53 protein-coding genes, 1 riboswitch and 1 other annotated feature (2 of these 55 only partly in view) are annotated in these 57,671 nt (G+C 40.8%); of the genes, 38 read left to right on the top strand and 15 right to left on the bottom strand.

Translation table 11 applies throughout. The features are described 5' to 3' along the window. The 3 genes from ACFPRA_RS12280 to ACFPRA_RS12270 all read right to left on the bottom strand — a co-directional run. Positions 1 to 887, bottom strand: partial view of an aminoacyl-histidine dipeptidase gene (locus tag ACFPRA_RS12280; protein WP_381434707.1) — the 5' portion only. Its footprint begins 589 nt before the window's first position; the window shows 887 of its 1,476 coding nt (coding positions 1–887); it begins with the start codon at positions 885 to 887; its stop codon lies off the left edge, out of view. 134 nt (positions 888 to 1,021) lie between these two features. After that, positions 1,022 to 3,163: a type IA DNA topoisomerase gene (locus ACFPRA_RS12275; RefSeq protein ID WP_381434704.1), complete on the bottom strand. Its 2,142-nt coding sequence runs from the start codon at positions 3,161 to 3,163 to the stop codon at positions 1,022 to 1,024. 285 nt (positions 3,164 to 3,448) lie between these two features. Continuing rightward, entirely contained in the window at positions 3,449 to 4,768 is a 1,320-nt protein-coding gene (locus ACFPRA_RS12270) for a sigma-54 interaction domain-containing protein (RefSeq protein ID WP_381434898.1), read from the bottom strand. Between the two features lie 353 nt (positions 4,769 to 5,121). Between ACFPRA_RS12270 and ACFPRA_RS12265 the strand changes: the two genes are divergently transcribed. The 16 genes from ACFPRA_RS12265 to ACFPRA_RS12190 all read left to right on the top strand — a co-directional run bounded on the left by ACFPRA_RS12265 (position 5,122) and on the right by ACFPRA_RS12190 (position 23,533). Beyond that, positions 5,122 to 6,159 (top strand): NAD(P)/FAD-dependent oxidoreductase, encoded by a 1,038-nt coding sequence (locus tag ACFPRA_RS12265; protein ID WP_381434701.1) that lies wholly within the window; start codon positions 5,122 to 5,124, stop codon positions 6,157 to 6,159. After that, entirely contained in the window at positions 6,101 to 6,340 is a 240-nt protein-coding gene (locus ACFPRA_RS12260; RefSeq protein ID WP_381434698.1) for a ferredoxin, read from the top strand. Before ACFPRA_RS12265 ends, ACFPRA_RS12260 begins: the two co-directional genes overlap by 59 nt. A gap of 189 nt (positions 6,341 to 6,529) precedes the next feature. Continuing rightward, the gene (locus tag ACFPRA_RS12255) at positions 6,530 to 7,573 is read left to right on the top strand and encodes an aromatic ring-hydroxylating oxygenase subunit alpha (RefSeq protein WP_381434696.1); all 1,044 of its coding nucleotides are present in this window, start codon (positions 6,530 to 6,532) and stop codon (positions 7,571 to 7,573) included. A gap of 208 nt (positions 7,574 to 7,781) precedes the next feature. Continuing rightward, on the top strand, positions 7,782 to 9,254 hold the full coding sequence (locus ACFPRA_RS12250) for an aldehyde dehydrogenase family protein (protein ID WP_381434693.1): 1,473 nt from the start codon (positions 7,782 to 7,784) through the stop codon (positions 9,252 to 9,254). A gap of 184 nt (positions 9,255 to 9,438) precedes the next feature. Further along, positions 9,439 to 9,642: a DUF3311 domain-containing protein gene (locus ACFPRA_RS12245; protein WP_381434691.1), complete on the top strand. Its 204-nt coding sequence runs from the start codon at positions 9,439 to 9,441 to the stop codon at positions 9,640 to 9,642. Then, positions 9,639 to 11,132 (top strand): sodium:solute symporter family protein, encoded by a 1,494-nt coding sequence (locus ACFPRA_RS12240; protein WP_381434689.1) that lies wholly within the window; start codon positions 9,639 to 9,641, stop codon positions 11,130 to 11,132. The genes ACFPRA_RS12245 and ACFPRA_RS12240 overlap by 4 nt, the downstream gene beginning before the upstream one ends. Before the next feature lie 57 nt (positions 11,133 to 11,189). Continuing rightward, positions 11,190 to 12,893, top strand: a complete 1,704-nt coding sequence (locus ACFPRA_RS12235) for a thiamine pyrophosphate-binding protein (RefSeq protein ID WP_381434687.1) — start codon at positions 11,190 to 11,192, stop codon at positions 12,891 to 12,893. A 108-nt stretch (positions 12,894 to 13,001) separates the two neighbouring features. Further along, the gene (locus tag ACFPRA_RS12230) at positions 13,002 to 14,474 is read left to right on the top strand and encodes an aldehyde dehydrogenase family protein (RefSeq protein ID WP_381434685.1); all 1,473 of its coding nucleotides are present in this window, start codon (positions 13,002 to 13,004) and stop codon (positions 14,472 to 14,474) included. Positions 14,475 to 14,570: 96 nt separating this feature from the next. Then, the gene (locus ACFPRA_RS12225; protein WP_381434683.1) at positions 14,571 to 15,785 is read left to right on the top strand and encodes a Glu/Leu/Phe/Val family dehydrogenase; all 1,215 of its coding nucleotides are present in this window, start codon (positions 14,571 to 14,573) and stop codon (positions 15,783 to 15,785) included. A 403-nt stretch (positions 15,786 to 16,188) separates the two neighbouring features. Then, on the top strand, positions 16,189 to 17,595 hold the full coding sequence (locus ACFPRA_RS12220) for an amino acid permease (RefSeq protein ID WP_381434681.1): 1,407 nt from the start codon (positions 16,189 to 16,191) through the stop codon (positions 17,593 to 17,595). Positions 17,596 to 17,687: 92 nt separating this feature from the next. Then, a complete protein-coding gene (locus tag ACFPRA_RS12215; protein ID WP_381434679.1) occupies positions 17,688 to 18,830 on the top strand; it encodes a mandelate racemase/muconate lactonizing enzyme family protein in 1,143 nt (380 codons plus the stop codon). Positions 18,831 to 18,862: 32 nt separating this feature from the next. Then, positions 18,863 to 19,999, top strand: a complete 1,137-nt coding sequence (locus ACFPRA_RS12210; protein ID WP_381434677.1) for an amidohydrolase — start codon at positions 18,863 to 18,865, stop codon at positions 19,997 to 19,999. A 27-nt stretch (positions 20,000 to 20,026) separates the two neighbouring features. Continuing rightward, the gene (locus ACFPRA_RS12205; RefSeq protein ID WP_381434675.1) at positions 20,027 to 20,902 is read left to right on the top strand and encodes a GNAT family N-acetyltransferase; all 876 of its coding nucleotides are present in this window, start codon (positions 20,027 to 20,029) and stop codon (positions 20,900 to 20,902) included. A 187-nt stretch (positions 20,903 to 21,089) separates the two neighbouring features. Then, positions 21,090 to 21,328: a binding site (T-box leader), on the top strand. A 60-nt stretch (positions 21,329 to 21,388) separates the two neighbouring features. Then, positions 21,389 to 22,975 carry a 2-isopropylmalate synthase gene (locus tag ACFPRA_RS12200; RefSeq protein WP_381434673.1) on the top strand — a complete coding sequence of 529 codons (1,587 nt, stop codon included), beginning with the start codon at positions 21,389 to 21,391 and terminating at the stop codon, positions 22,973 to 22,975. Between the two features lie 115 nt (positions 22,976 to 23,090). Continuing rightward, positions 23,091 to 23,258, top strand: coding sequence for an Rpn family recombination-promoting nuclease/putative transposase (locus ACFPRA_RS12195; protein WP_381434670.1), 168 nt, complete (start codon positions 23,091 to 23,093; stop codon positions 23,256 to 23,258). 38 nt (positions 23,259 to 23,296) lie between these two features. Further along, a complete protein-coding gene (locus tag ACFPRA_RS12190) occupies positions 23,297 to 23,533 on the top strand; it encodes a hypothetical protein (RefSeq protein ID WP_381434668.1) in 237 nt (78 codons plus the stop codon). A 275-nt stretch (positions 23,534 to 23,808) separates the two neighbouring features. Here the strand turns inward: ACFPRA_RS12190 and ACFPRA_RS12185 are convergent, their stop codons facing one another. From ACFPRA_RS12185 to ACFPRA_RS12175, 3 genes are read right to left on the bottom strand one after another with little or no spacing between them, the layout of a single operon-like run. Further along, complete coding sequence (locus ACFPRA_RS12185) at positions 23,809 to 24,591, bottom strand: ABC transporter permease (protein WP_381434666.1); 783 nt, start codon at positions 24,589 to 24,591, stop codon at positions 23,809 to 23,811. Then, complete coding sequence (locus ACFPRA_RS12180) at positions 24,591 to 25,487, bottom strand: ABC transporter ATP-binding protein (RefSeq protein ID WP_381434663.1); 897 nt, start codon at positions 25,485 to 25,487, stop codon at positions 24,591 to 24,593. The genes ACFPRA_RS12185 and ACFPRA_RS12180 overlap by 1 nt, the downstream gene beginning before the upstream one ends. Beyond that, complete coding sequence (locus tag ACFPRA_RS12175; protein ID WP_381434661.1) at positions 25,487 to 25,687, bottom strand: PLDc N-terminal domain-containing protein; 201 nt, start codon at positions 25,685 to 25,687, stop codon at positions 25,487 to 25,489. Before ACFPRA_RS12175 ends, ACFPRA_RS12180 begins: the two co-directional genes overlap by 1 nt. Positions 25,688 to 26,046: 359 nt before the next feature. Between ACFPRA_RS12175 and ACFPRA_RS12170 the strand changes: the two genes are divergently transcribed. Next, positions 26,047 to 26,772, top strand: coding sequence for a hypothetical protein (locus ACFPRA_RS12170; protein ID WP_381434658.1), 726 nt, complete (start codon positions 26,047 to 26,049; stop codon positions 26,770 to 26,772). A gap of 144 nt (positions 26,773 to 26,916) precedes the next feature. Here ACFPRA_RS12170 and ACFPRA_RS12165 read toward each other — a convergent pair whose 3' ends face one another. Further along, entirely contained in the window at positions 26,917 to 27,513 is a 597-nt protein-coding gene (locus ACFPRA_RS12165; RefSeq protein ID WP_381434655.1) for a TetR/AcrR family transcriptional regulator, read from the bottom strand. A 169-nt stretch (positions 27,514 to 27,682) separates the two neighbouring features. Between ACFPRA_RS12165 and ACFPRA_RS12160 the strand changes: the two genes are divergently transcribed. From ACFPRA_RS12160 to ACFPRA_RS12145, 4 genes are all read left to right on the top strand, one after another. Beyond that, positions 27,683 to 28,597 carry a DsbA family protein gene (locus ACFPRA_RS12160; RefSeq protein WP_381434895.1) on the top strand — a complete coding sequence of 305 codons (915 nt, stop codon included), beginning with the start codon at positions 27,683 to 27,685 and terminating at the stop codon, positions 28,595 to 28,597. A 260-nt stretch (positions 28,598 to 28,857) separates the two neighbouring features. Then, positions 28,858 to 29,787: an urea transporter gene (locus ACFPRA_RS12155; RefSeq protein WP_381434653.1), complete on the top strand. Its 930-nt coding sequence runs from the start codon at positions 28,858 to 28,860 to the stop codon at positions 29,785 to 29,787. A gap of 76 nt (positions 29,788 to 29,863) precedes the next feature. Continuing rightward, positions 29,864 to 29,968: riboswitch (SAM riboswitch) on the top strand. Positions 29,969 to 30,069: 101 nt separating this feature from the next. Continuing rightward, on the top strand, positions 30,070 to 30,885 hold the full coding sequence (locus tag ACFPRA_RS12150; RefSeq protein ID WP_381434650.1) for an NtaA/DmoA family FMN-dependent monooxygenase: 816 nt from the start codon (positions 30,070 to 30,072) through the stop codon (positions 30,883 to 30,885). Next, positions 30,863 to 31,432, top strand: coding sequence for an LLM class oxidoreductase (locus tag ACFPRA_RS12145; protein ID WP_381434647.1), 570 nt, complete (start codon positions 30,863 to 30,865; stop codon positions 31,430 to 31,432). Before ACFPRA_RS12150 ends, ACFPRA_RS12145 begins: the two co-directional genes overlap by 23 nt. 489 nt (positions 31,433 to 31,921) lie before the next feature. Here the strand turns inward: ACFPRA_RS12145 and ACFPRA_RS12140 are convergent, their stop codons facing one another. Next, positions 31,922 to 32,755, bottom strand: a complete 834-nt coding sequence (locus tag ACFPRA_RS12140) for a TrmB family transcriptional regulator (protein WP_381434644.1) — start codon at positions 32,753 to 32,755, stop codon at positions 31,922 to 31,924. 140 nt (positions 32,756 to 32,895) lie between these two features. On the opposite strand from ACFPRA_RS12140, the gene ACFPRA_RS12135 reads away from it, so the two are divergent. Continuing rightward, the gene (locus tag ACFPRA_RS12135) at positions 32,896 to 33,525 is read left to right on the top strand and encodes a homoserine/threonine efflux transporter (protein ID WP_381434641.1); all 630 of its coding nucleotides are present in this window, start codon (positions 32,896 to 32,898) and stop codon (positions 33,523 to 33,525) included. Positions 33,526 to 33,674: 149 nt separating this feature from the next. Beyond that, positions 33,675 to 34,724 (top strand): 2,3-butanediol dehydrogenase, encoded by a 1,050-nt coding sequence (locus tag ACFPRA_RS12130; RefSeq protein ID WP_381434639.1) that lies wholly within the window; start codon positions 33,675 to 33,677, stop codon positions 34,722 to 34,724. 134 nt (positions 34,725 to 34,858) lie between these two features. Here the strand turns inward: ACFPRA_RS12130 and ACFPRA_RS12125 are convergent, their stop codons facing one another. After that, positions 34,859 to 35,317 (bottom strand): MarR family winged helix-turn-helix transcriptional regulator, encoded by a 459-nt coding sequence (locus ACFPRA_RS12125; RefSeq protein ID WP_381434636.1) that lies wholly within the window; start codon positions 35,315 to 35,317, stop codon positions 34,859 to 34,861. A 165-nt stretch (positions 35,318 to 35,482) separates the two neighbouring features. Here ACFPRA_RS12125 and ACFPRA_RS12120 point away from each other — a divergent pair, with 165 nt between their 5' ends. After that, positions 35,483 to 35,932 carry a MaoC family dehydratase gene (locus tag ACFPRA_RS12120; RefSeq protein ID WP_381434634.1) on the top strand — a complete coding sequence of 150 codons (450 nt, stop codon included), beginning with the start codon at positions 35,483 to 35,485 and terminating at the stop codon, positions 35,930 to 35,932. An 86-nt stretch (positions 35,933 to 36,018) separates the two neighbouring features. Here the strand turns inward: ACFPRA_RS12120 and ACFPRA_RS12115 are convergent, their stop codons facing one another. After that, entirely contained in the window at positions 36,019 to 36,894 is an 876-nt protein-coding gene (locus ACFPRA_RS12115) for a LysR family transcriptional regulator (RefSeq protein ID WP_381434631.1), read from the bottom strand. A 141-nt stretch (positions 36,895 to 37,035) separates the two neighbouring features. Between ACFPRA_RS12115 and ACFPRA_RS12110 the strand changes: the two genes are divergently transcribed. Continuing rightward, positions 37,036 to 38,007, top strand: coding sequence for a DMT family transporter (locus ACFPRA_RS12110; protein ID WP_381434629.1), 972 nt, complete (start codon positions 37,036 to 37,038; stop codon positions 38,005 to 38,007). A 44-nt stretch (positions 38,008 to 38,051) separates the two neighbouring features. Here ACFPRA_RS12110 and yiaA read toward each other — a convergent pair whose 3' ends face one another. Beyond that, positions 38,052 to 38,522 carry an inner membrane protein YiaA gene (gene yiaA, locus ACFPRA_RS12105; RefSeq protein ID WP_381434627.1) on the bottom strand — a complete coding sequence of 157 codons (471 nt, stop codon included), beginning with the start codon at positions 38,520 to 38,522 and terminating at the stop codon, positions 38,052 to 38,054. 381 nt (positions 38,523 to 38,903) lie between these two features. After that, positions 38,904 to 40,511 carry a catalase gene (locus ACFPRA_RS12100; protein WP_381434892.1) on the bottom strand — a complete coding sequence of 536 codons (1,608 nt, stop codon included), beginning with the start codon at positions 40,509 to 40,511 and terminating at the stop codon, positions 38,904 to 38,906. Between the two features lie 213 nt (positions 40,512 to 40,724). Between ACFPRA_RS12100 and ACFPRA_RS12095 the strand changes: the two genes are divergently transcribed. The 10 genes from ACFPRA_RS12095 to ACFPRA_RS12050 all read left to right on the top strand — a co-directional run bounded on the left by ACFPRA_RS12095 (position 40,725) and on the right by ACFPRA_RS12050 (position 53,303). Then, positions 40,725 to 42,482 carry a sigma-54-dependent Fis family transcriptional regulator gene (locus tag ACFPRA_RS12095; RefSeq protein ID WP_381434624.1) on the top strand — a complete coding sequence of 586 codons (1,758 nt, stop codon included), beginning with the start codon at positions 40,725 to 40,727 and terminating at the stop codon, positions 42,480 to 42,482. A gap of 189 nt (positions 42,483 to 42,671) precedes the next feature. Next, a complete protein-coding gene (locus ACFPRA_RS12090; protein WP_381434622.1) occupies positions 42,672 to 43,052 on the top strand; it encodes a Rid family detoxifying hydrolase in 381 nt (126 codons plus the stop codon). Between the two features lie 13 nt (positions 43,053 to 43,065). Beyond that, entirely contained in the window at positions 43,066 to 44,337 is a 1,272-nt protein-coding gene (locus tag ACFPRA_RS12085; protein ID WP_381434619.1) for a Zn-dependent hydrolase, read from the top strand. Positions 44,338 to 44,378: 41 nt separating this feature from the next. Continuing rightward, positions 44,379 to 45,605, top strand: a complete 1,227-nt coding sequence (gene dpaL / locus ACFPRA_RS12080; RefSeq protein ID WP_381434617.1) for a diaminopropionate ammonia-lyase — start codon at positions 44,379 to 44,381, stop codon at positions 45,603 to 45,605. A gap of 133 nt (positions 45,606 to 45,738) precedes the next feature. Next, entirely contained in the window at positions 45,739 to 46,896 is a 1,158-nt protein-coding gene (locus ACFPRA_RS12075; protein WP_381434614.1) for a M20 aminoacylase family protein, read from the top strand. 122 nt (positions 46,897 to 47,018) lie between these two features. Continuing rightward, positions 47,019 to 48,458, top strand: a complete 1,440-nt coding sequence (locus tag ACFPRA_RS12070; protein ID WP_381434611.1) for an alanine/glycine:cation symporter family protein — start codon at positions 47,019 to 47,021, stop codon at positions 48,456 to 48,458. A gap of 229 nt (positions 48,459 to 48,687) precedes the next feature. Next, positions 48,688 to 49,872 carry an amidohydrolase gene (locus ACFPRA_RS12065; RefSeq protein ID WP_381434608.1) on the top strand — a complete coding sequence of 395 codons (1,185 nt, stop codon included), beginning with the start codon at positions 48,688 to 48,690 and terminating at the stop codon, positions 49,870 to 49,872. A gap of 47 nt (positions 49,873 to 49,919) precedes the next feature. After that, positions 49,920 to 51,446 carry an AbgT family transporter gene (locus ACFPRA_RS12060; RefSeq protein ID WP_381434605.1) on the top strand — a complete coding sequence of 509 codons (1,527 nt, stop codon included), beginning with the start codon at positions 49,920 to 49,922 and terminating at the stop codon, positions 51,444 to 51,446. Positions 51,447 to 51,772: 326 nt separating this feature from the next. After that, positions 51,773 to 52,855: an LLM class flavin-dependent oxidoreductase gene (locus ACFPRA_RS12055; RefSeq protein WP_381434603.1), complete on the top strand. Its 1,083-nt coding sequence runs from the start codon at positions 51,773 to 51,775 to the stop codon at positions 52,853 to 52,855. Between the two features lie 37 nt (positions 52,856 to 52,892). After that, entirely contained in the window at positions 52,893 to 53,303 is a 411-nt protein-coding gene (locus tag ACFPRA_RS12050) for a DoxX family protein (RefSeq protein WP_381434600.1), read from the top strand. Positions 53,304 to 53,380: 77 nt separating this feature from the next. On the opposite strand, the gene ACFPRA_RS12045 is transcribed toward ACFPRA_RS12050, so the two are convergent. The 3 genes from ACFPRA_RS12045 to ACFPRA_RS12035 form a co-directional block, all read right to left on the bottom strand. Continuing rightward, positions 53,381 to 54,148 carry a DUF817 domain-containing protein gene (locus ACFPRA_RS12045; RefSeq protein WP_381434890.1) on the bottom strand — a complete coding sequence of 256 codons (768 nt, stop codon included), beginning with the start codon at positions 54,146 to 54,148 and terminating at the stop codon, positions 53,381 to 53,383. Positions 54,149 to 54,222: 74 nt separating this feature from the next. Then, positions 54,223 to 54,432, bottom strand: coding sequence for a helix-turn-helix domain-containing protein (locus ACFPRA_RS12040; RefSeq protein ID WP_381434598.1), 210 nt, complete (start codon positions 54,430 to 54,432; stop codon positions 54,223 to 54,225). Between the two features lie 10 nt (positions 54,433 to 54,442). Beyond that, positions 54,443 to 54,925, bottom strand: a complete 483-nt coding sequence (locus tag ACFPRA_RS12035) for a DUF2975 domain-containing protein (RefSeq protein WP_381434595.1) — start codon at positions 54,923 to 54,925, stop codon at positions 54,443 to 54,445. 283 nt (positions 54,926 to 55,208) lie between these two features. Here ACFPRA_RS12035 and ACFPRA_RS12030 point away from each other — a divergent pair, with 283 nt between their 5' ends. The 3 genes from ACFPRA_RS12030 to ACFPRA_RS12020 form a co-directional block, all read left to right on the top strand. After that, positions 55,209 to 55,817 carry a flavin reductase family protein gene (locus tag ACFPRA_RS12030; protein ID WP_381434592.1) on the top strand — a complete coding sequence of 203 codons (609 nt, stop codon included), beginning with the start codon at positions 55,209 to 55,211 and terminating at the stop codon, positions 55,815 to 55,817. Between the two features lie 167 nt (positions 55,818 to 55,984). Further along, the gene (locus tag ACFPRA_RS12025) at positions 55,985 to 56,959 is read left to right on the top strand and encodes an ABC transporter substrate-binding protein (RefSeq protein WP_381434589.1); all 975 of its coding nucleotides are present in this window, start codon (positions 55,985 to 55,987) and stop codon (positions 56,957 to 56,959) included. A gap of 1 nt (position 56,960) precedes the next feature. Continuing rightward, positions 56,961 to 57,671 carry the 5' end (the start) of an iron ABC transporter permease gene (locus ACFPRA_RS12020; protein WP_381434586.1) on the top strand. 1,284 nt of this gene lie beyond the right edge of the window, so 711 of the gene's 1,995 nt are visible here — the first part of the coding sequence; its start codon is at positions 56,961 to 56,963; its stop codon lies off the right edge, out of view.

Here is a 57,671-nt window from a genome sequence, read left to right as displayed (position 1 = left end):
TCAGACGTTTGCAGTTCATTTTTTAAGAGACGATTCCACTTGGCAATCGTCTGTTCCAGATTTCGGTGTGCATCCGAGTGGAGAAAAATAGTTGCACTCGTTTCCCGTGGAATGGCGTTTACTGCCGAACCTCCGTTGATTTGACAAATATAATAAGGAATTTTCGAGGATAGATCATCCAATAGTCTGCCCATGATTTTATTGGAGTTCCCCCTGCCTTTATCAATCGATATGCCAGAATGCCCTCCCTTTAATCCACCGATGCTAATTTTAAAAGCCTGTACTCCCGTAGGAGCCACTTCCCAAACAATCGGAAGCGTTTGCGTAATTTTTATCCCACCTGCACCGCTTACGAGCAGCTTGTGGTCTTCTTCTGAGTCAATGTTAATGAGAATTTTACCGTTAAAGTGAGAGGGGTCTATAGCCAAAGCCCCGCCCATCGTTGTTTCTTCTTCAGTTGTGATCACTACTTCTAAGGAAGGGTGGGGGATTTCCTCTGCATCCAACAAAGCAAGCGCATAAGCGACGGCAACGCCATTATCAGCCCCTAAAGTTGTATCTGTTGCGTAGAGCATGTCCCCGATAATCCGCAATTGAAGTGGATCGCTTTCAAAGTTATGGATAGTTCCTTCATTCTTTTCACAAACCATATCCATATGTCCTTGGATAATGACGGTCGGGATCTCTTCGTACCCGGGCGTAGCCGGTTTTTTGATGATGACGTTCAATGCTTCGTCTTGAATAACTTCTAAACGACGGGCTTGAGCAAATCGGACTAAATAGTCGCTAATCGCTTTTTCGTTCCCGGAACCTCTAGGAATCGCAGCTATTTTGGAGAAGTGGTAAAATACCGGGTGCTCTATCAATTCTTCTAATGTATTAGACAAAATCATCATCCTCACTTTGCAATATGAATCAACCTTCTTGTCATCTATTGTATTCCAAAATGAAGGAATATTCACTACGAGGAAAATGAAGAAGGACAGTCACCACTACTAAGGGAGACTGTCCTTTGAAAAGGTCATAAAAACTTTAACTCTAATTTTCCATTCACAAGTGCCAGACTGGCATCGAATTTATTCCCATTATTTGCGGTAAATCCTTTGATTACATTTGTTTTCCCTTTTGTACAAAGAAGTTTTACTTGTGCCTGGGTAAGCTTTTTCTTTAGGAATATCCCTGGGAAGGTCATCTTGCAACCATTTTTGTAAGCACTGCAACCGTAAAATCCTTTTCGTGCCACGATTGTACCTTGCTTGCAAGCAGGGCACGGCGCAACTTCCTTCGGGGCATAGGTCTTGGCAGTTCGGGATGCTTTTGGTGGCAGTGTGATATCGATTTTTTGCGCTTCTAATTGTGGCGGCACTTCTTTTAACAATTTGTGGATGAATCTTGCAATGCTTTCTAAGAAGTGTTCCTGCGTTCCTTCTCCATTGCCGATTTTTCGCAAATACGTTTCCCATTTGGCCGTCATCGATGGACTGGCAAGTAAATTTCCTTCGATGGCCTGACAGAGAATACGCCCTTTGTCCGTAATGGAAACGATGTTTTTCGTAACAGTGATATAGCCGTGCCGTTTGATCGTTTCGATGATCCCACTACGGGTCGCTTCCGTTCCGAGCCCTTCTACTTCTTTTAAGATTTCCGTTTCATCTTTATCCTCGACGAGCTTACCGCACGTCTTCATCATCGCAATGAGCTGACCTTCCGTATACGGTTTGGGTGGCATCGTTTTTCCTTCTTTGATTGCGATATTGCTTTCAACCGGTTCTTGTGCCCGAAGTGGAGGCAGGGAAGGCTCGTCCTTATCGCTTTCTTTTGCTGAACGGGCAAACAACGCTTTCCATCCTTTATCCCGTTCCGTTTTGCCGACAGTGAAGAAAGGCAGTCCATTGACATCGGTTGTCACTTTCGTTTCCGTGTACAGATAGTCAGTATGGAACATTGCGAGTGTCGTGCGGACGACTTCCTCGTATAAATTACGTTCGATGCCCGATAATCTATTGAGTACTGCTTGAGACGGAATTTTCTTCGTCGGAATGATAGCGTAGTGTTCCTGGACCTTTGAACTGTCAACGTAGCGCTTTTTCGGCGCGAGTGAGGCGACAGGGAAAGAATGACCGATGAGCTGTTGGTAATCGTTCACTTGAGCAGCGAGATAGGAAAACTCATTCTGCGTAATATGCCGGGCATCCGTCCGTGGATACGTCACAAGCTTCTTTTCATAGAGCCCTTGCATCGTTTTTAGCACATCTGCCGGACTTGTTTTCCAGAGCCGGTTCGCTGTTGCTTGTAGCGTTGATAGCGAATGGAGCTGTGGGGGCGGCGTCCGCTTATCAATCTTTTCGACAGATGTAATGATCCCGGGTGAGTTGGGAAGTATATTATGCTTTGCAAGCAGGTCCCGGATGATTTCCCGTTTCGGTTCTTTCGCTTTCGCTTTTCCTTTATATGTCCCGTGCTCGGCAGTAAAAGTCGCTTCAATTTCAAAAAACGGCTCGGAAACAAAGGTTTCAATTTCCTTTTGGCGTTGATAAATGAGGTAAACTGTCGGTGATTGCACACGCCCGATCGGAAACACTTCCTGAATACCCCGTGCTTTTAAAAGCAATGAATAGAGACGCGAGCCATTCATCCCGACAAGCCAGTCGCTGATTTGCCGGGCTTTTGCTTCTTCATACATAAGTAGATCTTTACGATTGTCATGCAGATTGGAAAAACCTTTTCGCACTTCATCGATTTCAAGTGAGTTGATCCACAATCGCTTAATTGTTTTACCTCTCGCGCCTGTTTGGTTGTATATACTGTAGAAAATATTTGATCCTTCACGATCTACGTCACACGCATTAATCACAACATCCGCCGCCAGAATGAATTTCTTCACAGTCTGAAATTGTGCATACTTGCCTTTCGCAATTTGGAATTCGTATCGTTCCGGTAAAATCGGCAAACTGCCAAGCGTCCAGCGGTTCCAACGCGCATCATACGCTTTCGGCTCTTTCAACTCGACAAGATGCCCGATGCCCCATGTAATAATGGCGCCATGGGGAAAGAGCTGACTTGGTGCCAGTTCAATATGTGTTTTTTGACGACTTTTTACGGTAAATGCCTCGGCATAGGCTTTTGCTTGGGATGGCTTTTCGGCAAGGATGACCGGTTTCATAGGGACACCTCTTTTCCTTAATGATAGAAACGTTAGTTCTATTATTATCGCATAGATGGGGGAGGTTTTCTATTTGGATTTGCTGGGGAAGGGGGGCTACTTGTATCACTTTTGTATAACTGTGGAAAACCAGATATTTATTGAAAAACTGGGTGCGTCAACACCCAGTCAATGCAGCTCACATACCGCATGAAGTGCGGTTGACCGGAGGCTGAAGAGTGTTTCTAAAAAAGTAACCACCTTGCTTTCTTGCCGGATAGCGAAGTGTTCGATTGGCTATCAATTTCAGTCATAACAATATTCCCTTATTAGTTTCGATGCTTGTGTTTGACTAATTTGTAAATCACTTGCCACCCTTCGAGAACTGCCATACTTTTTATATGACTTTTTCACCATTTGTTCTTTCACTAAATCGATCGCTTCTCTCAACGTAGTAGGTGAATCTTGATGTACTTGTTCGATTTGGCGGTACATTAACTCCGGTAAGTCCTCCACATCAATGACTTCATCGCTTGTAATGACTAATCTTTCCATGACATTTTCAAGTTGTCGAATATTTCCTGGCCAAGAGTATTGCGTAAACAACTCTAAGCATTTTTCTGAAATCATTTTATTCGTTTCGTACATGTCATTAAATTTATACAAAAATTTATACGTTAATGGAATAATATCCTCTTTTCTCTCTCGAAGTAACGGCAATTCAATATCGATCACATTTAAACGATAAAATAAATCTTCGCGGAACTGTTTTTTTTCTACCATTTCAATAAGCTTTTGATTCGTCGCTGCGATAATACGAACATTCACTTTTTTCTCTTTGGCACTACCAATCGGAATGAATACCTTATCTTGAATAACTCGAAGAAGTTTTGCTTGAAGGGGTAAAGACAACTCCCCTATCTCATCTAAAAATAATGTACCTTCTTCCGCTGATTCAATTAATCCAATTTTACCATCCTTATTTGCACCCGTGAAAGATCCAGCACTATACCCAAATAATTCGGCTTCTAACAAATCTGCTGGAATCGCTGCACAATTAATAGTTAAGAATGGATGAGGTTTACGATTACTAGCATTGTGAATATGCTGCGCGAGCACTCCCTTACCAGTTCCTGAACCCCCTTGGATTAAGATCGTCGATTCGGTTTTTGCGACTCTCTGTGCAAATCGAAGTATTTCCTTTACCTTTATATTATTTGTCATCATCGCCGATTCGAATACATTGGGTTCTCGGTTGGGATCTTTCTCATTTTGCTGCGCCAATTTTAGCATTTTATAGTTTTGCAATTCTTGAGCTGTCGTCACAACTAATTTAATTTCATTATCCTTATTTAAAATAGGTATAGCAGATGTAAGCAACTCAGCACCTAAGATAGTCGTTTGTTTAATGAAGATGGGCCTTTTCTTTTCGTATATTTCAGGAAGTACAGACGGTGTCCAATACCCCTCGTTAAATAATTCATCGCTAAATCTTCCGATTACATCAGACTTCTTCAATCCGTAATGCCGCTCACATACATTATTCACAAAAATAATTCGTTTATTTTCATCAAGAACAAAAATCTCATCTGACGAATAATCTAAAATTTGGAGCAATGCCTCCATTTCAAGATTAGTAGATAAATTAGCAAACACTTAAAAAACCTCCCCCTCATTAAAATTGAGTTTAATAAAACTTAAAGTGAGTCAATTTAAGTTCAATCAATCATCAAGATTCCACGCATTATGATAACGAAACTGGCTAAACATCAAGCTTACTTAAAAGTGGCATGAAAATTGCATTATAAGTTTTTGAATCGTTAATCAAGCACTTTTAAGCGAAGAGAGGATGCTGATGTGGACTTGGATGAACCAATGATGTGCCGAAGTTTACTTCACCTGAATTCTACATGATACAGGAAGTGATGTAAATATCTGATATTATTGATTACTCTAATTATAATAATGGGGGTTTTTAAATGAATGAGGAGCCGAAAATATATGATATTACAATAATTGGTGGAGGTCCCGTCGGTTTATTCACCGCATTTTATGCTGGAATGCGCCAAGCCTCCATCAATATTATTGAAAGTTTACCGCAACTCGGCGGACAGTTATCGGCACTTTATCCGGAAAAGTTTATATATGATATAGCGGGCTTTCCTAAAGTAAGTGCGCAAAATCTTGTGAATAACCTCATCGAACAGATGAATCAGTTTAAAGTGGATCATTGCCTTGGCCAAACAGTCCAAACGATTCGTAGACGCGACAATGGTGTTTTTGAACTCATGACAAATAAACAAATGCATTATTCAAAAACGATTATTATTACTGCCGGAAATGGTGCGTTCCAACCAAGAACGATGAAGTTGGAAAATGAAGAAAGCTTCGTCGGAAAGAACTTGCATTATTTCGTCGATACGATGGAAAAGTTTGCTGATAAAGAAGTTGTGTTATTCGGCGGCGGTGACTCTGCTGTTGATTGGGCGCTTATGTTAGAACCGATTGCCAAAAAAGTAACATTAGTTCATAGAAGAGACTCGTTCAGAGCGCATGAGTATAGTGTTGACCTGTTAAAAAAATCACGTGTGGAAATCCTAACGCCATATGTCCCAACAACCTTAATCGGAGACGAACAAATAGAGAAAGTCATCATTCAAAAAAACAATAGTGAAGAAACAATCGAATTAACGGTAGATGATGTTCTTCTAAACTACGGTTTCGTTTCTTCGCTAGGCCCGATTAAAAACTGGGGATTGGAGATCGAAAAAAATTCGATCATTGTAAACTCGAAGATGGAAACAAATATCGAAGGGATCTACGCAGTAGGGGATATTTGTACGTACGAAGGAAAAGTAAAGCTGATTGTAACAGGATTTGGAGAGGCACCGATTGCCGTCAGTGAGGCAAAAATGTACGTAGATCCACAAGCTAAAAATTATATGAGGAGGAAAAGATATGACAGTTTATACGATGGTGGACCGCGAGACATGTATAGCATGCGGCGCATGTTCTGAAAATGCTCCCAATTTATTTGACCATGATGAAGAAGGTCTTTCCTTTTCATTACTTGATCAAAATGCAGGCAATACCGAGATCCACGAAGACTTTATAGAAGAGTTAGAAATTGCAGAAGAGGAGTGTCCAACAAATTCGATTAAAACTGCGACCGAACCCTTTACTATTTCTGTTGTTTAGAAAAAATAAGACGTAATTCGAGTTCGGAAAAACTCATTGAGTTTAAAAAAACTCGGTTTTTCCTATTTCGCAGCGTGGAAAAAACTTCTCTACCTTGATGCCATCGTCTTTTTTGAGTTGGCAGAATAATTGCAATATAGAGCTATAGATATCAAAATGTATTTTTTATTATAGGAGGGTGAAAGAACAATGACAGTTAATACAAAAAGCAACAAAGCAAGTGCTACTTTGCCTTACAAGAACTATGTGGAACAACAATACTTTGATGAAGAAAAAGAAAGTATTTTTTCTAAAAGCTGGGTCTTCGTTGGACATATGAGCCAATTAGAAAATGTAGGCGATTTTTTCACTTTCGAAATTGCTGGAGAATCCATTATCGTTAGCAAAAATAACGATGGAAAAGTGAATGCCTTTTATAACATTTGTCCACACCGCGGTACACGTGTTGAAAAAAGTACTTCTGGAAATAAAAAAGTATTTCTCTGTTCTTATCATGGTTGGTCTTTCAAACTAGATGGCAAAGTAAATCGTGCCCCGAATTTTGATGAAGACAGTTTAGGTGACCACAATTGCATGACAACTATTAACTTAGAAGTTTACCAATCACTCATTTTTGTAAACTTAGATCCAAATGCTAAACCTTTCCGGTCTGAATATAGCGATTTAGTTGAAAGCCTTGATCAATACAAGTTTTTAAATTCTTTGAAGAGAATCCGAACAACTGAACGGGTTATTGAAGCCAATTGGAAAGCCGTCGTTGACAATTATTTAGAGTGTGATCATTGTAAAATAGCACACCCTGCATTTTCTAAAACATTTGATATGGAAAATTACAATATCGACACGTATAACACATACACTTGTCAGTATTCTGAAATGAAACAAGGAGAAGAAGCAGATCCAGCATTTTTCTATTGGGTATGGCCTAACTTAATGATTAGCATTTATCCTGGCGAAGAAGGAAACATAACGACGAGCCAAATCTTGCCTATCTCGCCAAATCAATCATTGGCAATTTACAGCTACTATTTTAGGTCTGAAGAAATTACAGAAAAACAAGAAGAACTTATTCAATTTGTCGATCAAGTACGTAAAGAAGACTTTGATCTCGTTGAATTATTGCAAACTGGGCTTCATTCAAAAGCTTTTGATAACGGGATTTATTCACCAACTGAGCATGGCTTAAAGCATTTTCACAAGCAATATAAGGAAGCAATGGGCATGCCAGAATAATAATTTCAACTTTTGGCGAACAATAGCGCAAGGTGCCTGAGGTCTGGATGTGGAATCACAAAATATGGACGCAATTACGCCGAGGCGTAATTGATAGTTTCCTAACCAATAAAAAGGAAAGCTTGCATCTCGAGATGCACTTTCCTTTTGAACAAGGATGTACGGTTGATCTTATATGAAATAATTAACAGTTAGGTAGGGGAAATGGATGGGAGAACAATTAAAACTCTACATAAATGGGGAATGGATTGATTCAAGTAATCCGCAACTATTTGATGTAATTAATCCTGCAAATCAAGAAGTGATTGCTAAAGCTCCAAAGGCGACTAAAGAAGAGGTTGAACATGCGATTAAAATTGCGAAAGAAACTTTTGAAAGTGGTGTTTGGTCTTCAAAAACTCCACAAGAAAGAGCTGCGGTATTACTACAAATTGCTGACAAAATGGAAGAACATGCCGCTGAACTTGCTCAGTTGGAAACGCAAAATAACGGAAAAGTGCTAAGAGAGGCAGAGGGGGATGTTGCGGATTCCATAGAGGCTTTTCGTTATTATGCAGGTCTTATTCAAAACCCAACAGGTGTAACTTATGAAGCGCTGGAAGGTTTACAAACGATGATTGTGAAAGAACCGATGGGATTAGCGGGGCTAATCGTTCCATGGAACTATCCATTGTTAATGGCGGTTTGGAAAGTAGCTCCAGCACTTGCGGCGGGAAACTCCATTATTTTAAAGCCAGCTGAAATTACACCGACAACAGCTGTCAAACTGTTTCAGTTCATCGATGAAACAGATTTACCGAAAGGTGTTGCGCAGTTAATCCTGGGTGGTGGAACCGTCGTTGGCCAGACGATTGCTGAAAGTGCTGATGTGGACGTTGTCTCCTTTACAGGAAGCACAGAAGTTGGGCGTAGTATCATGCAAGCGGCGACAGGTAACTTGAAGAAAGTATCGTTAGAACTCGGTGGGAAATCCCCTAATATTATTTTTGATGATGCTGACTTTGAAACAGCTGTTGACTATGCTTTATTTGGAATCTTTTATGGTAGTGGACAAGTGTGTTCATCTGGAAGCCGAGTGTTAGTGCAAGAGGGAATTTACGATAAGTTTGTTGAAGCATACGCAAAGCGTGCACAACAAATTAAAGTTGGGCCAGGACATGACGAAAGGTCAAAAGCGGGTGCAATCGTTAGCGAGAAGCATATGAACAGTATTCTTGAATATATCCGCATCGGTCAAGAAGAAGGGGCTACATTGGCTTGCGGTGGTAAGCGTATTGAGCGGGATGGGATGGAGAAAGGTTTCTTCATTGAACCAACCGTGTTTACCGATGTAACGAGCGATATGCGCATTGTAAAAGAAGAAATTTTCGGCCCGGTTGTTGTGGTTCAAAAGTTCAAAGATGAAGCAGAGGCTATTCGTCTTGCAAACGACTCTGACTATGGATTAGCGGGTGCGGTCTTCTCTACCGACAGTAATAAAGCATTGCGTGTCATTCAGAAAGTTCGCTCAGGCATTACGTGGGTGAATGCTTATCACCTTACGAACATTCAGGCACCATGGGGCGGTTACAAACATAGTGGAATAGGCCGCGGTATAGGCACATATGGACTGGATGAGTATCAAGAAACAAAACAAATTAATGTGAATTTAAACCCACACCCACTTCATTGGTTTGAGTGATCCAAAGACAATATTAGCCAATTGAAGTGATAGAAATAATCGCTCCAATGAGAACTTCTATTATAATTCCCGTTGATTCCTTGATGGATTCAAAGGTTATGGTAAGCGTTTACACAGGTGGAGATAGAAATAGGGTAACGAACCAAAATCTTTCGTCGAAAATTGGAATAAGGGGGAAAGAAGAATGAATAGGAGAATTTGGTTATACTTATTCAGTTTAATTCCTGCTATAGGGAGTTTAAGTGTAATAAATAAGATAGAACCATACGTTCTTGGCATGCCCTTCGTTTTGTTTTGGCTGTTATTGTGGGTGATCTTAACTTCACTTTTCTTATACATCGTTAACATGTTAGATCCAGCTAACCATGAAGGAGAGGAGGACATTTGAATAGTTCATTTTTTATTACATTTGCGATTTTAATATTCGCTTGTTATTTAGGTGTTAGCGCAAGGAAAGGTAAAGAAATGAATATGGAACAATGGGCTGTTGGGGGACGAAGCTTTGGCTCATTAACTATATTCTTTATCTTAGCGGGAGAAATGTTTACCACATTCACTTTCCTAGGTGCAAGTGGGATGGCTTATGGTGTTGGGATGCCTGCAGTTTATGCATTTAACTGTTTCTATTTTATTATTGCATATTGGATGTTACCACCGATTTGGAAGTATGCAAAGAAACATAATGTTATGTCGCAAGCCGATTTTTATGAGAAAAAATATAAGAGTGTAGGTCTTGGGGTTGTTGTTGCGATTATTGGCGTGATTGCATCCGTATCCTATTTAGTCATGCAATTTGTTGGTTTAGGAATAATTGTTTCGGCATCATCGTATGGATCGATTTCATCGGGACTTGCGGTTGTGCTTAGTGGTTTATTAGTCACTGTATATGTAACAATTTCAGGGATGCACGGATCTGCATGGACGGCGATATTCAAAGATATTTTAATTCTTGGAGTTATCGTATTTATGGGCGTTTATTTTCCATACCACTACTATGGTGGATTCAAACCGATGTTCCAAGCGATTGAGAGTGTACATCCAGAAATGCTCTTGTTTCCTGCTGAAGGATTGAGTATTACATGGTTTGTGACAACGTCGATTATGATAGCGTTAGCATTTTATCTTTTTCCACATATGCAAACGGGTGTTTTTTCATCCAAAAGTGCGAAGGCCCTTCGTTGGAATGCTGCAAGTATGCCTATCTATCAACTTATTATCGTATTTTCTGTTTTTATTGGGTTTGCTGCGGTTTTACAAGTGCCGGGTTTAAACGATGCAGACATGTCTTTATTTAAGCTTGCACAGAGTGCATTTCCACCTTGGTTTGTTGGATTAGTTGGAGGGGCAGGAGCACTGGCGGCACTTGTTCCAAGCTCGATTGTATTACTGTCATCTGCAACACTTTTATCGAAAAACATTTTTAAAGTGTGGAGACCTAAAACAACCGATCAGCAACTTGGAAGATTAAGTCGTCTATTAGTACCAATCCTAGTTATAATTGCGATATTTTTTGCTTTAAATGAATCGAAGTTGATTGGTTTAATTTACATTATGGTATATAGCATTATTGTCCAGCTGTTCCCGGCACTTTTCTTTAGTCTTCTGAAAAAGAATCCGATTACCAAAATTGGTGCTTTCGCAGGAATGATCGTTGGAGTCTCGCTCGTTATTTATTCGACAGTAACGGATACTACATTAGCGGCGTTATATCCAAATCTTCCAAGTATAATCAAAGATTTTGATACCGGGCTATTAATAATGATGATAAACTTTGCTGTCACGTATGTAGTTGGTGTTAGTACAGTAAAGATTCTCAATAAATCGACAGACGTTAGTCTAGAAAAATATCAACAAGTTAAAGTTGACAGTCGCAATTAACTTGCAACTTGCCATATCAATTATAAAAAAATAAATATTATGGGGAGGAACACAGTGATGAGACAATTAGAGAAAATAGCGGTAGAGGAAAGCAAAAACTATCAAGAATACACAGTAGCTGATGCAATTGTAGAAGAATTAGTTGACGCTGGTGTTGAAGTTATATTTGGGATTGTGAGTATCCACAATATGCCGATTTACGATGCGATGCTTAGAAATGGAAAAATTCGTATGGCAACATCACGTGGTGAAAGCGGAGCTGTTAATATGGCAGATGCTTATTCGCGCGCAACTGGAAAACTAGGAGTTGTATTAACAAGCACGGGTGCTGGAGCTGGAAACGGTGCAGGTTCATTAACAGAAACTTGGAACTCTGGTACACCTTTGCTTCACATTACAGGTGAAGCAGATTCAAACTATATTGGAACGGATCAACGTTATATTCATGAATGTAAAGATCAATTGAAAATGATGGAAGGTGTGAATAAATCTGCTTATTTATTGAAACGTCCAAAACTTATTATCCCATTCATGAGAAAAGCAATTAAAGATGCAGTAACTGTTCCGACTGGACCAGTCACTGTCCAAATTCCCACAAATTTCCAGGCGATGATTATTCCGAAAAATAATCTAATTAATGTAGAAACTGTTAAAGATTCAGAAGTACAAGTTACATTACCGGAAGGCATCATTGAAAAAATCGCTGCAGCAAAAAGCCCGGTGATATGGGTAGGAGATGGAATTATTCACGCGGGTGCATCAGAAGAATTAGTAACGCTCGTGAATAAAATTCAAGCAGGCGTCATTACAAGTGAATCAGGAAAAGGTGCTATTCCTGAAGATCACCCACTATGTATTGGAAACTTTGCATGGTTCCCACATGTTGAGGAGCATGTAAGCAAAGCAGACTTACTGATTAGTGTCGGAGTTCGTTTCCGTGGCACTGAAACAAATGGTTGGTCTACACCTATTCCGGAAAATCATATTAACATTGACTTAAATCCAGAAGCATTTAACCGTAGCTTTGATACACAAGATTTTTTAATTGGCGATGCAAAAGCTGTATTAGCAGAAATTAATAAAGGTTTAGCGGATGTGGAAATCACTCCAAATCTAACTTATATGGAAGAGATTAAAGCAGTTCGCGAAGGAGTCCGTGAAGAGCTCCGAAGCACAATCGGACCTTACGGTGAAATTGCAGAAATTATGAACGAGCAATTTCCACATGACACAATTTTAGTAACGGATGTTACAATTCCTGGTTATACTTGGGCGAACAAATTAGTTGATGTACATGAACCAAGAAATTACCTCTACATGACAGGTGGAGGAATTGGTCAAGGTTTACCAATGGCGATCGGTGCTAAAGTTGGTCAACCAGACAAACCGGTAGTACTTGTAGCTGGTGATGGTGGGTTCATGGTAAATGCGGGTGAAATGATTACAGCAGTACAAGAAGATGCGCCTATAATTGTTCTTCTATTTGATGATGGTGGTTACGGGATCTTGAAGTATTATCAAGAGGCTGCTTATGGCAGAAAAACGGCTGTTGATTTGAAAAACCCAGACTTTGTTATGATGGCAAAATCTATGGGGTTTGAAGCGGAAAAAGTAACCTCTGTTGAAGGGTTTGAAAAGGGATTAGCGAATGCTTTAGCTAGCCAAAAGTCTTATATGGTTGTTGTTGATGTTGAGGCGGTTGGAATTCTTAACTATGAAGATTCCGATGAATATATCCGCTCTTTCCGTCCGCACGAATAAGCATACAAAATGACAGTCATAAAGAGTGCGTTTTCTATACATGGCTGTCTCCTTTTGTAAAGAATTGTATGACCAAAAGCAATGAGATATTGAAGGAAGGGAACCCAAATGACACAGCGATATAAGCTCTATATAAATGGGGAATGGGTAAACTCGAGTAATCGAGATTTTCAAGATGTATTAAATCCTGCAAATCAAGAAATTATTGCTAAAGCTCCGAAAGCAACAAAAGAAGAAACGGAGAAGGCAATTAAAGTAGCGAAAGAAACTTTTGAAAGTGGCGTTTGGTCTTTAAAAATCCCACAAGAAAGAGCTGCGGTATTACTGCAGATTGCTGACAAAATGGAAGAACATGCCGCTGAACTTGCTCAGTTAGAAACACGAAATAACGGAAAAGTGCTAAGAGAAGCAGAGGGGGATGTTGCGGATTCCATAGAGGCTTTTCGTTATTATGCAGGTCTTATTCAAAACCCAACAGGTGTGATATATGAAGCGATGGAAGGTTTACAAACGATGATTGTGAAAGAACCGATGGGAGTAGCGGGGTTAATCGTTCCATGGAACTATCCATTGTTAATGGCGGCTTGGAAAGTAGCTCCAGCACTTGCAGCAGGAAACTCCATTATTTTAAAGCCAGCTGAAATTACACCGACAACAGCTGTCAAACTGTTTCAGCTCATCGATGAAACAGATTTACCGAAAGGTGTTGCGCAGTTAATCCTGGGTGATGGAGTTGTCGTTGGCCAGACGATTGCTGAAAGTGCTGATGTGGATATCGTCTCCTTTACAGGAAGCACAGGAGTTGGGCGCAGTATCATGCACGCTGCGACAGGAAACTTGAAAAAAGTATCATTAGAACTCGGTGGGAAATCCCCTAATATTATTTTTGATGATGCTGACTTTGAAACGGCTGTGGATTTCGCTCTATTTGGGATCTTTTATGGTAGTGGTCAAGTGTGTTCATCTGGAAGTCGAGTGTTGGTGCAAGAGGGAATTTACGATAAGTTCGTTGAAGCATACGCAAAGCGTGCACAGCAAATTAAAATTGGTCCCGGAGACGATGAAAGCTCCAAAGCGGGTGCAATCGTGAGCGAGAAACATATGAACAGCATTCTTGAATATATCCGCATCGGTCAAGAAGAAGGGGCTACATTGGCTTGCGGTGGTAAGCGTATTGAGCGAGATGGGATGGAGAAAGGTTTCTTCATTGAGCCAACCGTGTTTACCAATGTAACGAGCGAGATGCGGATTGTGAAAGAAGAAATTTTTGGCCCCGTTGTTGTGGTTCAAAAGTTCAAAGATGAAGCAGAGGCTATTCGTCTCGCAAACGACTCTGATTATGGATTAGCGGGTGCGGTCTTCTCTACCGACAGTAATAAAGCATTACGTGTCATTCAGAAAGTTCGCTCAGGCATTACGTGGGTGAATGCTTATCACCTTACGAACATTCGGGCACCATGGGGCGGTTACAAACATAGTGGAATAGGCCGAAGTATAGGCACGTATGGACTGGATGAGTATCAAGAAACAAAACAAATTAATGTAAATTTAAACCCACACCCACTCCATTGGTTTGAGTGATCCAAAGACAATATTAGCTAATTGGAGAGGGAGAAATAATCTTTCTAATTTTAAAATGCAAGATCTATTCTATATTTCGACTTAGGAGGAGTAAACATGTCTAAAAAACCATATTTAATTGTTGAATGGAATGACACAGAAACAGATGCAAAGGGATGGATGGTTGTCCACAACTTTGTAAAGGGCTACACAGGTGGTGGTACAAGAATGCACCCATCCGTTACAAAAGAGGAAGTTGAGCGCCTTGCAGAAGCGATGGCGTATAAATATGTAGCAAGTGAATCAGAAACTACTGGAGGCTGTAAAGGCGGTATTGCCTACGATTATAAAGCACCAGATGCTTATGATGTATTAAGAAGATATATGATTGCGATGCTGCCATATATTGATAACGGCGTTTCTTTAGGAAGTGACCTCGGCACGAAATATAATGATGTACTGAAAATCTTCCGTGAATTTGGGATTGATATTCCACTTACACAATCTATGAAAAGTAATCCAGCTGTTTTAAAAGGGATTAAAAATTACGATGATTTATTACTTCAAAAAATCGATGGATTGTACGTGAATGATGTAGTAACAGGTTATGGCGTTGCATTCTCTGCTGATGAAGCCTGGAAATATAAGAATGGTGAAGAAGGTGCAAGAGTCGTTATCCAAGGATTCGGCTGCGTTGGTGCAAGTTGTGCGTTAAAACTTTCACAACTAGGATATAAAGTTGTAGGAATTTCTGATGCGAATCTATTTGTCACTTGTGAAGATGGATTAGACGTTCAAAAGTTACTGGATCATAAGAATGAGTTCGGTGAAATGGATCAAAATTATTTTGAAGATGACTATGTAGTACGTCCAAACGCAGAATGGCTTGATGTAGATTGTGATATTTTAATTCCGTGTGCGCTAGAAGATGTTATTAATAAATCTAATGCTGATCAAGTAAAAGCAAGCCTTGTTGTTGAAGCAGCAAACATCCCAATTTCTGCTGAAGGTGACGAAATCATCAAGGAGAAAGCTATTGATATCGTTAATGACTTCGTAGCAAACCTTGGTGCAATTAGATCGTACGATGCTGTTATTTTTGGATTAGTAGAACCAAACCCGCAAGCGGTGATTGATGATATTGAAAAACTTTGCCGTAAAAATGTTCGCACTCTCTTTACGGAAGCTGAAAGGCAAAGTAGATATCAAAGAGATGTTGCGTATGAAATTTTTAAACCGGAGAAAAGTGATTCAATGGAATACGTTTCACCAAATCTAACTGCAGTACAATCAATCACCTCTCGGCGTGATTGCGTCCAGATTTTGAATTGAGCAAAGCTCAATTCACTCCTTTCAAAATCTGTGACATCCGCCGGAGGCTTGGGCCAACAGGATGTTGGTCACTCAGGCGTTGCCAATCAAACAGCGAAGGGTTTGATTTGCCGTATTTCTGCGTTTTTTTGCAGAAATTAAGGCACTTTCATTCAGGACGCGGCGATCTTAGCCTGAGTTCCTCTAATCAGCAAATCTTTTTGTACTGAAAGCGAAGCGTCAGCTACAGGGAGTTTGAACTCCCTCTGATTGAAATGAATCTTGGCATTCATCCCGCCACTTATAGAAGTGGGGGACTTCTACTGAATCAAGTTAAATTTGAGAGACGGAAGATGCAAAGCGCATCTCCCGTCCGTTTTCATCGATGTTGTACGCTTAAAATTAACTGAAAAGGGTGAATACTATGAAAGAGGAATTTGATAGTCAGCCGCAAAAATTACAACGGGCAATGAAAAGTCGACATTTACTTATGATCTCTATCGGAGGAGTTATGGGTACAGGTTTCTTCATAGGTAGTGGTTATGCTATAGGGGAAGCCGGTCCATTTGGAGCTATTTCAGCTTACTTATTTGGTGGACTGATTATGTATCTCGTTATGGTTTGTCTTGGTGAGTTGTCAGTAATTATGCCGGTGTCCGGCTCGTTTCAAGCTCATGCGGAAAAATATATTGGACCAGCAACTGGATTTATGATGGGGTGGACGTATTGGCTCAGCTGGGCGATATATATAGGTTTGGAGTTCGTAGCAGCCGGAATATTGATGGCTAGATGGTTTCCGGATGTTCCTTTATGGATTTGGTGTCTAATTTTCTCGACATTATTATTCGGAATTAACGCATTAGCAACAAAAGCTTTTGCTGAAACAGAGTATTGGTTTACAGCGATTAAAGTACTGGCAGTAATCGCATTTATTGTAATCGGTGGAGCAGCTATTTTTGGTATCGTACCAATTCAAGGTCAAGAAGCTCCGTTCTTCTCGAACTTTTCAAATGAGGGCTTATTGCCGACAGGATTTATCGGGGTCTTTGTTGCAATGATGACAGTTGTATACGCTTTCATGGGGTCGGAAGTTGTTGGAGTAGCTGCTGGAGAAACTGAAAATCCAGATAAAAACATCCCAAGGGCGATTCGCACAATTGTTATACGAATTTTACTTTTCTATGTACTTGCAACCATTGTCTTATCTGCAATTGTTCCCTGGAAAGAAGCAGGAATTCTTGAGAGTCCGTTCGTCACGGTGTTTGATATGGTAGGTATTCCATATGCAGCTGATATTATGAACTTTGTTATTTTAACAGCAATTCTATCTGTAGGAAACACGGGTATGTTTGCTTGTGCAAGAATTTTGTTCTCTTTATCACAAAGTGGTCACGCTCCACGGATGTTTGGAAAATTGAACAAGCGTGGAGTACCAATGAATGCTCTTACTTTTACTTTAATCTTTGCTTACGTATCTCTATTATCAAGTGTTATTGCTGAAGAAACATTATTCGTATTATTATTAGCGATTAGTGGTGTTGGTGGAATTGTCACTTGGATAGTGATTGCTTATTCGCAAATCAGATTCCGTAGGCAATATGTCGCTGCTGGCGGTAAAGTTGGAGACTTAAAATATCGCGTCCCATTTTTTCCGTTAATTCCAATTGTATGTATAGCAATGTGTTTGGCTTTAGTAGCTATGACAGCATTTGATCCTACTCAACGTATTTCGTTATTTATTGGACTTGGTTTTATAGCACTTTGCTATGTCTTCTATCACTTTAAATTTACAAAGAAAAAAGAAGTGCCAGTTCCATTAGCTGATAGCTGAATATGTTGGTAAATTAGCAAGATAATTCATTGTTAATGGCGGTTTTGAAGGTAGCTCCATCACTTGCAGCAGGAAAGGATGAAAAGAGAACGATGAAGATTAAGCAAGTAGATTTATTCGCAATAGAATTGCCGCTTAATAATCCGTTTGTAGTTAGTTATGGCGGGTATAATCGTATTCAATCTATCATTGTTAAAATTACAACTGATAACGGAATTGTTGGCTATGGTGAAGCCGTACCTGATATGTATGTCACTGGGGAAACAGTAGAAAGTACGTATAATATTCTAGCTCATACGTTAGCACCCATTATTATTGATGAGAATCCGCTTAATATTGAGCGGATTCACGACCTTATGGACGAGACAATTTTTGGTGTTTCAACCGCAAAAGCTGCAATTGATATTGCTTGTTATGATGTGGCAGGAAAAAGTGCAGGTTTACCAGTGTATATGTTAATTGGTGGTCGCTATCGTGAAAGTATGCCAATAACGCATGTTTTAAGTATTGATACACCAGCAAATATGGCGGATGAGGCAGCACAATGTGTAGAAGCTGGATATCGTTCTTTTAAGTTGAAAGTTGGTACAGAGCCATTAGAAGATGTTAAAAAAATCAAAGCAGTTCGAGAGCGAGTTGCGGAAGACATTGCCATTCGGGTGGATGTGAATCAAGGTTGGAAAAATAGTGCGACAACCCTACAAGTACTTGATAAATTAGCAGGTCTCTCTATCGATTGGATTGAGCAACCTGTAACAGCCATTGATATTGATGCAATGGCTGAAATTAAAAGCAAATCGACTATACCAATGATGATAGATGAAGGTCTGCATAGTAGCGTAGAGATGCGCCAAATCATTTCGAAGCGAGCAGCTGATAAAGTGAATATCAAGTTAATGAAATGTGGTGGCATCTATCCTGCAGTAAAACTAGCTCATATGGCAGAAATGGCAGGAATCGAATGTCAAATTGGATCAATGGTAGAGTCATCAATTGGATCTGCAGCAGGATTTCATGTTGCATTTTCAAAGAAGATTATTACAAGCGCCGAACTAACAGGACCATTAAAATTTGAAAAAGATGTTGGTAATCTACAATACGACATTCCGATTATTAAGCTTAATGAACAACCTGGATTAGGCATTGATGTAAATGAGGATATTTTACAAGAGTTAACAGTATATTCTAAAAGTATTGCAAGCAAAAATTTATGTAGACATCTATCTATTTCATAAATGTATGTTATTGATTAATTGAGGAGCTAATCATGAGCAACATAAACCCAATCGATTATATTAGTGAAAATCAAGAAAACATTATCCAGACATATCATGACTTACACGCTCTTGCAGAACCTAGTTGGAGAGAAAAGGAGACTTCAGCTTATTTGATTGAAAAGCTTCAAGCGGCTGGATTTACTGTAAAAACTTTTGTAGGACATTACGGATTCATTGCAGAAATTGAAGGAAAAACAAGAGATGTTGTTGGACTAAGGGCAGATATGGACGCTCTTGTTCAAGAAGTTGATCATGTTGTTCGTGCAAACCATTCTTGTGGACATGATGCTCACAGCACAATGGTGTTGCATACAGCGTTAGCATTAAAACAAGCTGGCATTCGTCCAGAAAAAACGATTCGATTCATTTTTCAACCAGCGGAAGAAACTGGAGAAGGTGCCAAGCGGTTTATGGAAGCTGGGATTTTGAATAATACGGAGATGTTACTCGGCATTCATTTACGTCCAACTTTCGAAGTTCCTTATGGAAAAGCTGCACCAGCTATTGTCCATGGTGCTTCTGTATCTACGGTGGGTGTTATTAATGGCTTGCAGGCGCATGCTGCGCGTCCAGAGAATGGAATTAATGTGATTGAAGCCGCGTCTGTTTTAATCCAAGCGTTGCAAGGGATTAGACTTCAAGCAGGTTGTTCATTTTCTGTAAAAATGACACAGCTTCATTCAGGGGAAAGTCCAAATACGATTCCAGGAAAAGCTTCATTTACGTTAGATTTACGTGCTCAATCAAATGAAGGTATGACGGAATTGCAAAAGAAAACAGCAAAAGTCCTTAAAGCGGTAGGAAATTTAACAAATACTCAAATTGATTATGAATTTCAAGGTTTGGTACCAGCAGCTACACTCAATGAAAAGATGATTGGAACGGCGAAAAATTCCATTGTAGATATATTGGGTCCTGAACATGTCGTAGAACCTTGTATTACACGTGGAGGAGAAGATTTTCATTTTTATACAACGAAACATCCGCATATTGCTGCAACGATGATTGGATTAGGTTGTGGCTTAGAGCCAGGCTTACATCATCCACAAATGTCTTTTCAAATTGATGCACTCAATTACGGTACAAAAATTTTAACAGTATGTGTATTAAATGCCGCAAAAGCATGAACTGAAAAGAGAAAGGAGGACTAGTATATGGGTGAGTCGGAAAACCTTCCCTTTACAATCCGCCCTATACATGATGTGAAGGAGTTGGCTCAGGTAAGTGAATTAGAAAAAGTCATTTGGCAATCAGATGATCCGGTTCCCGTTGCCCATGCAATTACATCGGTAGATAATGGTGGAATGGTGATTGGAGCATTTTTAGGCGATAAAATTATTGGATTTCAATATAGCTTTGCTGGCTTTAATGGAATTAATACTTACTTATGTTCCTATTTACTTGGAGTACATCCCAAATATCGCATTGGTGGAATTGGTGAACAATTAAAGCTTGCCCAGTGTAAAGAAGCTTTAAAAATTGGTTATGATTTAATTACTTGGACGTATGACCCATTGGAAACAGTGAATGCTAATTTAAATATTAAAAAGCTTGGTGGAGTTTGTTCAACATATATTGAGAACTATTATGGGAACATGGAAGATAGTCTCAATGCTGGTATTCCATCTGATCGCTTTTATGTTGACTGGTGGATTCAAAGTGATCACGTAAAAGATAAAGTTGATAGAGTTGGTGGGAAGCTTCCTAAATACCAAGAAGATTTAGCAGTTATCAAAGTAAATGAAAGGGAGAAAGAATATCCAATTCCTGAAGAAGTGAATACACATTTAACTGCTGATTATGAAATATTGTTTGTTCCAGTTCCCGGTGAATTCCAGAAAATTAAAGAGGAAGATTTTGATCTTGCTTTAGAGTGGCGTTTGCAAACACGGAAAGTGTTTACTCATTACTTTAAAGCTGGCTGGCAAGTAAGTGATTTTATTAAAAGTGAACGCAAAGAAAATGTTAGTCCTGTTTACTATTATGTTTTAACAAAAAGGGGCGAGGACAAAACTATCCAAAATAAATAGAAATGGAATCAGACGTCAAAGATTGCCGACTGATTCCACATAATGTAAGAGCAATTATTTCAATAACAGCTGTTGCTACTGTCACAAAAAATATGCCAAATTGAAAGTAGCATCCCCAAAAGCAATTAATTTTCAAAAAACATTTGACAAGTCTAAAAAATCAATGTATTATTGCAATCAATATTAAATGCAGACTAAGAATGGAATTAGTAAAAATGGCTGTGTCCTTGTAGAGAGCTGATGGTTGGTGAAAATCGGCAGGCGCACATTTTGAACTCATCCAGGAGTCACTCCCTGAAATTTTCAAAGTAGGGGATGTCGGTTTCCTCCGTTATCGGGATAGGCAGTGATGGCTGCCGATAAGTGGATCTGTCTTTTGCGATAGGTCAATTAGAGTGGTACCGCGAGTTCAACCTCGTCTCTATATTTCGATATAGAGGCGGGGTTTTTTGTTTTTCAAAATTTATTTAGAAGGAGTGCAGAGGAATGAGCAGAAAAATTTGGGTGTTTGATACAACGTTACGCGATGGCGAGCAGGTACCGGGTGCGAAATTAAATCTTTATGAAAAAGTGGAGATTGCGCAGCAACTGAAAAAATTAGGTGTCGATATTATTGAAGCTGGATTCCCGGCTTCTTCTCAAGGTGATTTTGACGCGGTCCAGGCGGTTGCTCAAAAAGTAGGAAAGACAAGTGATATCATGATCACGGCACTTGCGCGTGCCGTGCAGGCAGATATCGATTCCGTCTACCACGCAGTGAAAGGTGCGGAAAATCCAATGATCCACATGGTGCTCGGCACTTCAGACATCCACGTGGAAAAAAAGTTCAGTAAATCCAAAGACCAAATCCTGCAAATTGGCGTAGATGCAGTGAAATATGCGAAAACCTTACTGCCTGAAGTACAATATTCAACGGAAGATGCTTCTCGCTCGGAGTTCGAATACTTGTGGAAAACGATTGAGGCAGTCATGAAGGCAGGCGCGACCATGATTAACGTGCCGGATACGGTAGGCTATGCGGAACCTGAAGAATTCGGTGCAATGATCTATAAATTAAATGATCGGATGAAAAACTTAAATCCAAATGTGTTATTAAGCGTTCATTGCCATAATGATTTAGGCATGGCAACGGCCAACACATTGGCAGCTATTAAAAATGGTGCCGATAAAGTGGAGTGTACGATCAACGGTATCGGGGAGCGTGCGGGCAACGCAGCATTGGAAGAAGTAGTCATGGCGTTAAACACTCGGCATGCCATTTATAATGCGGACACACGCATTAACACAAAGGAGATCATGAACACTTCCCGCCTTGTATCCAGCTTTATGGGACTTGATGTACAGGTGAATAAAGCCATTACGGGAGATAATGCGTTTGCCCATTCGTCCGGTATTCACCAAGATGGCTTGCTGAAATCACGGGATGCTTATGAGATTGTGCATCCTGAAGACGTAGGACTTGATGATATGGAGCTCATCCTAACTGCACGTTCTGGCCGCCATGCTGTAAAAAATGCACTTGAAAAACTAGGGTTCTCCCAACTGGCCCCAGAGGACTTTGAAGGGATTTTTGAAGGATTCCTAGCATTGGCAGATGCGAAAAAAGAAGTATATGACCATGATCTGTATGTAATTGTTGAAAATTATTATGAAAAGCATGACAAAACGAATGTGACAAATTACAGCGACCATTTCTTTGAAGTTGAGGATCTGCAAGTCATCAGTAACTCAAGCTTCCCTAGTGCAAGTGTCAAGATCCGTAAGGGAGGCGAGGTCTTTAAGGCGAGCGCTGTCGGTACAGGACCGATTGATGCCCTGTATTCAGCGATTGCAGAGATAACAACGATCAAAGTCAAGTTGGTGGAATACGATATTAGCAGCGTTTCAAGAGGGAAGGACGCACTTGGTAAAGTGAAAATCATCGTCGAACATGACGGTGAAAAATATATCGCGAAAGCAGCAGACACGGATATCTTAAAAGCCAGCGCCTTCGCCTATATGAATGCCATCAATAGCGTTGTGTCAGCAGGGTTGAGAAAAGTATCGGTAGAAGAGATGGCTATAACTAGATAACACAAGTAAGAGGAGGACTGTGGCCATGCCGCAGTCCTAATTTTTTGCCTTTTTCATAATCGCATGGATGTAGGAGGTTTTTATTTGGATTGCTGTGGAAAGGGGGATTCTGTACGTGAAAATTCAAAACCCTCATGACAAGTTTTTCAAAGAAACAATGGGAAATGTGGAGACGGCAAAAGACTTCCTCATGAATTATTTACCGGAATCGGTTATGCAAGTTGTAAACTTGGACACCTTTGAGCTGGAAAGTCGTTATCTAAACGCAATGTTCAACAAATGATTACCCAAATTGAAACGAACTATCCTGAAGGGAGTGAAATGACCATGACAATGGCAGAAAAGTGGATGGAAGAAGGCAGAGAAGAAGGCATGGAAAAAGGCGGAGCAGCAGCTTTATCCGAAACTGCGATTCAACTGTTGATTGGAAAGTTTGGGAAAGTCCCTCAAGACATGAAAGATGGCATCATGAATTCTGACACAACTACTTTGAAGCTTGTGTTGTTCAATATTTTTAGATATGAAAGTATAGAGGATGATCGAAGATATATTCAATAATGCAGTTTAAGAACCCGCTGCTAACTGACTGAAAACACTTATGTAATCATCATTGATTCCGCAAGTGTTTTATTATTATTTTATGTGATATGGTAATGTCGGAAGTGTATGTTCGTTTCGTTGAGTGTTTTTAAAAAATCCGAAACAAATACCTAAGAACAGGAATGAGAAACGAACTGTTACTAAATTGTAACGGTTCGTTTTCCTTTTTTACAAAGATAAGAAAGTATAAAGAAGATACTCACGCAGCTCCAAGTTGTTCCAGCACCTAAAATTTACACCGTCGTTTTTGCTGCATTATGTTTTGACATAAAAATACCGAATAACATCAACAAAATAATGAAGATAACTGTCACACCCATACTCAGCCATAAGTCGGTCCGATCCACATCAAATTGAAACCAATCGGCCGCGTAAGGTACTAGTTTCCACGGGGACACTGTCCAGTATGTCCCGATCAATGAATCAACAAGAGGATAAATAAGTGTAATGACAATCGCTAGCCCAGCCGTACCACCCGTTGACAATGCGGCACTGAGCGTTAACACAACCGTGACAACAAAAATAAGCCACAAACTATACGTCGCGATAAAGCCAATAACTGCTCCCGTATCGACAGCATTAAAAAGAATGCCAATGTAATACCACGCCCCTATAAATCCAAGCCATGCACTACTAAGTACAACTACATTTATGACAAGCCACTTGCTTATAAAATACGATGAAAATGCTATCGGACGAACATATATCAAAGTGGCTGTGCCATTTTTGCGTTCACCGGATATGGAACCCATAAACGCAAGCACAATAATCAGCATACCAATAAACTGGTATTGACCGAGCAATGAGACGAAGATATCCTCCCCTTGAAAGGTCGGCCATTGGAATGCTGTCCCTTCCGGCAAATTCCCCACACTTTTCATAATTTCAGGTAAGAAGTGATTCGTGATAGGTTCCAATATGCCGAAAATGATAAACACTAATGGAATCCACAGCATTTTAAAATTCCGCGTCTGTTCACGCCACTCTTTTTGTAACAGTGCACGAAAACCGCCCATTAGATCACCGCCACTTTCATAAAAATTTCTTCCAGGCTTGCCGTTTGCCGTTCTACTTTACGAATCGTAAATGAAGCCGAGCTTAACAAAGATAAGACATCTGACATCCTCACATCTTCTGTTTGCATGTCGATGTAAACGACTACCCCTTTAGTGACAACTGGCCATTTTGCTATTGCGATAAAACGTTGCAATTCATCTAACCGCTCAAATTCAATGACAATTTTCGGCTCCGCATAGCGTAAACGCACTTCATCGAGTGAACCGTATTCGACTAATTTTCCTTGACGTAAAAATAACAACTGATCGGTCATTTCTTCCGCATCATTCAAAATGTGTGTCGAATACAAAATGGTTGTTTGCTGCTGTAATTCTTTCAATAAATCCATGACTTGACGCCTTCCTACTGGGTCTAGCGCCGATACAGGTTCATCGAGCAACAGCAATTTAGGTTGATGCACAATCGCTTGTGCGAGCCCTAGTCGTTGCTTCATCCCACCTGAAAAAGTTCCTGTTTTTTTATGGATCGCATCGTTTAATCCGACAAATTCCAATGTCTTTTGGGCTTCAATGAATGATTTTTTGGCTGACACACCACTTAAACGTGCTGCCATTTCTGTAAATTCCAATGCAGATAACCAAGGAAAAAATTTTGGATATTGCGGTAAAAAACCAATGACGGAACGAATGTCGTGTTTGCTTGTTTCTCCGAATTGAATCGTTCCACTTGTTGGCGTAACTAAACCTGCCAACATTGATAACGTCGTTGTTTTTCCAGCACCATTTGGGCCGATTAATGCGGTAGACGTATGCGCTTGGAGTTCAAAGGAGACATGATCGGTTGCGATGTGTTCCCCGTATACTTTCGTTAATTGTTTCACTTGCAGTAAACGCATTACACTTGTCGCCTCCCAACAATAAAGTACAAAATAGGACCGAGTAAGTTAATAAATACTATGATTAAAATCCACAGGATAAGCGGGCCGTTCGTCCGCTTATGGCGCAGTACATCGATAAGGGCTACGACCATTAGGATCAATTGAAGAACGATAATTGGTAAAATAAGATTCCACGGTATATTGGCTAGTTCAGCCATATAATTCACAACCTTTCTTGTTTTGATATAATTGGATTATAACACTTTTTGTTATAGTTTGTATATAACAATGTGTAGGAGGGCCGGTTCTCGTATGTTGTCCAGTCGCTTTACTTTTTTTCAATAGAATGAAAAAAGGGTGACGGAATTGCAACATAAAGGAACCATCCCTGTGATTATTGGAACTCGTACCGTTCTGTTAAAATATAGTTATACTATATACATTTCAACTGTATATAATTGAGTGGAAATAGCGGAGGGTAGCAACATCAAAGTGTATTGTTTGAAAGACTATGTTAAGAAAACTCAATAAATGTCGATAGGAAGAAGTAAGAAGCTGGAAAGGACGGTGTTGGGATATGCAAGTGTTTAATGGATTAAAAGCAAGTCCGTTTACGAAAACTTATTCACCACAGATCATGCATAAAGCGAATGATGCGAACGTAGAAAAATCCGTCAAAAGGGATTCGATTATGATTAGCGATGAAGCACGAGCGCGGCTAGGGGATTGGCAAGAAAGGTCTGCCAATATGATTGAAAGCTTAATGGAAAAACGCCAGAAAGTTCAAGAGGCGAAAAGTAATTTAATTGAACGTACATTAGAGGCTGGGGAAGAACTTTCGACGATTAAAGAACAACTGGGAGCATTCGATGAGCAAATTACGGAAATCGAAGAACAAATGGCGGCAATAGAAGCACAGAAACGAGAAAGAGAACAGCGTGAACAAGAAGAAAAGCAACAAGCTGCTACCAAAACACAGGAAAAATCTGAAGGTATGCAATTGACATCTCTTCTTCAATCAGCCCAATCCCTTGAACAAGTCAGTGCGTTAAAACAGGTGAAAGTACCAATCGAAAATGCGCATCGTCGACTCAAAACAGAAATGGCATATGACCAAGAACGCGGGACATTTGTAGAAAGTAAGGCAAAGAAAATTGACGAACTTGCCGGGCGTATGCGAAGCATCGACAGCGAGATGAACAACCAAATTAGAAATGCGAAAGAATCTTCGAACGAAATAAATGGGAAAGTTTCTGTTGAGGAAGAGCAAGAGAAGTTAGTAAATGACTCCCATGAGAACTAGATATTATATTGAACGGATAGAGTAGCAGGAATCAATCTGCTTTCTCTATCCACCAATCTTTTTTATTACTAAGTGTAGTCAACCTGATTATTTAGCTGATAGCGAGGCGTGGGTTACCCTCTCCATTTTATCTTCATGAGGACATCATAAGTTTTCTTCGCTTAATATTTTTTCGCCAGCATACCCAAAGCCGATCCCAGAAAGTATAGAAGGAATCGCCAATTTGATAAATTCCTCTGGTAGCATCTCTTTACTACTTCTTCTCCATTCTACAGAAGCTCCGTAAATTCCCCAGCTTAATACAACAGCAGTAATTTTTAGCGCTTCATCTTCTTCGGTTTTATTTTGGAATAACAACATTTTATAAAAAATGATTTCGAGCTGTTCCCGAATGATACGGGCAATGGTATCTTCGTATCCTCTATGACAACGATTGGATAAGGATTTTTGAAAATTTGTGATCGCTTTGAAAATGTTAACCAACGCTTCTTCATTCAGTTCGTTATTTTGATAATCATTAAAATCCAAATTCACTAACAAGACTTCCGATAACACCTTTTCCAGTAAATCGTATATATCTTCAAAATGATAATAGAAAGTGGCGCGATTAATCATAGCATCTGTTGTAATATCCTTAACGGTAATCTCCTTAAATTCCTTTTTACCGGAAAGTTCCATAAAAGAATCCATGATTAACTTGCGTGTACGTTGAATGCGGGGATCCGTCTTTGGGTGAGTCATGTCAATCTCCCTCCTACTTTTTCAACAATTTCCTCAATGTGTTGGATAAACGACATTTTCAATGAACTATTGGTATTGATGCTTTTCATTATGTTATAAAATTCAATTATAAGCGAATAATTAATTTCTAAAAGAGATGAGGGAAAATACATTGAAAAAAAATCTGAATATGATTTGTGATTTAGAAACGGGTATTTGCGGAGTGGCTGGCGAAGAGGAAATGGGGCTTATTGATTTTAACCAACCAAAAAAAAAGGTGAATCTATATTATGTGACGGATCCTATTTGTTCCCATTGCTGGGCCATTGAACCGACACTCCGCCGTTTTGTCGAGCAATATGGCCATTATTTTGACTTTCACACAGTTATGGGAGGTTTGCTGGAAAAATGGCATGATGGACCAATCGATCCTGCAAACGGTATTTATAAACCAGCTGACGTTGCGGGTCATTGGAGAGAAGTGGGAGAACATTCAAGAATGCCGATTGATGGTAGTCTAATGATTGATAATCCGGTTCAATCTTCTTATCCAGCCTCGCGTGTATTTAAAGTCATTCAAAAAAATCATGGCGATGCTGCAGCATTTGACTACTTGCGCCGTGCCAGAGAAGAACTTTTCGCATTCAATCAAAATATATCAGATCCAGCGGTGATGATTGAAGTTGTCGATAAACTCGGTCTTGACGGGGAAGCTATTGTCAATGAAGCTGAACAGCCAATCGGACAACAATTATTGAATGAAGATTTTGTTTTGACAAGAAACTTAGGTGCCAGAGGTTTCCCCACGATTATTATGATGAATGAAGAAAATAAAGGCGTGAAAATTGTTGGAGGACGTCCGTTTGAAAATTATGTTGACGGATTAAAACAAGTGCTAAATATAGAAGAACTCCAACCAAAACAACAGCCGTCGCTTTCCAGCTTGCTTGAAAAAGAAAAACTGCTATTTTCCAAAGAAATTGAAGTCATGTACGATGTGGAGCAATCAGACGTACACGCTTTTATTGAAAAAGAACTTTCACCAGAGAATTATCAAGCGAAAGAAATTCTAGGGGAATACTATTTTACAACGACTAAACAATAAAAGTACAAGGCACTCGGTCCGAGTGCCTTATACTTTTTTATTCCCTAAAGTTGCATATTAGCTTTACTTTTTTGATTCTTATTTCGCTGTATGTTTACTTGTTTACGTTTTTTCTTCTAATACGAATCATCTTGCATCTACTCTGTGACTAGATTCTCTTTTAGACTTCAGTTAATATTGATTTATGGGAATAGTTATTCAGAGATGTCACTTGCCATTCAATCTACTGCGAAACGATATGACGATCGGGGGAGCATACTTTGAAAAAGAATTCATTCGTCAATCGGTTTCATTTTATAACAGTATCATTAAAAGGGATTTCACAAGCCATTTTGATAGAAAATGCCGTTACCGGGGCTATCATTCTACTCGCCATTATGATATCTTCCTTTTCTTTAGGCGTCATTGCTCTGCTGTCAGCGATGATTGGTACATTGCTAGGCAAATTAGGCGGGGCTGATGAAGAGCTTGTTGATCAAGGGCTATTTGGTTTTAATTCTGTGCTTACAGGTATGGCCCTTTACTTGTTTCTAACGGGTCCCTACCATTGGATCCTCAGTCTGGTCGGCGCCTTTCTTGCTGCCATCGTGACTGCCGCATTGATGCATGTGATGAAAAATACGGGCATACCGGTTCTAACATTCCCTTTTGTTGGATTAACTTTGTTTACTTTGCTCGTTTCTTATCGGTTAAGTGCAGTACATACGAGTAATGCACTCGTTCCTCAAAGCTTATGGCAATGGAAATTGGATATTACAGGGCCGTTTAATTTGAAAGAAGGCATCTTTACCGGAATTGGACAAGTATTTTTCCTTGATTATACAATATCCGGGATTTTACTTTTTGTTGCTGTTTTTTGGGCCGGTTGGCGACTTGGTCTTTATGCTTTTTTAGGGAATGCAGCAGCTTTATTAACAGCTTTGATACTAGGAGCAGAACGTTCATTAATATTTGTAGGCTTGTACGGCTACAATGGGATTTTAACTGCCATGGCAGTGGCAGTCGTATTTAATACGAGCAAAAGGCGACTTTCTTATGTCTCGGGAATACTTGCTGCTTGTTTGACCGTTCCAATCGCAGCGAGTCTTCATACATGGCTTCTACCTTTTGGTCTTCCACCATTAACACTGCCCTTTGTATTAAGCACATGGATATTTCTTAGCGCAAGGAAAGTACTGCCTAAGTTGTAATTCGACTCATTGAAATACTTTTTCATTTGTTGACGATTTAAAATTAGTATATTATGATTGTTCATACAAATACATAAACTTATCAAGAGAAGCTAAGGGACTGGCCCGTTGAAGCTTCAGCAACCTCTGCGTCGCAGGAAGGTGCTAATTCCAGCAAGGGGAAACCTTTGGAAGATAAGAGACAAAGCTATATTTACCTAGCCCTCTTTTCTGTCGAAAAGGGGGCTTTTACTATTGAAGTTTTCTAAAAATCAAAGAATCACAAAAATAGGAGGAACAGTCATGACTAAAAAAAGAATGTATTTAAATGCCTTTGAAATGAGTTGCGCGGCGTTTCAGTCGCATGCGTTATGGAGGCATCCAGATGATCAGACACCTGGCTATAAGGACATTGAATATTGGACACATCTTGCGAAAGTTTTGGAAAAAGGGCACTTTGACGCTGTATTTATCGCGGATGTATTAGGCGTTTACGATGTATACAAAGGTTCAAGAGATCCAGCAATCAGGTCTGGTATGCAAGTGCCGGCCAATGATCCAGCTTTTATTGTTCCAATCATGGCATCTGTAACCAAATCTCTTGGGTTCGGATTAACTGCCTCCACTACACATGATCATCCGTATACATTTGCTCGAAAAATGTCAACATTAGACCATTTGACGAAGGGAAGAATTGGTTGGAATGTCGTGACATCTTATTTAAATAGTGCAGCAAAAAACATTGGTCTCGACACTCAAACCCCACATGATGAGCGTTACGAGCGGGCTGATGAATACATGGAAGTTGTCTATAAGCTATGGGAAGCAAGTTGGGAAGATGATGCGGTTGTCATTGATAAAGAGAAAGGAATTTATACAGACCCTTCTAAAGTTCATGACATTAACCATGACGGCAAGTACTATCAAGTTCCAGGAAACCATATATGTGAACCATCACCACAGCGGACACCGGTTATCTTTCAAGCTGGAGCATCCTCTAGGGGCCGGGCGTTTGCAGCCGATCATGCTGAACTTATTTTTGTATCGTCCCCATCTTTAGAGAAAACGAAAAATATCGTTGCAACGTTTAGGGAAGATGTTGTCAAGTCCGGCAGATGATGTTAAAGTGTTGACGACCGTTACCCCGATTGTCGCGCCGACGTTGGAAGAAGCGCAAGCAAAGCTTGAAGATTATAAGCGATATATCGATCACGAAGGGGCACTTGCGCTAGTGAGTGGCTGGACAGGAATCGATATGGCGGAGTTGGATCCGAATCAAAAGGTGGAGTATATTGAGAATGACGCAATGCGATCAATCTTACAAGGCTTTGCGGGCATGACTGTGAATGAAATCGCTGAAAAAGTTGCACTTGGCGGTCTCGGTGAACTGATTGTCGGGGACCCTGAACAAATAGCGGACACATTAGAGGAATGGATGAACATTGCCGATATTGATGGATTTAATATTGTTTATTCCATTACACCAGGCTCCTTCGAAGACTTCGTTGAGCTGGTTGTTCCGGTATTACAAGAGCGGGGGTTAGTGCGAACAGCATACGAAGAGGGGACTTTCCGGAATAACTTATTTGGCCATGACCAACTAAGAGAAAATCATCCTGCTAAACAAGTGCGAAAACAAGTCGTTAGGGAACTAGTTACACAATAATGGATATCAATATGAAGTGCGGTTGATCGGCTGTGGATGAGAAATGGCGTTACAGAAAAATAACCTCCCTGCTTTCTTGCTGGATCGCGTAGGGAGGTTATTTCTTCATAGCCGCTGTCATTGCGGAAAATCTAATCAATCACGCCTCGGCGTGATTGCGTCCAGATTTTGAATTGAGCAAAGCTCAATTAACTCCTTTCAAAATCTGTGACATCCGCCGGAGGCTTGGGCCAACAGGATGTTGGCCACTCAGGCGTTGCCAATCAAACAGCGAAGGGTTTGATTTGCCGTATTTCTGCGTTTTTTTGCAGAAATTAAGGCACTTTCATTCAGGACGCGGCGATCTTAGCCTGAGTTCCTCTAATCAGCAAATCTTTTTGTACTGAAAGCGAAGCGTCAGCTACAGGGAGTTTGAACTCCCTCTGTTTGAAATGAATTTTGGCATTCATCCCGCCACTTATAGAAGTGGGGGACTTCTGCTGAATCAAGTTAAATTTCTTTCACATAATGCTTTTTAAAATCTGGATGGATTGAAAATTTACGACGTAAATGGATAAGGTTTTCACCAAAGCTTTCTTCCAAAAGCTCTCTATGTTTCTCCATAATTTCCATGAGGTACAAATCATGAATCACGACTTCTGTAATGGGCATGACCAAACCTACATGCATGGTCCATGCCGCACGGCTATCCTTACCTAGCGAAACAATACCTGCTACCACTTCTGAATCATCTCCGCTAAAGACAAGCCATTGTCCACCATACTCTTCTGTAATTTCATGACCCATATAGTGCAAGTAAACAGTAGCAAAATCAGAAACGATTTCCCCGTAAGCAATAATGATTACCTGAACTCCTCTGTTTGCTGCCTGTCTTAGTTCAGGCTCCAACTCTTCGTATTCCTCTTTCCAAATTTCTAAGAGAATTCTTTTTTTCGCCGCTGCTATACATGTTTTTACTTTATCAAGTATTTCATGACGACCTGTGATATTCCAAATATTCTCCCGGTCACTTGCAGAGTTTTCAAATTCCGCTAAAGATTTTTCTGCCAGTTCAAAGTTCTCTTCTGCTTTCAGTCGACGGTTTTTAATGAGCTCTTTTGCGGGGACAGGTGTATACTGCGGCGTATTCCCGTGACTAACGAGAATATCGCCGCGCATGACAAGGCCGTCCAGCACTTCATAGATTCTTGAGCGTGGTACGCCAGAATTTTTAGCGACAGCATAGCCGGTTAAAGGCGATTCTTCCAATAGAGTCAGATAGGCTTTCGCTTCATATTCGGTGAAATTCAGGTTCTTTAATGTTTCTAAAATGTTTTCTTTCATACAGCTCTCCTATATAAAATTAGTCGCTACCTTTGTAACTAGTATTTTATCAAAACGTATTGATTTAATCCAAAGACATCTGCTATATTTACATCAGTAGTTACTTGTGTAGTCACTAAAGAAGGGGGAGAGATTTCATCGTGGAAAACTTACTTACATATATCTCCATAGCTGCAATGATGGTGATTATACCTGGGGCAGACACGATGTTGCTTGTCAAAAATACACTGAGCTATGGTCCAAAAGCTGGGCGTTATACTGTTCTTGGCATGGCAATGGGGCTATCGTTCTGGACATTGATTGCGATCCTTGGCTTATCTGTTGTCATCGCAAAGTCGGTCGTTCTTTTCAGCATCATTAAGTATTTGGGAGCCGCCTACCTAATCTATTTAGGAATAAAAAGTTTCTTTACGAAAAGCGTGTTTTCTTTAAAGGAAATTCAATCCCAGGCCAATTCGCCGACGACGTATTCCAACCGGCATAATAAAAGTTCTTTTATGCAAGCGTTACTGAATAATATTCTGAATCCTAAGACTGTTTTGGTTTATATCACAATCATGCCGCAATTTATCAATTTGGATGGAAATGTAAAACAGCAATTGATCCTATTAGCCTTCATCCTAACTGCACTCGCTGTAGTGTGGTTTCTATTTCTTGTCACGCTCATTGATTACGCTAAAAAGTGGTTGAACAACCCCAAATTCCAAAAGATATTCCAAAAATCAACGGGCTTGGTTTTAATAGGCTTCGGTGTGAAAACAGGAATTTAACTTTAATCTTCGCCGTTCAGATCATTGAACGGTTTTTTCTATTCTAAGGCAGTTAATTTGGAAATAAATCAATATAGTGATATATTTATCTTGTATCGAAAGTATTACTTTAGTTTCAGTAAATCACTTACATCAGGAGGTAATTACCAATGAAAGCTGCAGTATGGCATGGTCTAAAAGATATTAGAGTAGAAGATGTCGAATTACGGGCGCTACGAGAAGATGAAGTGAAAGTGAGAGTCGCATGGGCAGGTATTTGCGGAAGTGACTTGCATGAATATGAGGAAGGACCGGTCTTCGTACCAGTAGATGCGAAAGCGGATTTGACTGGCGAAGTTGCACCACTTACAATGGGGCATGAATTTGCTGGTGTTGTTGAAGAAGTAGGTTCAAAGGTTACAAATTTTAAAGTAGGGGACCGAGTTGTTGTCAACCCTACACTAACATATAGAAAGAAACATGAAGAAGTGGATCGCTTTGATGGATTTAACTTCATTGGGTTACATGGAAATGGTGGATTTGCGAAGTATGCGAACGTTCCTGAAACCAATATTCATCGTTTAGCTGATAATTTAACATTGCAGGATGGTGCATTAGTAGAACCAATGGCCGTAGCTGTACAAGCTGTAAAAGACAGTGGCGTCGAATTAGGTGATACGGTTGCAGTCTTTGGTGCGGGACCTATCGGATTATTAACGATTATTGCGGCTAAAGCATCTGGCGCAAGTAAAATAATTGTATTAGATCTGTCTGATAATCGATTGGAGAAAGCGAAAGAATTAGGTGCGACGCATGTGATTAACTCTGGTAAAGAAGAGCCTGTACAAGCGGTGCGCGCAATTGCGCCAGACGGGGTGGATGTTTCCTTTGAAGTCGCAGGAGTTGCACCGACATTTAAACAAGCCATTGACGTAACAAAACCAAAAGGTAATATGATGATCATCTCTATTTTTGCCAGACCGATCGAGTGGAATCCAATTCAACTTATCAATACTGGTGTAAATGTCCTATCTTCAATTGTTTATACACCATCCACATTCCAAAGAACAATTGATGCAATGAGCACTGGACAATTAAATCCACAAGGAATCATTACAAGTCAAATTGTGTTGGATGATATTGTTAACAAAGGATTTGAAGCATTAACAAACGACAAAACTCAATCCAAAATTTTAGTTGAGTTAAGTGGTGAAAAATAATTTAATCTTATTTTATAAATGAATATTGTTGTTATCAAAGAGGCTGACTCACAAGTCTCTGAAATAAAACAGGCGGAGAGAATTGATCTCCGCCTGTTTTAATTGTGTAAAGAGCACTCATTGCGATAACGTTCTTACCTGTCATATGGTTCAACAAATTCTTGCAATTTTTTTAGCGTTTCCAATAAATCCTGATATTTTTCCTGGCCGATATCCTTTTCAATTTTCCCCTGTATTTGCAACCAAATAGGTGTTGCTTCTTCTAGCTTGGCAAGACCTATTTCGGTTATCGAAACGGATTTTGTTCTTGAATCACTTATATCTTTTGCAATGTTGACATAGCCCCTGTTCTTGAGAACATTCACATTGCGAGTAACCGTGGATTGGTCGAGTAACATGACGTCTCCCAGGTTGCTGATTGAAATTTTATCGTGACGGGCAATGTTCACTAACATATAATATTGGGTGACTTTTAGGCCGGTAGATTCCATTTTCCTTTCGTAAGCTTGCGTCACACTCCTCGCTGCTTTCCTAAGATTTGCACAAGCGCAAAATTGTATAATGTAATCCATTTTATTATGCGTGTTATTCATCAAGTGAATCTCCTTTTAATTTACAGATAATTATTTCTTGACAGATAATTCTTTTGTTACTACCATTATATATGTATATACATAGACTTGGAAGAGGACACAAGGAAATAATATTGCGTGATACATGTATATACATACAAAAGAGGGAAGAGGGGGGTAATTGTGATGAAGCAGGCACTTTATTTAGATGATTTAAAAGTGGGGGATACTTTTGTCAGTGAAAGGTATCAATTAAGTACAGAAAAAATAAAAGAATTTGCCCGTGAGTTTGATCCGCAGGTTTTCCATTGTGATGAGCAGCTTGCGGAAGATACTTTTTTCAAAGGGTTGGCGGCGAGCGGTTGGCATACTGCTTCTATTACGATGAAACTTTTGACGGAAAGTCTACCTTTTGCTCATGGGATTATTGGAGCCGGGGGAGAGATTAATTGGCCACTGCCAACCCGTCCAGATGATATTTTATATGTGAAAAGTACAATTAAAGAAATCAAACCTTCAAAATCCAAACCGAATCAAGCACTTCTACTTGTTGAAAGTGAAACGTTAAATCAAAAAAACGAAGTTTGTCAAAAGTTAACGGCCAAACTGTTAAGCTTTAGAAAGAGTGAAGGATAGGGGATTGGCGATTGTTTCTATGGAAGTCTAAACAGGCATAACCCCGTTCCAGCTATCAAACGGGGTTTTTTCATGGGATAAAATCCTCAAGTCAGCGGATAAGCCGGTTCACCTTTGCTTTGTTCAAACGTTTCGATAAACTTTTCGAGCGTAGAGGTTAAGTAGGCATCTTTTCGTCTGATAAAGACGGTATTGATTTTGCTATATTTTTCAGGTAGATAATGACACTGGATCAATCCTTTTTCTTCTAAATGGGAAACGGCCGATTTCGGGACGAATGTAATGCCAAGTCCCATGGCGACGCTTCCTAAGATGGTTTCCAAGGTACCGAACTCCATCACTTTTTGTGGTGTGATGTTTTGGTCTTTATACCAATTTTCTAATCTTGCCCGGTAGCCGCATCCTTTGCTAAAACATAGGAACGGCTCTTTTTTTAATTGTTCCAATGACGTTTTGGTGTTGTCCGATATGAGGACCAGTTCTTCTTGAAAAACGTCATGGGCAACAAGTTCAGGATGCTGGTTAATTTCCGTTATAAAGGCACCGTCCAGATTATGATTCAAGACGTCATTTTGGAGTTGTTCGGTAACCCCTGTCAGAAGTGATAAGTCTACATTTTTATATTTTTTGTTATAGGCAGATAATATAACCGGTAATTTTATGACGGTTTCAATGGACCCGATTTCCAGTTTTCCTGCCGGTTCCGATTTACTTTGGACGACTTTTTTCATTTCATTTGTCAGCTTTAGGATTTTCTCGCAATAGACTAGCAGTTTTTTTCCTTCAGGCGTTAACGTCATTCCACGGTTATGCCGGTTAAAAAGAGCTGTATTCATTTCAGTCTCAAGTTTCTGGATCCGTGATGTAATATTTGATTGGACGTAACTTAATTCTTTTGCGGCTTCAGTAATCGTTCCTTTTTTTGCAACCATTTGAAAGATTTCCAAGTCTTTAAACTCCACCCGATGCCACCCTTTCCATTTAACTTTCTTTCATGATATCACTAATTTAGATGTTAAACATCATTATTGTTCATTTTGAGAGATAGCTAACTTGTGATTAAATGGATATAGAGAAATTAATTGAAGGAGACAACGATTTGCGTGAAAAATAATGTAGTATTGGGTGCTTTTTTATGTTTGATCTCCGCAATATCTTGGGGAGCAATGTTTCCGGTAGCGAATCATGCGTTTCAACATATTGACCCACTTTATTTTACGATTTTCCGTTATGGCTTTGTAACGATCATTTTAATCGTGTGGTTGTTATGGAAGGAAGGCAAACAAGCTTTCCGCTTTGAAGGGAAAGGTTGGCACCTGTGGTTTTACGGCACAATGGCCTTTGCAGTTTATAATTTGCTCATTTTCTGGGGGCAAGATTTATTGGGCAATCCAGGTACGATGATCGCTTCCATTATGGAATCTTTAATGCCGATGATTTCTATCATTATTGCCTGGGTGTTCATCAGACAACGACCTCATGCATTTACAATGTTTTGTGTGTTTATCGGGTTTGTTGGAGCATCGTTAGTCGTCACAAAAGGTGATTTTGGTGCTTTTTTTACAGCGAAAAATGACATTCTTCCCTCTTTATTGATTTTTATCGCAGTCGTTGGGTGGGTGGTTTACACGATGGGCGGAAGCCGATTTAGCAAGGATGGCTGGTCCGCGTTACGTTATTCGACGCTAAGTTGTTTGCTTGGAACGGCTACTGCACTTGTTGTCGTTCTTGGAGCGACACTTTCAGGTTACGTCTCGTTTCCAACTGTTGAAACAATTATGATCACGAGCCCGCATATTGCTTTTATGGTAATTTTCCCAGGTGTGATTGCCTTGGTAGGGTGGAATTATGGCGTGAGTGTCATCACACCGTTAAATGGATTATTATTTTTGAACCTGGTACCTGTTACGACGTTGGTCATTCAAATTGTTCAAGGGGCGGGCATCACAGTGTACGATTATATAGGCACCATTTTCATTATCATATCCTTGTTGACCAATAATATTTTCCTAAGGTGGCAGCAAAGAAGCAAGCAGCCGAAAGAGAATTTCGAAGGAAGATTACAGGAAACATAAAAACGACTTCCAACGAAGTCGTTTTTATGTTTGCGAAAAGGAGTTCAAGCTCTTTCTCTTGCTTTCTGTGTATCTCGGACGTTTTTCTGGACGGTGATGGCTGCAAAGATACTAAGAACGAAAGCCATCGCATAAAATCCTTTTTCACTTAGAACGATACTACCTGTGTTGTACAAACCGATACCCATCAGTAATATCGATACAAGCAGGGCAAACCAACTAATCCCATAGTAAATATTTGTCACTGGGATACCTTCTTCTTTATCTCGTACCGCTTTTTGCAAAGAGACAGATGAATAGAGTCCGAGTAGTAAAATAGCAAAGTAATACCCTTTTTCATTTAGTTCCATTGCAGCGTTGAATAAACCAATAATATAAGCTGATATTCCAATGACTAGTGTTGCCAAAGAGGCCCCTTTGAAAGCTGAAGTAGGTTCTCCATCTTTTCGTTCTACTTTCAATTTCAGCTCATTTTGCTTTTCCTTATCAAATAAATCTTCGCGGTCGTTCGCCATTAAACGTCCCTCCCTTTCGATAATCACAATCCAAATGAGCTTAAATCGGCAATGTTTTTAGAAAAATCCATTCCATCTATTTACTGAAGTGATCCGTTATATTCAGTGAGGCGATCTTTTTACAGGTTTCGAGAAATCTGCATAAGATTGCAAGGTTTGTTTGTTCATACTATATGAATGAGAGTAGCACTTTTAGTACTTCTTTGATTTAGAGTGTAATTGGACTTTAAAAAAATATATATTTCAAATCGTGATGATGACAAATTAGTGGAGGTCGCTTGTACTGCGGTTTTGTATAGGTGTGGAAGGGGAGTAGTAGATGGCGGAACTATTGAAATAGACCGGGTGCGTCCACACCCGGTCCATACGTCTGATATACAATTAATAGGGATCGGCTTCATGACTTTTGTTCACAGCGTCTTTTGTTGCTTCGTTCGCTGCTAATGAGCCTTGACCATATTTTGATTGTCCTGATTCACGGCCGGGAACTTTGTTTTCCGAGCCCATTTCTCCTAGTTCTTTCATTTTCTTTTCAATGCCTTCTTTGACACGTCGGCCGTACTCTTCATCGGCTTGTGTGAAGTGCTCGATCATGGCATCCTGAATACGTTTATCGCAGATGGCAAGTGCATCGGATAGGTTGTTAATCAATTCATCGCGTTCCCAATCTTCAAAGCTGCGGTATGTGTGTCCTGCTTGACCGTAGTTGTTCGGACGATCAATGGGTGCGCTCATAGCAGCCGCATTGTACGTAGGGTGATGCGGTGGATGATGGTTTTCTGGGTTTGCTTCCTCAAAGCCACCGAGCATCGATGGTTCATAGTTAATATGTGGATCTCCAGCTTCTTCTAAATCAGGAACAGCCATCTGACCCCGACGCTGATTGGTGCGCACAGGCACTTTCGGTGCATTCACAGGCAGTTTTAAATAATTCGCTCCTACACGGTAACGCTGGGTATCGGAGTAAGAAAACGTCCGGCCTTGCAGCATTTTGTCATCTGAGAAATCCATGCCGTCTACGAGGACGCCTGTACCGAAGGCGGCTTGCTCGATTTCCGCATGAAAATCCACTGGATTGCGGTCGAGGACCATACGTCCAACCGGTCGCCACGGAAACTTCTCTTCCGGCCAAAGCTTTGTATCATCAAGAGGGTCGAAGTCGAGCTCCGGGTGGTAATCATCCTCCATGATCTGTACGAAAAGCTCCCACTCAGGATAATCCCCGCGCTCGATCGCTTCATATAAATCCTGTGTCGCATGACCAACGTTCTTGGCTTGAATGGCGTCCGCTTCTTCTTGTGTCAAATTACGAATCCCTTGCTTCGGCTCCCAATGATACTTCACCAGCACCGCTTCACCTTTGTCATTTACCCATTTGTAGGTGTTGACGCCGGAACCTTGCATATGGCGGTACGTCGCCGGAATGCCCCATGGAGAAAATAGAAAGGTGATCATATGCGTCGCTTCAGGTGAACGGGAAACGAAGTCAAACATCCGCTGAGGATTGGAGACGTTCGAAGCCGGATCAGCCTTAAATGCGTGAATCATGTCCGGAAACTTCATCGCATCGCGTATAAAGAAAATTTTGAGATTGTTTCCAACCAAATCCCAGTTGCCATCTTCCGTATACATTTTTACCGCGAAGCCGCGTGGATCCCGTGCTGTTTCCGGGGAATCTTTCGCCCCCGCCACTGTAGAAAAACGAACCATCAGTGGTGTTTTCTTCCCGGCACCTGAAAATACTTTGGCACGCGTATATTTTTCCACGGGTTCGTCTCCCACTTTTCCATACGTTTCAAAATAGCCAAAGGCACCTGCTCCTCGCGCGTGCACGACACGTTCCGGAACCTCTTCCCGATCAAAATGGGAAATCTTTTCGATGAAATGATAATTCTCAAGCATGGCTGGACCGCGATCACCGATTGTGCGAATGTTTTGGTTATCCTTCACAGGATGACCTTGGCGCGTTGTCAATGTCTCGCGTTGCATGTCCTGTTTCGTGTCTTTGTTCTCTGCCAAAATGGACAGCCTCCTCAAAATTAGTCATCCTTAGCTCTTCACTTTTCGTAGAAAGTTTATACACTGAGAGGGAGTTCATTTTTGAAGTAAAAGTATTCGTATCAAGAGAGACGTTATGGAATTCATCCATAGGGTGGTATGATTTTATTGAATCATTACGGCGATAGAATAGAAGGTGATTTGATGGATTTGATGAGTATTCAACCTGCAGTACAGCGGATCGCGGATGCCATAGCGGCTGTTCTGAAAATAGAAGTGGAGATTGCCAATCATCATTTCATTCGAGTGGCAGGAACGGGAGAGCAAAAAGAAAGTGTGCTTCGCAAAATGGAAGGTGACTTCGTCTATCAGTCCGCTGTTCGGACGGGACAACCCGTCGTGATTGAAAATCCTGGGCATGACCCAATTTGTGAGCGATGCAAGTTTTTTGGGAATTGCTCGGAAACTGGTGAAATTTGTGCGCCGATTACCTTTCAAGGGCAACCGATTGGTGTGATCGGGTTATTAGCTTTTAATGAGGATCAGCGGTTGCGCTTATTTGAAAATACAGGAGGTATCCTCACTTTCTTGAGTAAAATGGCAGATCTGTTGGCCAGTAAATTACACGAGCATGAGATGATCCAGCAGCTTACGCGTAGTTCAGAAAAAATGGATAAAATTATGAACCTTGTCAATCAAGGAATCATTGTCATTGATGAAGCAGGAAGCATCCAAGAAATAAATGTAAAAGCAGAACTATTGATGGAAATAAAAGAAAAACACATATTGCCGGAAGAAGTTCAACATTTTTTACGCACAAGGGGCCGAGAAGACGAGGAAATCGATCAAACGATCAACTTGACGATTAATGGTATCGAAAAAAGCTTTCTGGTGAATAAGCAAAAAATTTCTTCTGTTCGTCAGTCATCCGAGTACTTGATCACCATTCAAGACGTGAATGAAATTCAGCATTTGGCGGAAAAAACAACGGAAAATCAAAAAAAACCGTTTGATCAAATTATCGGTATCAGTGCGCAAATACAAGAAGTGAAGGATTATGCCTATCAAGTTTCGCAATCCCATTCCACGATTTTAATCCAAGGAGAAAGTGGGACGGGAAAAGAGGAGTTTGCGAAAGCGATCCATCATGCAAGTATGCGGAAAGACAAGCCCTTTATAACAGTCAACTGTGGTGCGATTCCTGAAAACTTATTGGAAAGTGAATTGTTCGGGTATGAAAAAGGGGCGTTCACGGGTGCCAATCAGAAAGGGAAACCCGGTAAATTTGAATTAGCAAATACAGGAACAATTTTTCTGGATGAAATAGGAGAAATGCCCTCCTTACTTCAAGTGAAATTATTACGAGTTTTGCAGGAAAGGGAAATTGAGCGTCTAGGCGGAACAGCATCCATTCCGATTGACGTGCGTGTCATTGCAGCTACAAATCAAGACCTGCAGGAAATGGTGAGTAAAGGAACATTCAGAGAAGATTTGTATTTCAGGTTAAATGTGATTCCGATGGTCCTGCCGCCACTTAGAAGCCGAAAGGAAGATATTCTCGCTTTAAGTGAGCATTTTATTGGGATTTTCAATCAGCTGTTCCAAGCGAATGTACTCGGGTTTGGAAAAGACGTGAAAGAGTTGATGATCCATTACCCATGGGAAGGAAATGTTCGCGAATTAAAAAACTTCATCGAGTACTTATTCAATTTTATCGATAGCGGTTGGATTACAATGGAAGCGGCAGAAGCACTTATCCTTCGTAAATTGAAAATCGAACAGGGAGAACCCGCAGTTACCTTACCTTCATTCTCCCTTCAAGAAATGGAGAAAGAAATGATTCAAAAAGCGCTGGATTATGTTCGTCATCATGATCTGAATATTGAAGATGCCAGCGGTCTGCTCGGAATTGGAAGGGCAACGTTATTTAGGAAAATAAATAAATATCAAATTGATACTTAGTCTCAATTTGATATTATGATTGTTTTCTTTATAGAGATTTATCCTAATACATAAACAAGCCGTATATTGAGTATCGCTTTGATACTCAATATACGGCTCTTTTTTTTATTACCCCTTGCTTTAGACGTTTTTGTAACTTGGCACGACTCTTGCATTAATACATTTGTAGATAGTAAGGGGGAAAAATAAATGATTCAACAAATTTCAACAAATAAAGCACCGGCGGCTGTCGGACCCTATTCACAAGCGGTTACAGTAGATGGTTTTGCATTTTTATCAGGGATGTTGCCATTGGATATTGAAAGTGGAGAAATGGTCGGTGAAACGGCTGCCGAACAAACAGAGCAAATACTGAATAATATTAAGGGGCTTCTGTCGGATTTGAGTCTCGGATTGGAAGACGTTTTTAAAACAACGATTTTTCTAGATTCAATCGATTCATTCCAAAGTGTGAATGAAGTGTACGGCTCTTATTTTACCGCCCATAAACCGGCAAGAAGTTGTGTAGAAGTGTCAGCAATTCCCAAAGGGGCATTAGTGGAAATCGAAGTCATTGCGAAATTGAAATAGGAGGATCGGCATCATGAAAACGGAAAACAACGAAATCAAACTAAACGGTAATCAGCCATCCATAGACGCGGAACGATTAGTCCGTAGAATTCAAGAGCTGGGTCAAATAGGGCGTGATGAAGATGGCAAATTGATTAGGTTAGCAGCTTCTGAAACAGATAAAGCAGGGCGCGATGCGGTGGTTTCTTGGATGGAGGATGCCGGACTGGAAATCGCAATCGACCGCATCGGCAATATTTTTGGTATTTGGCGTGGAACAGATACTGCAGAGCAAGCCCCTGTCCTCGTTGGTTCGCATATAGACACAGTCATCAATGCTGGTATTTATGATGGGTGTTATGGTGTACTTGCGGGCATCGAGGTCATCAAGACTCTGCGGGAGTCCGGGTTTGTTCCTTCCCGCCCGATCGCGGTTGCAGCGTTCACAAATGAGGAAGGGGTGCGCTATGCACCCGATATGATGGGCTCCCTTGTCTATGCGGGAGGTCTTTCCGTTGATGAGGCGCTGGCAACAGTCGGCACTGATGGGACTTTACTAGGCGAAGAGCTTGAGAAAATTGGTTATGCGGGCACGGAAGATCCGGGATTTTTACAGCCGCACGCTTATGTAGAACTACATGTAGAGCAAGGCCCAGTGCTTGAACGGATGGGAATCCCGATCGGCGCAGTAGAAAACCTTCAAGGAATCTCTTGGCAACGCGTGACGATAGAAGGTGATGCCAATCATGCCGGTACCACTCCGATGGCGATGCGGCGTGACGCGGGACATGCCGCCGCAAAAGTTATGACGTTCCTGCATGAACGTGCAGTTAGTTCCGTCACACCGACTGTGGCGACGGTTGGTTGCATCGAATTTGAACCAAATGCGATCAACGTGATTCCTTCACGTGCCACGTTCACGGTCGACTTACGCGATCCCGATGAACAGCGCCTGAAAGACGAAGAGGCAGCATTGACAAAATACCTTCAAGAACTTGAGCCTGCAGAGGAAGTTACGATTACGGTAGAGCGACTAGCGCGCTTTGAACCGGTTATTTTCGACAAGCATATCGTTGAGTTGGTGGAAGTTGCATCCAATCATCGTGGCCTAGAATCGAAGCGGATGACTTCCGGCGCAGGGCATGATGCACAAATGATCGCCCGCATTTGCCCGACAGCTATGATTTTCGTTCCAAGTGATGGGGGGATCAGTCACAATCCTCGCGAGCATACATCGGACTCGGATTTAGTGGCAGGGGCGAATGTGTTACTGGACGTTGTTCGTCATCTTGCAGGAAAACAATAGTATTACAATTATCAATAACGAATTGAATCAGGGGGATTATCATGCAGAAAACTATTCAAGAAGATATCAAGTTGGCCATCAACCATTTTTATTCACCGGAATATAACGAAGAAGAACTAGCTCCATTTGAAGAAACTAAAATTAAAGGGATTCATGAGTTCCAAAAAACACATCGTTTGTATACGGAAACGCCTTTATATCGCCTAAAAAATTTAGCTGAACATTTAAACGTTGCGGATATCAGAATGAAGGATGAGTCACAGCGTTTTGGTCTGAATGCCTTCAAAGTGATGGGCGGCATCTATGCCATTGCAAGATACTTAGCCGATCGTTTAGGGGAAAATATTGAAAATCTATCATTTGAAGAGTTGCAGTCTTCCAAAGTAAAAGAACAGCTTGGCGAATTGACGTTCATTACAGCGACGGACGGTAATCATGGACGAGGTGTAGCTTGGGCAGCAAGGGAGCTTGGCCATCAATCGGTCGTCTATATGCCGAAAGGATCGACAGAACGACGTTTGCAAGCGATCCGTGATGAAGGGGCCCACGCTGAAATTACATCCATCAATTACGATGACACGGTTAGGATGTGTGCAAACCTGGCTGATGAAAATGGATGGGTTCTCGTTCAGGACACGGCTTGGGATGGTTACGAAGACATACCTTTATGGATTATGCAAGGGTATGCTTCCATCGCAAAAGAAGCCGTAGATCAGTTGGATGCAGACGGTGGACAACAGCCGACGCATATTTTCCTTCAGGCGGGCGTCGGTTCTTTCGCAGCAGCCATTGCGGGTTATATGCTTGAACATTATCGGGACAATCCACCGACGATTGTGGTCGTCGAACCCGAACAAGCGGAGTGTTATTACCGTTCATTTTTAACGGAAGATGGTACTAGGGAAATTGTCACGGGGGATATGAACACCATTATGGCGGGGCTGTCATGCGGGGAGCCTAACACAAGTGCTTATCGCTTGTTACGCCAATATGCGAAAGGGACATTTTCGTGTAACGACAATATTGCAGCACTCGGTATGCGTTTATATGGGAATCCGATGAAGGGTGATCCTCGAGTGATATCCGGTGAGTCTGGGGCAGTGACACTCGGCTTACTGTACTATTTGCGAAAACTGGCGAAAGACCCTGCTCATGGCAAGGCGATTTCACTTGATGCTGATTCGCGGGTTTTGCTAATTAGCACTGAAGGAGATACGGATCCAGCAACTTATCAGAAGGTTGTATGGGAAGGACTTTGTCCGAATTAAGGAGGAGTTCATTCTTTAAAAAGCCTAGATGAGGGATGACATCATCCCCATCTAGGAAAAGCCAATGGGTGCCTATCTAATTAACAGATTCTAAGTAGAAACATAAAAGAGTTCATAAGAGGGTGGAATGAATATGAGCAATGAAAATTTAAACAATCAACTTACGGAGTGGAGGCATTATCTCCATTCATACCCTGAAACTGCTTTTGAAGAAGAAAATACAGCGCGGTTTGTTGCAGAGAAATTGCTGGAAATGGGTTATGAAGTGGTTACTGGCATTGGAAAAACAGGGGTAGTTGGTACATTAAAAAATGGTGATGGCCCAGGAATTATTGGAATCCGTGCTGATATGGATGCTTTGAACATTCAAGAACAAACCAATCTACCATACTCTTCGAAATATCCGGGTAAGATGCATGCTTGCGGCCATGATGGACATGTAACGACAGCACTTGGTGCAGCGAAATTACTTGCGGATCGAAAAAACTTTAACGGAATGGTTCGTTTCATTTTCCAACCTGCAGAGGAACACGGTGAAGGGGCACTTGCCATGCTAAAGGATGGATTATTTGAGCGTTTCCCAATTGATGAATTTTATGGGTTACACAATATGCCTGGTTTGCCAGAGGGGCAAATCCATTCCAAAGTTGGAGGGATTATGGCAAGTGAGGATAACTTCGAAATTCGTATAAAAGGGAAAGGGGGACATGCCTCAGCTCCAAACATGGGGGTTGACGCATTGGTGACCGCTTCCCAAATCATATTAGCCTTACAAACCATTGTAGCAAGAAATATTGATCCGATTGACACCGCGGTTGTTTCTTGTACTGAAATCCATACGGACGGTACAGTCAATGTAATACCGACGAATGTTGTCATAACTGGTGACTGCAGAAGTTATAAACCGGAAGTCCAATCTCTTATTAAAGAGAGAATGCAAGCAATTTGTGAAAGTATTTGTGAGGCGAACGGGGCAACATGCGAATTCACCTATAGAAACTCTTTTTCTCCAACAGTTAACTGGGAAGATTGTCACCATACAGTAGTGCAAGCAGCTACAAACGTACTTGGGGAAGAAAATGTGGTTGATCATGCACAGCCGATAATGGGTTCAGAGGATTTTGGGCATTTTATTGATAAAATTCCGGGATGCTATGTCTTCCTGGGTGGTAAGCGTGAAGGAGAAGAAGTATATCCTCTTCACCATGCCAAGTTTGATTATAAAGATGAAAATTTAGTTCGCGGTGCTGAATTTTTTGCTGAAATTGTTCGCTTGAAATTACCGCTTTAAGCAATGCTTTTCCCCAGTAAGTTTAATCAATTACGCCTTGGCGTAATTGGTTACAGTGGGAAGACTATTCTGGATAAATGTCGGAATATTTTACGTAATCAATATATGAGAGGGGTGTTATCATGCAAGTAATATATGATATAACTGACTGGCTGTGGGCAAATGTGATCGGATATACTTTACTAGGTGTTGGTCTATACTTCACGATTAGACTAAAATTCCCTCAAGTTAAACATTTTTTCCGGGCGATTCGTACCATGAAAAAAAGTGTGCAAGGTGATGACGGAGGCGTATCTGGATTCGGTACTTTAATGGCTGCCCTCGGTGGTCAATTAGGTACAGGAAGTCTAGTGGGTGTGAGTAGTGCATTGTTTATTGGAGGTCCCGGAGCTATTTTCTGGATGTGGATGACCGCGTTGTTTGGAATGATTGTAAGTTTTAGTGAAACAGTTCTAGGGCAAGCTTTTCGGGTTAAAGATAAAGATGGAAATTATCAAGGAGGACCAGCTTATTACATTGAAAAAGGTTTGAGAAATAAGCCATTGGCTATTATAATCTCATTTCTATATGTATTGGGTATTGGTATTGCAATCGCGTCTATTCAGACAAATTCAATTGCGAACGCATTTACGGGTGTAGTTAACATTCATCCGATTATTCCAGGGATAATTGTTGTGATCTTGGCATTTTTAGTAACCATCGGAGGAATGCAAAGATTAGCGAATGTATCCACTTTTATTGTTCCCCTTATGGTAGTTGTTTACTTTTCGGTTGTACTTTATATAGTAATCATTAATTTCGCTTATATCCCGACCATCTTTGGTGCTATCTTTGAAAGCGCATTCACAGGGAAGTCGGCAGTTGGTGGAGTGGTAGGATGGACTGTTGCAGAGGCGTTTAGAAGCGGCGTGGCCAGAGGAATGTTTTCTAATGATGCAGGGAACGGGTCTGCTGCTATCATGCATGCTTCTGCCGATGTTAAACATCCAGTAGACCAAGGGTTTTTGGGGATGATTGGCACCTTCATCACTACGATTATTATTTGTACAGCTACTGCACTGGCCATTTTGATGACCGGCTCCTTAGAATCAGGTCAAGACGGTATCTTATTATTACAAACTGCTTTCGGTTCTGTTTTAGGTAGTTTAGGTAGTTGGATTGTATTTTTTGCGATGTTTTTATTCGGATTTACGACACTATTAGCAGATATGCATTATGGTGAATCCAATTTAACGTATATTTTTAAAGAAAAGAAAAAGATCCCCATTTTAGTATTCAGAGTCGTACTAGCAATGATTCTTGTATTAGCAAGTGTTGTAAAATTGAATGTCATTTGGGCGGCTGTAGACCTAATTTTAGGAATGATTGTATTTATTAACGTACTATCTTTAATGCTTCTTTTTAAATACGTTAGATATATTTATCAACATTATTTTAGAGAAGTTGAAAGAGGAAACGAAAATCCTAGATGGGACTATGATTTAGATATCACAAAAATAAGTTTGTCGGATGTGGACAATCCTCATTATAAAAAAGTTACGAAAAACTCGGTTGAGATTTAACCGACTGATAAAGCAAGCGTCAAATAGCTCACACCTAGTATTTGACGCTTACTTTTATATGAGAAAACATTCAATTTTGGCTTTAGACTAGCTGCGCTGGAAAAATAAAATCTAGGGTGTCACAAATATAGTAGGAAAATTATAGACAATATTAAAAAATGATTGAAAAGTGTGCGCAGGATAGGTACCATTAATAAATGGACTTTACCATGCTAAAGAGGTGAAAGAAATGTATAAAGATAAAATTTCATTGAAAATAGAAGAAGTATTTCCAGAAACCATTGAATGGCGGCGTTACTTGCATGAACGTCCGGAATTATCCTTTGAAGAACATCAAACTTCACAATATATAGTAGATCGACTAAGTGAAATGGATGGCTTGGAGATTAGTCGTCCGACGAAGACAAGTGTCATTGCCAAATTAAAAGGGTCCTTTCCTGGGAAAACGACTGCATTACGAGCGGATATCGATGCACTACCAATCCACGAGGAAACGGATCTCCCTTTTGCTTCTCAAAGGGAAGGCGTCATGCACGCTTGTGCTCATGACGGCCATACGGCTTCGCTTTTAGGTGCTGTCAAAGTGCTCACTTCCCTGAAAGAACAATTACACGGGGATATTCTATTCATTTTCCAACATGCGGAGGAGCTACCTCCAGGCGGCGCCCAGGAAATGGTTGCAGCAGGGGTACTGGAGGGGGTGGATCAAGTGCTCGGTTTGCACTTGATGTCTACGCTTCCGCTTGGGACGATTGGTGTACGTCATGATGCCATCACTGCGGCAAGCGATTTGTTCGAGATTACGATTCAAGGAAAAGGCGGGCATTCCTCACAACCTGAAATGACAGTGGATCCATTGAGTATCGGGGCGCAAATGGTGTCAGCTCTGAATCATATCGTATCCAGAAGAGTCGGTCCGCTTGAATCTGCCGTCGTTTCAGTGACAAAATTCCACGGTGGTGGAGAGGCCCTTAATGTCATTCCGGACCGTGTGGAAATTGGGGGATCTGTAAGGACATTAGATCAAGACGTTCGTGAAAAAGTTAGACACGCTATTGAGCAGGTTATGGAAGGGTTGGCAGCTGCAAACGGTGCAACAGCCACATTGAAGTATACATACGGTTATGATTCAGTGGTCAATGATCAGTATGTAACGCAACAGGTTGCAGACACGGTAGCGACGTATATCCCCGAAGAAGCGATTGAGTGGATCGATCCGATGCTCGGAGGGGAAGATTTCTCGGCCTTCAGCAACGAAGTGCCAAGCTGTTATGTACTGATCGGTGCGAAAAATGAGGAAAAGGGGATTGTGCATCCGCATCATCACCCGAAATTCGACATTGACGAAGCGGCAATGCTGGCTGCTTTGAAGTTCCATGTTTACTGTGCTTTGACGATGAATGAAGGGAAGTAAGACTTCCGAAAACGGGAAACATTGTTGCTGATAGATGGAAGGGGTTTATGATGGAAGAGAAGAAAAAGACCGGTTTTGTGGACCGTTTTTTAAATAAAATTGAAGTTGCGGGCAATAAGTTGCCTGACCCGATCCTTATCTTCATCATATTGATGGGGGTCATTTTAGCGGGTTCGTTTGTCGCCTCATTGTTCAATTTGAAAGCGACGAATCCTGTGTCAGGCGAAGTGATTGAAGCTGTCAACTTGTTGTCGGGCGAAGGTTTATTAAAGATTTTATCAGAAAGTATTAGTAACTTCAGTGCGTTTCCGCCGCTTGGCATGGTGCTAGTCGTCATGCTTGGCGTCGGTCTTGCCGAGAAAACGGGTTATTTTGAAACGGCGATGAAGCGTGTCATTGAAGTGGCACCTCGTGCACTCATTATCCCGACTATGATTTTAGTCGGGATCCTTGGGACTGTAGCAGGGGATGCAGGGCCGGTTATTTTACCGCCAATTGCTGCTATGGTAATGATGAAATTAGGGTATCATCCATTTGCAGGGTTGGTCATGGCTTACGCCGCAACGTTAGGTGCATTTGGCGCGAACCTTGTGTTAGGAATGGCTGATGCCCTGGTACTTGGTTTTACAGAGCCCGCTGCTCAGCTCGTCAATCCGGATTATGTGGGGAATATCGCGATGAACTACTACTTCATGGCTGCATCTACCATTTTCCTGCTCTCTATTATTTATTTGGTAACGACAAAGTTAACTATTCCACGACTTGGAGCCTATACAGGGCAGGTCATGGATGATAAAAAATTAACGCCAACGCAAATTTCAGCATTGCGCTGGGCAAATATTTCAGCAGTCATTACAGCTATTGTGATTCTTGCTCTCGCGATTCCGGAAAATGGGTTGCTACGGAATGCTGAAACTGGATCGCTCATTACGAATTCACCGCTCATGAATTCTGCTGTTTTCATCATTACGATTCTATTTTTCGTCCCAGGACTCGTGTATGGTCTGAAGGTAAAGACCATTCAATCATCGAAAGACTTCGGGAATCTATTAAGTGATGCAATGAGCACAATGGGGAGTTATATAGTCCTTGTATTTTTTGCCGCTCAAATGCTTGCTTATTTTAATTGGAGTAATTTGGGGCCTATTCTCGCTATTAAAGGGGCAAACGCTCTCGAAGCAATGAAAGTCGAGGGAGTGCCTTTAATTGTTGGCTTCATCATTTTGACAATGGCTATCAATTTACTCATCGGAAGTGCTTCTGCAAAATGGGCGATTTTGGCGCCTATTTTCGTTCCGATGTTTATGTATCTCGGGTATGATCCGGCATTTACGCAAATGATTTATCGGGTCGGTGATTCGATTACCAATCCGATTACACCTGTGTTACCATATTTACCACTGTTGTTGGCATTTGCTAAGAAATACGACAAAAATGTTGGAATCGGAACACTCATTGCGAATCTACTGCCTTATTCAATCGCCCTGTTCTTTGCTTGGACGATCTTTACGGTTGTTTGGTATCTACTAGGAATTCCAGTCGGACCAAACGGACCTATCTTTTTACCAAATTAATCATACCGGGTTCTAAAACAAACTAGAATTGTTTTAGGGCCCGGTATTTTTATGTTTATTCCCCTATATATAAAACTCGAAAATCGTCGAAGAGATAGTTTTTTTCTCCAACTTTATTAACTACTAAGCAACAAAAATATTTATTGTAAATTAGTTACTTGACTAATGTTTGGGTTGGTTGTATAGTTACTTACATAAAGTAAGTTAATGGTGATTAGTTTGTTGGAGGTATCGATTAAGAGGTAACGAAATTGAATGTTCATCGTGGACTTACTGGAAACGGAATTCACGTGAAAAGTTAAAAAGTAGTTGGGAGATCGTACACAATGCATGAAAGTGAAGGAATTGAAATTGGTCTATATACACTGGGCGATCTAGTGGCGGATCCGTTTACGGGAAAAACGATTAGCGTAGGGCAACGAATGAAGGAGGTTTTGGCGGCGGCAAAACTTGCCGACGAGGCGGGGCTCGATATTTTTGGGGTTGGTGAACATCATCGACTCGACTATGCCATTTCCTCGCCACCTGTCGTTTTAGCCTCCATCGCTCAAATGACGGAACGCATCAAGTTGACAAGTGCAACGACCGTGTTAAGCACGATTGATCCGGTTCGTTTGTTTGAGGACTTTGCTACATTGGATTTGCTATCGGATGGGCGGGCGGAAATCATTGCAGGTCGTGGTGCATTTGTGGAGTCATTCCCTCTTTTCGGTTATGACACAAATGACTATGATGCCTTGTTCACGGAAAATCTTGACTTATTATTAAAGCTTAACGAAAACGAGAGAATGACTTGGGATGGTCAATTCCGTCCGTCGTTGAGAAATGCTGAAATTGCACCCCGCCCTTTACAGAAAGAATTGCCCGTATGGGTCGGTGTTGGGGGAACCCCAAGCAGTGCTGCCCGTGCCGGAAAATTGGGTGCCGGGATGGCAATGGCGATCCTGGGCGGTGATCCCGCACGATTTAAGCCATTGGTGGATGTCTATCATCAAGCGGGCATCGAGGCTGGTCATGATGTAGAAGATCTCAAGGTCGGTGTAACGGGTCATGCGTATATTGCAGAGACTACGCAACAAGCAAAAGATGAATTCTATCCGTATTACTCAAATTATTGGTCATACGTAAACGGTCAGCGTGGGATGAGTTCAAGGAAGATGGCACGAACAGATTTCGAACAACTGACAGCTCCCGAAACGGCTTTGTTTGTAGGAAGCCCACAACAGATCGTGGAGAAAATCCTGCACCAATACGAACTTTTTGGACACCGACGTTTCATGGCGCAGATGGATATTGGCGGTTTGCCGTTTGAAAAAGTGGTGAAGAGTATCGAATTATTAGCGACAGAGGTCGCTCCAATCGTCCGAAAGGCAACAAGGAAAGATACAGTATTGACGGTTATTAACTGAGCAAAATAGAAAAATGATGAGTAGAGGAGTATGAATGATGATAAAAAAATATGAGTTAGGTTTATTAATTCTTCGAGTAGCGTTAGGGATCACGTTCTTGATCCATGGTATTGCAAAGTTTCAAATGGGTCTTGGAAATGTAGCGGGTTGGTTTGAAAGTATTGGTATTTTAGGTTTTCTTGGTTCTGTCGTTGCTTTCATTGAACTTTTGGGAGGAATCGCATTAATTTTAGGAATCGGAACTAGACTCGTCTCGGCATTAATTGCGATCGTCATGCTTGGGGCTATCTTTACGGTGAAATTGTCTGTGGGCTTCATGGGAGCTGAAACAGCGGGGTATGAATTGGATGTAGCATTATTAGCCATGGCAGTTGTGCTGTTGATAAATGGAAGTCAGTTGCTTTCTTTAGACAGTAAGTTTTTTGGATCGGCTGAAGGAACGAACTGATAATGGAATAGAAAAGCCTGATTCCTCATTTATGACAGTGAGAAATTAGGCTTTTTTTATTTTTAAGAAATCATCTTTTACAATTCCTTTTTTCCTTTTACTAGCTTCAACGTCGCGACAATCAGAAAGCTGACAATGACTAATAAGACCCATGAGCTCACTTTACCTAGATGAACGAGACTCCATACAGCGGTTTGGTTTGGATATTCCCAAGCGCCAAAGAACGTTGCGATGTTTTCAGCAATCCATATGAAAAATCCGATCAGCATAAAAGAAAATGCAAGTGGCATACGATAACACTTTCCATTTACTTCGTATGTGACCCATGATCGCCAAAAGACAATTATGACGAGTGCAGCTAACCACCAACGAACGTCAATCCAATAATGGTGGGTGAAAAAATTCAAATAAATCGCTGCTGTAAGAGGGACCACTACCAAAAAGGGCGGCCATTTCACGAGGTCGACATTTAACCTTCTCCATGCCTGGCAAAGATAACTTGCCACACTTGCATACATGAATCCGCTATACAAAGGGACGCCAAAAATCTTGAAGTACCCTTCTTCGGGATAAGACCAGGAGCCCATATGTGTTTTGAAAATTTCAAGTGCCAGTCCAATTAGGTGAAATAAGGTGATCACCTTTAATTCATCCCGTGTTTCAAGCCCAGAACGTACCATCCACCACTGCATGAGGAGGCAGATGATGAGCAGCCAATCATAGCGCGGCAGTAACGGTAGGGGCATGATTTGGGTCAAAGCTAAAGAGGTGAAAATAACGACGGGGAACAGACAGGATAGAGCCTGTTCCCAACCAAAACGAACGAGTTGTTTGAGTGCGCTCATCAATCGTACTTTCAACGTTTTTTTCTGAGAATCATTTTGGATCGATACTTGCATGTGTCAGTCACCTCGATTTCTCAATCATCACTTCTATATTCTAGAATATCGCCGGGTTGGCAGTCTAAAGCCCTACAAATCGCCTCTAAAGTGGATAATCGAATGGCCTTTGCCTTTCCGTTTTTCAATATGGAAAGATTGGCCATCGTGATGCCAACCTTCTCTGAAAGTTCGGTGACGCTCATTTTCCGTTTAGCCAGCATTACGTCAATATGAATGATAATCGCCATTGTTTTCACCTCAAACCGTTAAATCATTTTCTGATTTTATTTCAATTGCTTCTTGTAATAGTTTTTGGAGAACAGCGGCAAAGACCGCAATGACCACTGAAGCAAAAATAATGACCATCCCGATGACGATGAATCCAGGGGCATCGTCTACCTCCGCTATGAGATAAAAGAGGGGCATGCCTAGGACATAAATGACGCTAATTGCGATCGCACAGCGTTTTATATTTCTTAAAGCTTTTACCGATAGTGCCGAGAAGGCTTTATTTTTGTCAATATAGCTTAACAATTTAAAAGCTTGATATAGCGCAATATAAAAAGGGATTGCTGACGCATACAGATCAAGGTAAACGTAATATTTCATTAAAGCAACGTCTGGATATAACTCTGCTGCAAAATTTGCAATCTCGGGTACCAAAAAGATGCACAAAGCAAGAATGGGGAGTCCGATAAGAATAACGGCTATTTTTAAAAATAAGGTTGTTCCTTGTTTCATAAAAAGCACCTCGCTGATTTATTATTAAATTGAATTTAACATTTTATTTATCGATTTACAATAAATAAATATTGAAAAGGATAAAGTTTTTGTTGTTATGTGACAGTGGTAGTATAAAGAGTATTAGAAAATATGGACAACTCCATCAGTTTTCCAATACAATTATCTCGAATTGAAGATAAAGGGGAAGTTCATTCCTTGCTATTTTTGTAGAGGTATGAAGGATATAATGGACTTAAAATGAAGCCCCTCAGATAGAGGGCTATAGAAAGGACTGGTTGCAATGCTTTCGATTGATCCAGCTCAACAGACCGAAAGAGAAAATTATAAGTTTTTGATAGGAAGTATTATTCCAAGGCCCATCGCTTTCGTTACGACTCTTTCCAAGGATGGGGTAGTAAATGGGGCACCGTTTAGTTATTTTAATATTGTATCCGCCAATTCCCCGATGATTTCATTGTCGATCCAACGATTGGAGGGAAAGCAAAAGGATACAGCGAGAAATATTCTCGAATCCAAAGAATTCGTCGTACATATTGTGGACGAACAAAATGTTGAACAGGTCAATGAAACAGCCGCCACTCTTCCGCCTGATCAAAGTGAAGTTGAACTGGCAAAATTGACGCCCATCGAGAGTTTGAAAATTGCTGTTCCAGGAGTCAAGGAAGCTAAAATTCGGATGGAGTGTATTGTGGAGCATGCCGTGGAATTGGGGGACTCGGATTCTCCTAGCTGTGATTTGATCATAGGCAAGATTGTGCAATTCCATATAGATAGTGCTATTTATGAAAAGGGGAGAATTGATCCAAGAGGGTTAGCTGCCGTCAGCAGATTAGCCGGGCATGATTATGCGGAAATCGGTGAAATCTTTTCAATTAAAAGACCGAAATAAGAGAAGCGCCACGTTCTAAACAATGCAAAATTGTTTTAGAATGGGGCGCTTTTTATGTTGGTTAGAAAATAACTTAAAAATTTTATTGAGAATGATAATCAAGTAGAATATAATTAGTTGAGACTGATTCTCATTATTAATGAAATGAAGAGCGGAGGAAAATAAAGATGAAGAAGTTTATATTTGCAATGCTGGCACTCCTATTTGTTTTAGGAGGATGTGCAGAAAAAGGGAAAAGTGGTCAAACAAATTCGAATCAGAGCGAGACGAATGAAAAAATAGAAATCACGCATGCATTGGGAACCGAGACATTTGACAAAGCACCTGAACGGATTGTCGTTTTGGAATGGAACTTTGCGGAGGAACTACTTGCATTAGGCGTTCAACCCGTTGGCATGGCGGATATTGAAGGATTTAAGAAGTGGGTGAAAATTAGTGAATCTGTTGCGGACGATGTTGTGGATGTCGGGACTCGCCAAGAGCCGAATTTAGAAGAAATCGCCAAGCTGAATCCGGACGTGATCATTACACTGTCCAGTAACCATGGCGCCATTCAAGATCAACTTACAAAAATTGCACCGACTATTTTCTATGACACTGTTTCGCCAGAAGTGACGAAAGATTTGTATCAAAATTCATTTGATTCATTTAAAACAACTGCCAAACTGCTAGGTAAAGAAGCTGAAGCAGAACAGCTCATTCAACGATTAGATGAGAAATATGCAGAAGCTGCGAAAAAAATCGATGAGCTCAATTTACCAACTAGGGAGTTCTTGTTCACACAAGCCTATACAGTCAACCAAGCACCAACTTTCCGTTTGTTCACGAAAAACTCCATGGTGAGTCATGTGCTTGAAAAAGTAGGTTTGGAAAATGTGATCAAAGACAATACAGATGCACCTTGGGGCTTTATTGACGCCAACGTCGAAGGAGTTTCAAATTATGAAGATGCACTTTTCATTCATGCTGTTCAACCGGATGACCCGCTATTTGATAACTTGCAAAACAATAAAGCGTGGAATGAACTGACCTTCGTCAAAAATGATCAACTCTATGATATCGGTGGAGATACGTGGACATTTGGGGGCGTATTATCAATGGAGACATTAGTGGATAATTTACTGCTTGCATTGCAAAAATAAAATGAAGAATGATAAACGAAAATTCATTACGATCGGTTTTTTAGGTTGTCTGCTCTTTATTTTATTAGGGACGATTCATGTTAGCCAAGGACAAGCGTCCGCTGGGTATTTCAACTTTTGGCAACAGCTTTGGCATGATGAGCAGCAACAAAATTTTCTACTGCATAGCCGTTTGCCGCGATTTGTCATCGGATGTTTGGCGGGCTCTTCCTTAGCGGTTGCAGGGATGCTCATGCAAACGATGACAAAAAATCCGCTGGCAAGTGCAAGTACATTAGGGATTCATTCGGGAGCTAATTTCTTTGTGGTGGCTTTCGCGGTTTTCTTTCCGCATCTCAGTGGAAAGCACCCTTTATTCCTTGCTTTTGGAGGCGGGTTGATAGCTGCGATGCTCGTATGGGGTTTAGTCGGGAAGACGCTGGATCCCGTAAGAGTCGCTTTAACAGGGATGATTGTGAGTATGCTTTTTGCGTCCTTCACAGCCGCTTTGCAACTGCTATTTGCAAATGAAGCATCAGGTTTGTTTTTATGGGGATCGGGGACTTTGCTTCAATTAGATTGGTCAGGCGTTCAATTTGCGTGGCCATGGATTGGCATCGTTCTCCTCATTACGCTGGCGATCAGTCGTAAACTGGATGTTTTATTATTAGATGAAGAGGCCGCGATTGGAATTGGTGAGAAGGTCGGGTTGATCAAGCTCGTCGGTTGGCTG

The organism is Sporosarcina soli, assembly GCF_042655805.1.
GTDB lineage: Bacteria > Bacillota > Bacilli > Bacillales_A > Planococcaceae > Sporosarcina > Sporosarcina soli.
Note: the sequence above shows the minus strand (reverse complement) of the source record. Positions and strands in the feature narration are given on the sequence as shown.

What these genes read in the sequence shown, in the direction of transcription:
- ACFPRA_RS12275 (WP_381434704.1), bottom strand. Translation starts at nt 3,163, where the DNA reads ATGAAACCGGTCATCCTTGCCGAAAAGCCATCCCAAGCAAAAGCCTAT.
- ACFPRA_RS12270 (WP_381434898.1), bottom strand. Translation starts at nt 4,768, where the DNA reads ATGGAGGCATTGCTCCAAATTTTAGATTATTCGTCAGATGAGATTTTT.
- ACFPRA_RS12265 (WP_381434701.1), top strand. Translation starts at nt 5,122, where the DNA reads ATGAATGAGGAGCCGAAAATATATGATATTACAATAATTGGTGGAGGT.
- ACFPRA_RS12260 (WP_381434698.1), top strand. Translation starts at nt 6,101, where the DNA reads ATGACAGTTTATACGATGGTGGACCGCGAGACATGTATAGCATGCGGC.
- ACFPRA_RS12255 (WP_381434696.1), top strand. Translation starts at nt 6,530, where the DNA reads ATGACAGTTAATACAAAAAGCAACAAAGCAAGTGCTACTTTGCCTTAC.
- ACFPRA_RS12250 (WP_381434693.1), top strand. Translation starts at nt 7,782, where the DNA reads ATGGGAGAACAATTAAAACTCTACATAAATGGGGAATGGATTGATTCA.
- ACFPRA_RS12245 (WP_381434691.1), top strand. Translation starts at nt 9,439, where the DNA reads ATGAATAGGAGAATTTGGTTATACTTATTCAGTTTAATTCCTGCTATA.
- ACFPRA_RS12235 (WP_381434687.1), top strand. Translation starts at nt 11,190, where the DNA reads ATGAGACAATTAGAGAAAATAGCGGTAGAGGAAAGCAAAAACTATCAA.
- ACFPRA_RS12230 (WP_381434685.1), top strand. Translation starts at nt 13,002, where the DNA reads ATGACACAGCGATATAAGCTCTATATAAATGGGGAATGGGTAAACTCG.
- ACFPRA_RS12225 (WP_381434683.1), top strand. Translation starts at nt 14,571, where the DNA reads ATGTCTAAAAAACCATATTTAATTGTTGAATGGAATGACACAGAAACA.
- ACFPRA_RS12220 (WP_381434681.1), top strand. Translation starts at nt 16,189, where the DNA reads ATGAAAGAGGAATTTGATAGTCAGCCGCAAAAATTACAACGGGCAATG.
- ACFPRA_RS12215 (WP_381434679.1), top strand. Translation starts at nt 17,688, where the DNA reads ATGAAGATTAAGCAAGTAGATTTATTCGCAATAGAATTGCCGCTTAAT.
- ACFPRA_RS12210 (WP_381434677.1), top strand. Translation starts at nt 18,863, where the DNA reads ATGAGCAACATAAACCCAATCGATTATATTAGTGAAAATCAAGAAAAC.
- ACFPRA_RS12205 (WP_381434675.1), top strand. Translation starts at nt 20,027, where the DNA reads ATGGGTGAGTCGGAAAACCTTCCCTTTACAATCCGCCCTATACATGAT.
- ACFPRA_RS12200 (WP_381434673.1), top strand. Translation starts at nt 21,389, where the DNA reads ATGAGCAGAAAAATTTGGGTGTTTGATACAACGTTACGCGATGGCGAG.
- ACFPRA_RS12190 (WP_381434668.1), top strand. Translation starts at nt 23,297, where the DNA reads ATGACCATGACAATGGCAGAAAAGTGGATGGAAGAAGGCAGAGAAGAA.
- ACFPRA_RS12185 (WP_381434666.1), bottom strand. Translation starts at nt 24,591, where the DNA reads ATGGGCGGTTTTCGTGCACTGTTACAAAAAGAGTGGCGTGAACAGACG.
- ACFPRA_RS12180 (WP_381434663.1), bottom strand. Translation starts at nt 25,487, where the DNA reads ATGCGTTTACTGCAAGTGAAACAATTAACGAAAGTATACGGGGAACAC.
- ACFPRA_RS12175 (WP_381434661.1), bottom strand. Translation starts at nt 25,687, where the DNA reads ATGGCTGAACTAGCCAATATACCGTGGAATCTTATTTTACCAATTATC.
- ACFPRA_RS12170 (WP_381434658.1), top strand. Translation starts at nt 26,047, where the DNA reads ATGCAAGTGTTTAATGGATTAAAAGCAAGTCCGTTTACGAAAACTTAT.
- ACFPRA_RS12165 (WP_381434655.1), bottom strand. Translation starts at nt 27,513, where the DNA reads ATGACTCACCCAAAGACGGATCCCCGCATTCAACGTACACGCAAGTTA.
- ACFPRA_RS12160 (WP_381434895.1), top strand. Translation starts at nt 27,683, where the DNA reads ATGATTTGTGATTTAGAAACGGGTATTTGCGGAGTGGCTGGCGAAGAG.
- ACFPRA_RS12150 (WP_381434650.1), top strand. Translation starts at nt 30,070, where the DNA reads ATGACTAAAAAAAGAATGTATTTAAATGCCTTTGAAATGAGTTGCGCG.
- ACFPRA_RS12145 (WP_381434647.1), top strand. Translation starts at nt 30,863, where the DNA reads ATGTTGTCAAGTCCGGCAGATGATGTTAAAGTGTTGACGACCGTTACC.
- ACFPRA_RS12140 (WP_381434644.1), bottom strand. Translation starts at nt 32,755, where the DNA reads ATGAAAGAAAACATTTTAGAAACATTAAAGAACCTGAATTTCACCGAA.
- ACFPRA_RS12130 (WP_381434639.1), top strand. Translation starts at nt 33,675, where the DNA reads ATGAAAGCTGCAGTATGGCATGGTCTAAAAGATATTAGAGTAGAAGAT.
- ACFPRA_RS12125 (WP_381434636.1), bottom strand. Translation starts at nt 35,317, where the DNA reads ATGAATAACACGCATAATAAAATGGATTACATTATACAATTTTGCGCT.
- ACFPRA_RS12120 (WP_381434634.1), top strand. Translation starts at nt 35,483, where the DNA reads ATGAAGCAGGCACTTTATTTAGATGATTTAAAAGTGGGGGATACTTTT.
- yiaA (WP_381434627.1), bottom strand. Translation starts at nt 38,522, where the DNA reads ATGGCGAACGACCGCGAAGATTTATTTGATAAGGAAAAGCAAAATGAG.
- ACFPRA_RS12100 (WP_381434892.1), bottom strand. Translation starts at nt 40,511, where the DNA reads ATGCAACGCGAGACATTGACAACGCGCCAAGGTCATCCTGTGAAGGAT.
- ACFPRA_RS12095 (WP_381434624.1), top strand. Translation starts at nt 40,725, where the DNA reads ATGGATTTGATGAGTATTCAACCTGCAGTACAGCGGATCGCGGATGCC.
- ACFPRA_RS12090 (WP_381434622.1), top strand. Translation starts at nt 42,672, where the DNA reads ATGATTCAACAAATTTCAACAAATAAAGCACCGGCGGCTGTCGGACCC.
- ACFPRA_RS12085 (WP_381434619.1), top strand. Translation starts at nt 43,066, where the DNA reads ATGAAAACGGAAAACAACGAAATCAAACTAAACGGTAATCAGCCATCC.
- dpaL (WP_381434617.1), top strand. Translation starts at nt 44,379, where the DNA reads ATGCAGAAAACTATTCAAGAAGATATCAAGTTGGCCATCAACCATTTT.
- ACFPRA_RS12075 (WP_381434614.1), top strand. Translation starts at nt 45,739, where the DNA reads ATGAGCAATGAAAATTTAAACAATCAACTTACGGAGTGGAGGCATTAT.
- ACFPRA_RS12070 (WP_381434611.1), top strand. Translation starts at nt 47,019, where the DNA reads ATGCAAGTAATATATGATATAACTGACTGGCTGTGGGCAAATGTGATC.
- ACFPRA_RS12065 (WP_381434608.1), top strand. Translation starts at nt 48,688, where the DNA reads ATGTATAAAGATAAAATTTCATTGAAAATAGAAGAAGTATTTCCAGAA.
- ACFPRA_RS12060 (WP_381434605.1), top strand. Translation starts at nt 49,920, where the DNA reads ATGATGGAAGAGAAGAAAAAGACCGGTTTTGTGGACCGTTTTTTAAAT.
- ACFPRA_RS12055 (WP_381434603.1), top strand. Translation starts at nt 51,773, where the DNA reads ATGCATGAAAGTGAAGGAATTGAAATTGGTCTATATACACTGGGCGAT.
- ACFPRA_RS12050 (WP_381434600.1), top strand. Translation starts at nt 52,893, where the DNA reads ATGATAAAAAAATATGAGTTAGGTTTATTAATTCTTCGAGTAGCGTTA.
- ACFPRA_RS12045 (WP_381434890.1), bottom strand. Translation starts at nt 54,148, where the DNA reads ATGAGCGCACTCAAACAACTCGTTCGTTTTGGTTGGGAACAGGCTCTA.
- ACFPRA_RS12040 (WP_381434598.1), bottom strand. Translation starts at nt 54,432, where the DNA reads ATGGCGATTATCATTCATATTGACGTAATGCTGGCTAAACGGAAAATG.
- ACFPRA_RS12035 (WP_381434595.1), bottom strand. Translation starts at nt 54,925, where the DNA reads ATGAAACAAGGAACAACCTTATTTTTAAAAATAGCCGTTATTCTTATC.
- ACFPRA_RS12030 (WP_381434592.1), top strand. Translation starts at nt 55,209, where the DNA reads ATGCTTTCGATTGATCCAGCTCAACAGACCGAAAGAGAAAATTATAAG.
- ACFPRA_RS12025 (WP_381434589.1), top strand. Translation starts at nt 55,985, where the DNA reads ATGAAGAAGTTTATATTTGCAATGCTGGCACTCCTATTTGTTTTAGGA.